This is a genomic window from Lentzea sp. NPDC036949 (assembly GCF_055608075.1).
This window is the reverse complement of the sequence record NZ_JBVJRA010000005.1, coordinates 1-55,083: the sequence shown is the minus strand read 5'-3', so window position 1 is coordinate 55,083 and position 55,083 is coordinate 1. Positions and strand designations below refer to the sequence as shown.

Below are 55,083 nucleotides of genomic sequence, written 5' to 3'. Positions count from 1 at the left end.
GCGTCGCCGACACCCTCGTTGTCAGGCGGTCGAAGCCTCGCTCAGCTCCACCAGCAACCCGGCCAACCCGAGCCGGAGGGCCCCGTCACGGCGACCAGCTCGCCGGGCCCGACGGTGAGCGACACGCCCTGGAGCGCGTTCACGGCCGCCTCGCCGCTGCCGTGGACGCGGTGGACGTCACGCAGTTCGAGGACGCTCATCGTGGCACCTCGACGTCCGCCGGCTCGGCCACGGGCCGGGGCCGGTAGCGGAGCAGGCTCGCCTCGCAGTGGTCGAGCCAGCGCAGCTCCGCTTCGGCCTGGAAGATCATCGCGTCGAGCACCAGCAGCCACGGCAGCTCGCCCGGCCCCGTCTTGAGCCGCGTGTACTCCTGCAGCGTGCGCGTGGTCGCGGTGCGCTGGGTCGTGACGACCGCGGCCACGTCGACGCCGGGCGTGGTGATCGCGAGCGCGAGCTTGATCGCCATCTCGTCGCGCGGCCGGTCACCCCGCCGCACCGGCGTGCCGAACCACCGCCGCACCTCGTCGCGGCCCTGCGCGGTGAGCTCGTACGGCCGCTGGCCGTCGTTCTCCGGCAGCGCGGCGACCAGGTCGTCGCGTTCCAGGCGGGACAACGTCGTGTAGACCTGCCCGATGTTCAGGGGCCACGTGCCACCGGTGGTGGAGTCGAACGCCGCCCGGAGCTGGTAGCCGTACATGGGCCCGCGTTCGAGCAACGCCAGCAGACCGTGTTTCACCGACATGCGTACCGAGTGTGCATACCGGGTATGTCCCTGGCAAACGGTGACCTCGAAACTCACGTGCGCGCGGGTCGCGCATCCGGAATCCTGGGGTGGTGAGGTTGCTGGGGGCGCCTATCAAGCCCGCGACTAAGCCAGGTGTGCGCGTTCGGGACTACGAGCCCGCCGATGAGGCGTCGTGGTTGCGCTGCCGTGTGCTGGGGCTGCTGGACACGAGCTACTACGACGACGTGTGGCCGACGCGCAGACGTGCCGACCTGGAGCTCGTCGTGTGCTCCGACAACGTCGTCATCGGCGCGCTGGACGTGTCGGTGCAGGGCGCGGAGGCGACGATCGACCTGGTCGTGGTGCACCCGGACCACCGGGGCCGCGGCATCGCGACCGCGCTGCTCGACGAGGCGGTGCGCCGGCTGGTGCGCTGCGGTGCCACCGAGGTGGACGCGTGGACGCGGTCGGACGAACCCGCGCTGAGGTGGTTCGCGCGCAACGGTTTCACCGAGACGAGCCGGTACCTGCACGTGCACGCGTCGGCGGACGAGGTCGGCACGGTGGTGACCGCGCGGCACGGCCTGGTGCCAGCCGGGGCGTTCCTGCATGCCCGGATCGAACGGGAGGCCGAGCTGCGGCAGCGGTTCGAGCGCGTCCACGTCTGCCGCAGAGTGGTGCGCGCGCTCAAGCCGTGATGCCGGCCGTTCCACCCGGCACTCGAACGGCCGGGTGGAACGCGCCGTGGCGACTTCAGGAGGCGAGCAGCTCCGACACCCGCGTGCGGACCTCCGGCGAGTCGAGCCCGCGGACCATCACGGTGGTGCGGCGGCGCAGCACGTCGTCGACCTCGGTCGCCCACTCGGTGCGGCGGGCGTGCTCGACCTGGGCCCAGATGTCCGGGCCGTCCGGGTGCACGCGCTCCAGCAGGGCCGGGTTCTCCAGGCCGAGCGCGACGACCTCGTGCGACGTCGTGCCGTAGTGCGTGGCGAGGTGGCGGACCACGTCGTCGGGCAGTGCGTCGAACGCGTGGTTCAGCACCGAGCCGACGGTCTCCGGTGATGCCGAACCGGGCAGCGCCACGCCGTCCAGCGGGCCGTCGAAGGTGCGGCCCAGCTCGGAGTTCACGCGGGCCAGGACCGTCGCGCCGATCTTGCGGAACGTCGTCCACTTGCCGCCGGCCACGCTGATCATGCCGCCGGACCCCGCGGTGATCACGGTCTCGCGCTTGGCGTGCGAGGTGTCGCCCGGACCGCCGGGCAGGACCCGCAGGCCTGCGAACGTGTACGCGATCCGCGAGCGGTCGAGGCCCGTGACCGCGGTGCCCGCCTCGCCGAGGATCTGGTCGACGTCGGCGTCGGTGCACGCGACCGCCGCCGGGTCGCCCTCGTAGGCCTCGTCGGTCGTGCCGAGCAGGAGGTGGCCCTCCCACGGGATCGCGAACGACACGCGCACGTCGTCGACCGGGATCGTCAGCGCGGCCTTCCACTCCGACGTCTGCCTCAGCACTAGGTGCGAGCCCTTGGACAGGCGGATCGACGGGTCGGCGGAGGGGTCCTCCATGCGCCGCAGCACGTCGAGCCACGGGCCGGTCGCGTTCACGACGACCTTCGCGTCCACCCCGAACTCACCGAGCGGGTCGCGCAGGTCCACACCGGTGACCTTCGCGCCGGTCTTGCGCAGGCCCACGACCGAGATGTGGTTGAGCAGCACGGCACCGGCCTCGGCGGCGGCGCGCGCGGCGGTGATCGCCACGCGGCTGTCGTTCATCTGGTGGTCGTAGTACATCGCCGCGCCGCGCAGACCGTCGGCGCGCAGGTCAGGCACCCACTCAGCTGCCCTGCGCGCCGACAGCACCTTCCCCATGCCGTCGCCGAAGCCCGACAGCGCGGAGTACAGCGTGACGCCCGCACCCAGCACGAACCGGCTGTGCGGGCCGCCCTTGTAGACGGGGACGAGGAACGGCAGCGGGCGCACCAGGTGCGGGGCGAGGTGGTCGCCCAGCGCACGTCGTTCCCTGTGGTTCTCGTGCACCATCGGCACGGCCGACGGGCCCATCGCGAGGTAGCGCAGGCCGCCGTGCACGAGCTTGGAGGAAGCCGACGAGGTGGCGCCGGCGAAGTCGCCGCTCTCCACCAGGGCGACGCGCAGGCCGGAGCGGGCCGCGGCCCACGTCGTGGCGATGCCCAGGATGCCGCCGCCGATCACGACGACGTCGAACTTGCCGTGCTGCAGCTCTTCGCGGGCGCGTGCCCGCTGTGTTGAGTCAGTCATCGTCCTCGTCCATCCACCCGACGGTCCGCTCGACCGCCTTCTTCCACTTCCGGTAGCCGCGGTCCCGCGCCGCCGGTTCCATCGACGGCTCCCATTCGGCCGCCTTGTGCCAGTTGGCCCTCAGCTCGTCGGTGCTGTTCCAGTAGCCGACGGCCAGACCGGCCGCGTACGCCGCGCCCAGGCACGTCGTCTCCGCGACGATCGGGCGCACCACCGGCACGTCGAGCACGTCCGAGAGGAACTGCATGAGCAGGTTGTTCGCCGTCATGCCGCCGTCGACCCGCAACGTCGTGAGGTCCACGCCGGAGTCGGCGTTCATCGCGTCCACGACCTCGCGGGTCTGCCACGCCGAGGCTTCGAGCACGGCGCGTGCGAGGTGCCCGCGCGAGATGTAGCCCGTCAGCCCGGCGATGACACCGCGCGCGTCGGAACGCCAGTGCGGCGCGAACAGCCCGGAGAACGCGGGCACGAAGTACGCGCCGCCGTTGTCGTCCACCGTGCGCGCCAGCGTCTCGATCTCCGCCGCCGACGAGATCAGCCCGACCTTGTCGCGGAACCACTGCACCAGCGCGCCGGTCACCGCGACCGCGCCCTCCAGCGCGTACACGGCCGGTTCGGCGCCGATCTTGTAGCCGACCGTGGTCAGCAGGCCGTTCTGGCTGCGCACCGGCTCGTCACCGGTGTTGAGCAGCAGGAACGCGCCCGTGCCGTACGTGCACTTGCCCTCGCCGGGCGCGAAGCAGGTCTGGCCGAACAACGCCGCCTGCTGGTCGCCGAGCGCGGACGCGACGGGCACGCCCTCGTAGGTGCCGTAGACCTCGGAGGAGGACCGGATCTCCGGGAGCATCGCGCGCGGGACGTCCATCGCGGCGACGAGCTCCGGGTCCCAGTCGAGGGTCTCCAGGTTCATCAGCATGGTGCGCGACGCGTTCGTCACGTCGGTGACGTGGCGGCCGGTCAGGTTCCAGATCAGCCAGGTGTCCATGGTGCCGAACAGGACCTCGCCCCGCTCGGCCCTCCCGCGCAGGCCGTCGACGTTGTCGAGCAGCCAGCGCAGCTTCGGCCCGGAGAAGTAGGTGGCCGGCGGCAGACCGGAGCGCTCGCGGAACCGGTCGTGATCGCCGAGGCGCTTGACCAGCGCGTCCGTGCGGGTGTCCTGCCAGACGACGGCGTTGTGCACGGGCTCGCCGGTCGCCCTGTCCCAGACGACCGTGGTCTCGCGCTGGTTCGTGATGCCGAAGGCGACGATGTCGGAGTGCGTGAGGGAGGCCTGCGCGAGGGCGTCGCGGACGACGGCCTGCACGTTCGCCCAGATCTCGGCCGCGTCGTGCTCCACCCAGCCCGGCCTGGGGAAGATCTGCCGGTGCTCGCGCTGGGCGACCGACACGATCCCGCCGGACTGGTCGAACACGATGCACCGGGACGACGTCGTGCCCTGGTCGATCGCCGCGATGTGAGCCACGTTGCACACTCCTCTGTGTGAACCATTCGACATTGTCGAACGATTCCACAGTACTACCAGGAGAGGCCACCCAGCTCCCTGGACACGCTGCGAGCTGCCTCACGTACGTAGGACACGAGCTCCAGGCGGGGTGGCTGGTCAGGCGACTCGCACAGCCGCTCCACCGGCCCCGACACGCCGATCGCGCCGACGACCACCCCGCGCCGGTCACGGATCGGGGCCGCCACCGACGCCTCGCCCTCGACCAGTTCGTGCAGGTCGTAGGCCCAGTCGCGGTCGCGGACCAGCTCCAGGGCCGCGGACAGCGCCTCCTCGTCCAGCGTGTGCCGGGTGAACCGCTGCAGCTCGCCCTCCGGCCGCTCGCCGAAGGCCACCAGCGCCTTGCCCAGCGCCGTCGCGTGCCACGGCAGCAACGCACCGGTGTCGAGCGCCTGCCGGCTGTTGTCCGGGCGGAACACGTGGTGCACGACCAGCACGTGCCTGCCGTGCGGCACGCCGATGCGCACCGCCTCGCGCGCTCGCATCGCCAGCGTGTCCGACCAGTTCAGCGCCTTGGCGCGCAGCTCGTTGCCGTCGAGGTAGGAGGTGCCGATCTGGAACAGCGCGGCCCCCAGGCGGTACTTGCCGCCCTCGACCTCCTGCTCGACGAACCCGACCTCGTGCAACGTCCGCAGGATGCCGTGCACCGTCGGTTTCGCGAGGTCCAGCGCGCGCGAGATCTCGGCGACGCTCAGCTGGTGCGCGCCGCCGTGGGCGAGCAGCTTGAGGACCTCCGCCGCGCGCTGGATGGACTGGATGGGTCCGGGCACGCACCCCACTCTACCTGCGGGCGTTCGACAATGTCGAACATCAGGGGCGGTAGATGCCCAGTGCGGCCGGACGTGAGCGGAACTCGAAGTGGTTGGCCCGCTCGCGCACCTCGCCGTCCGTCGCGATCGAGATGGGCGCGCCGTGCACCTCGACGGTCAACGACGCCACCTCGAAGTGCTTGTACACGCGCGAGTGCTCCAACGCCCCGAGCAGGGCGCCCAGGAAGAACCTGGTCCGCGAGTACTTCCGGTCCGCGCGGACGTAGCGGACGTCGAGCAGCCCGTCGTCCAGCCGCGGGCGCATCGTGGGCGCGAAGCCCTTCGGCCGGTACGGGCCGTTGCCCACGAACAGCAGCCAGACGAGGTGGTCCTCGCCGTTGATGGTGATGTCGAGCGGCTTGGCCCGTTGCAGCACGCGGAACAGCGCCATGCCGGCCGCGGGCCACTTGCCCCAGCGCTTCTCCGTCTTCTCGCGGATCCGCACCATGTCCGGGTAACCACCCAGCGAGGCCGTGTTCACGAACCACTGGCCGTTGACCTGCGCCAGGTCGACCCGCACGCCCACGCCGTCGGCCACCGCCTGCGCCGTGTCGTGCAGCCCGGTGATGCCCACGTCGCGGGCGAAGTGGTTGAGCGTGCCGGAGGGGATGAGCACCATCGGCAGGTCGCGCTCGGCGGCGACCGCGGCCACGGCGGCCACCGTCCCGTCGCCCCCGGCCACGCCCAGCGCCTTGGCGCCCGGCAGGTCGTCGAGCTCCTCGACCGCCACGATCCGCGCCTTCGGCCACTCCTCCGTGATCTGCGGCGTCGGGTCGGGGCCGACCCCCGAGTGCGGGTTGACCACGACGACCAGCCCGTCGCCCTCCTGCAACGACGTCAGGTCGGCGTGCTCGTAGGCCGACGCGGGCTCGTTCATCCCGAGCGGCCACCAGCGGCGCGTCAGGTACGCGGCCCCCACGCCGACCGCCGCACCGGCCACGACGTCGGTCGGCCAATGCACGCCGGTGTGGACGCGTGAATAGGCCACGGCCGCCGCGATCGGAGCCACCACCGCGCCTGCTTTGGGCGATTCCAGGGCCACCGCGGTGGCGAAAGCGGCCGCCGACGCGGAGTGTCCGGAAGGAAAGGACGACGACGTCGGCCGTTTGGCCAGGCGGCGTTCGAACGAGATCAGGTCAGCGGCGGGTCTGCGACGCGGAAAAAGTGACTTCCCGACCAAGTTCGCGCTGGCAGAGGCGCCGGCGATGGCCGCGAGACCGCGCAACGCGCCACGCCGGAGCGGCCCTTTGCCCGTGGCCAGGATCCCCGCGACGACGAACCACAGCAGGCTGTGGTTCGCGGCTTTGGAAAGCCTCTTCAAACCCCTGTCGAGCCTGCTCGGAGGCAGTCCGGCCGAGGAGCTCATGAGCTTCTTGTCGAGAGCGCTGACCCGTTTCCACACGCTGTTGACACTAAACCGCAACCGGCGTGCCGCCCGAACGGATCACCCACCTCCGCCTGCGCGTCGCCTACTGTTGAGGGATGCAGCGGCGGATCTTCGGCATTGAGACAGAGTTCGGGGTGACCTGCACCTTCCACGGGCAGCGTCGACTGTCCCCGGACGAGGTCGCGCGGTACTTGTTCCGCCGGGTCGTGTCCTGGGGGCGTTCGTCCAACGTCTTCCTGCGCAACGGCTCCCGGCTCTACCTCGACGTCGGCTCGCACCCCGAGTACGCCACGGCCGAGTGCGACGACCTGGCCCAGCTCGTCACGCACGACAAGGCGGGGGAGCGGATCCTCGAGGACCTGCTCGTCGACGCCGAGCGCAGGCTCGCCGACGAGGGCATCGGCGGCGACATCTTCCTGTTCAAGAACAACACCGACTCGGCGGGCAACTCCTACGGCTGCCACGAGAACTACCTGGTCGCACGGGCCGGCGAGTTCTCCCGCATCGCGGACGTGCTGCTGCCGTTCCTGGTCACCCGCCAGCTGATCTGCGGCGCCGGCAAGGTCCTGCAGACCCCGCGCGGCGCCGTGTACTGCCTCTCGCAGCGCGCCGAGCACATCTGGGAGGGCGTGTCGTCCGCGACCACGCGGTCCCGCCCGATCATCAACACCCGCGACGAGCCGCACGCCGACGCCGAGCGCTACCGGCGCCTGCACGTCATCGTCGGCGACTCGAACATGTCCGAGGTCACCACGCTGCTCAAGGTCGGCAGCGCCAACCTGGTGCTGGAGATGATCGAGCAGGGCGTCCAGTTCCGCGACTTCTCCCTGGACAACCCGATCCGCGCCATCCGCGAGATCTCCCACGACCTGACCGGCCGCCGCACCGTCCGCCTGGCCGGCGGCAAGGAGGCCTCCGCGCTCGACATCCAGCGCGAGTACTACGAGAAGGCCGTCGAGCACGTCGCCAAGCGCTCTCCCGACCCGATGGCGCAGCGCGTCCTCGAACTGTGGGGCCGCACCCTCGACGCCGTCGAGTCGCAGGACCTCTCCAAGATCGACCGCGAGATCGACTGGGCCATCAAGAACCGCCTGATGGAGCGGTACATGGCCAAGCACGACATGGACCTGTCCAACCCCCGCATCGCCCAGCTCGACCTCGCCTACCACGACATCCGGCGCGGCCGCGGCGTCTTCGACCTGCTCCAGCGCAAGGGCCAGGTCGAACGCGTGACCGACGACGGCGAGATCGAGGCCGCGAAGGACACCCCGCCGCAGACCACCCGCGCGAAGCTGCGCGGCGACTTCATCGCCGCGGCGCAGGCCGCCGGACGTGACTTCACCGTGGACTGGGTGCACCTGAAGCTGAACGACCAGGCGCAGCGGACCGTGCTGTGCAAGGACCCGTTCCGCGCGGTGGACGAGCGGGTGGAAAGGCTCATCTCGTCGCTTTAGCAGCGTTGTGAGAACTGGCAGAGTGCCGTCGCATGAGGATCATCGCGGCGGCACTCGCTGCTTTTCTGCTCCTGCCCGGGGTCGCGGCAGCGGCCCCGGACCCCTACTGGGAGCTGACCCCCACCGGCACCGACGCGCGGCTGCGCGGCCTGTCCGCCGTGAACGGCCAGGTCGCGTGGGTCAGCGGGTCGAAGGGCACCGTCCTGCGCACCACGAACGGCGGGCGGACGTGGGAGTCCGTCGCGCCGCCGGGCACCGCCGCGCTGGACTTCCGCGACATCGAGGCCTTCGACGCGCGCACCGCGGTGGCGTTGTCGATCGGTGAAGGGGAGACGTCGCGGATCTACCGCACGAGCGACGGCGGCAAGACGTGGCAGGAGGAGTTCCGCAACACCGACCCCAAGGCGTTCTACGACTGCATGGCGTTCTTCGACCGGTTCCGCGGGCTGGCGTTGAGCGACCCGGTGGACGGGAAGTTCCGGGTCCTCAGGACGTGGGACGGCGGCCGGTCGTGGCACGTCAACGACCCCAAGGGCATGCCGGACGCATTGCCGGGCGAGTTCGCGTTCGCCGCGTCCGGGCAGTGCGTGACGACGGCGGGCAACCACGCCTGGATCGCCACCGGCGGCGGTGCGCAGGCACGGGTGCTGGAGTCGCGCGACGGCGGCAGGTCGTGGCGAGCGGATGAGGTGCCGCTGCCGGCGGGGGAGGCGGCCGGGGTGTTCGCGGTGGCGTTCAAGACGCCGTGGCGGGGCGTGGCGATCGGCGGCGACTACCTCAAGCCGACGGATCCGACGCCGGCGTTCGCCACCAACGACGGACGCGGCTGGAAGGCCGGGACGACGGCTCCGGTCGGGTACCGGTCCGGGATCGCCTACCGGGGCAACGGGCTCGTCGCGGTCGGTCCGTCGGGGACGGACGTGTCCGGGGACGGGAAGAGCTGGCGGGTGGCCGACGCGGGCAGCTTCGACACGGTCGACTGCGTCGGCGGGGCCTGCTGGGCCGCGGGGGAGAAGGGACGGGTGGGGCGGAACTAGTTTCCGCTTGCGGTGCGGTGGGGTAACCAGGGCGCGTGTTCGAGGGATTCTCGTTGCGCCGCATCGATGTCGGCGAGGCAGTGCTGCGGGTGAGGACCGGTGGTGCAGGGCCGCCGGTCCTCCTGCTGCACGGCCACCCTCGCACGCACACGACGTGGCACCGGGTCGCGCCGCAGCTCGCGGCCGACCACACCGTGGTGTGCCCGGACCTGCGCGGCTACGGCGAGTCCAGCAAGCCCGGCGACTACTCGAAGCGGGCGATGGCCCGCGACTTCGTGCGGCTCATGCGCGAGCTCGGCCACGAGCGGTTCGCCGTCGTCGGGCACGACCGGGGTGCGGCCGCGGCCATCCGGCTCGCGCTCGACCACCCCGAACGGGTCACGCGGCTCGCGGTGCTCGACGGGCTGCCGGTCGGGGCGCACCTGGCGCGGTGCGACGCGCGGTTCGCGCAGGCCTGGTACCACTGGTTCTTCCTCGCGCAGCAGGACATCGCGGCCGCGATGATCAGCCAGGACCCCGGCCTCTGGTACGGCGGGCGGTACCGGGACACGCCCGCGGCCATGGGGGTCGAGAACTGGGCGGACTACCAGCGCGCGATCAACGACCGCGACACCGTGCACGCCATGTGCGGCGACTACCGGGCCGGGCTGGAGGTCGACCGCGCGCACGACGACGAGGACCTCGCCAACGGGCGCAAGATCGCGTGCCCGGTGCTCGCGCTGTGGTCGACCAAGGACGACCTGGGCGACCTATACGACGACCTGCCGGGCATCTGGAGCGAATGGGCCGACGACGTCCGTGTGCGGCCCATCGACTCCGGGCACCACGTGGCCGAGGAAGCGCCGGACGAGCTCGTAAGAGAGTTGCGCACACTGCTGTGACGTGCGGGTCAACGCGCGCAGTGCGCTGAACGGACCGTTCACGACAGGTGGTGATTAGGTTTCAGCACGTGCGAGGTTAGGGTTACTGCCGTGGCCATCGCACGCGCCGAACGCCTTGTCAACCTGGTGCTGTGCCTGCTGTCGACCCGCCACTACCTGACAGCGGAGCGCATCCGCGCCATCGTCCCCGGCTATCACGAAGCGCCGACGGACGAGGCGTTCTTCCGCATGTTCGAACGCGACAAGTCCGAGCTGCGGGACCTGGGCGTGCCGCTGGAGGTGGGCCGCCAGTCGAACGTCGAGGGCGCGGAGGACGGCTACCGGATCGCGCGCCGCGACTACGAGCTCGGCGACATCGACCTCGAACCCGACGAGGCCGCCGCCGTCGCGCTGGCCGCACGGCTGTGGGACTCACCGCAGCTCACGGGTGCCGTGCACGGTGCGCTGATCAAGCTGCGCGCGGCCGGTGTGGACGTCGACCAGGACGCGCCCGCGGCCGTCGAGCCCAAGGTCAGGGCCAACGAGCCCGCGTTCCCGCCGCTGTTGCAGGCGGTGCAGGCGGGGCAGGCCGTCGCGTTCGACTACCGCAAGCCACCGCCGGGCGGGCAGAAGGAGCGCACGGTCGAACCGTGGGGCGTGGTCGCGTGGCGCGGCAAGTGGTACCTCGTCGGCTGGGACCGCGAACGCCGCGACACCCGCTGCTTCCGCCTGTCACGGGTGGTCGGGCAGGTCAGGACCGTCGGCAGGCCCGGCGCGTTCACCGTGCCGGAGGGCACCGACCTGATGAGCCTCATCGCCCGCACCCAGGCCGACCCGCACGAGACGGCGCCGGCCAGGATCTGGGTCGCGAAGGGCAGGGCGCAGGGCGTGCGCAGGCACGCGAAGGTCGTGGAGCACCGCGACGGCGGCGACGTCGTCGAGATCGACCTGAAGTTCCCCGACTCGGCGGCCAAGTGGCTGGCCGGGTTCGGGCCCGACGTCGTCGTGCTGGAACCCGAGGTGCTCGCCAAGAGCGTCCGCGACCGGCTGCAGGGTGCACTGGAGGGAGCGCGGTGACCGCGTCCAACGAACGGCTGCCGCGGCTGCTCGCACTCGTGCCGTACCTGCTCAACCGGCCGGCGATCACCGTCAAGGAGGCCGCCGCCGACTTCGGGATCACCCCGAAGCAGCTGCGCAAGGACCTCGAGCTGCTGTGGATGTGCGGCCTGCCCGGCTACGGCCCCGGCGACCTCATCGACCTCAGCTTCGAGGGCGAGACGATCACCGTCAGCTTCGACGCGGGCATGAACCGGCCGCTGCGGCTCACCGCGGCGGAGGCGTCGTCGCTGCTCGTGGCGCTGCGGGCGCTCGCGGACACCCCGGGCGTCGTCGACACCGACGCCGTGCAGCGGGCGCTGGCCAAGATCGAGTCGGCGGTCGGCAAGGCTCAGCCCGCGGGCATGGTCGTGGGGCTCGCGGCGTTCGAGCGCGAGGAGACCGCCGAGATCCGCGCGGCCGTGCAGGACGCCGTGAAGCGCGAACGGGCCGTGCGCATCCGTTACTACTCGCAGTCGCACGACGCGATGAGCGACCGCGTGGTCGATCCGATGCGCCTGTTGCTGCTGGAAGGCCGCGGCTACCTCGAAGCGTGGTGCCGGTCCGCGCTCGGCGTGCGGTTGTTCCGGCTCGACCGCATCGACGGGGTCGAGGTCCTGGACGAGGCGAGCGTGCCACCGCCGCACGCCAAGCACACCGACACATCGGAGGGGTTGTTCCAGCCGAGGGACAACCAGAAGATCGCGGTCCTCCTGCTCGAACCGGACGCGCACTGGGTGGCGGAGTACTACCCGGTGGACCACGCGGCGGAGATCTCCGACGGCCGCACGCGTGTCCTCATGCGCTACGACGACCCGTCGTGGATGGTTCGCCTGCTCCTCGGGCTGGGCGGTGACGTGCACGTCGAACAGCCGCCGGAGCTCGCGGCCGAGGTGGTCCGGCGGGCAGAGGAGGCATTGCGCCGGGCAGATCACCTGCTGTCCACCTGAGCCGTATAACGTGGGGTCGTGCCGTACACACCGACCCTGGCGCTGCTCGTCCTCGGCCTGATCGTGCTCGTCGTGATCGGCAGGCTGGTCCTCCGATCCTTGCGTCGATTCGCCAGTGCCCGCACTCTGGTGGGGGACAGGGTCGGCGACGGAGTGGGCCTGCTCAAGGCGCGATCAGCAGCGCTGAAGGTGGCCCTCGCCGAGCGGCGGCGCACGGAACAGGTCCCCACCAGGGACGACCCCGCGTACGATCGTCGTGGCGGGGGAGACAGGAGGATCACCAATGGGTAACCTCGGACCCACCGAGCTGATCATCATCGCAGTGGTGATCATTCTGCTGTTCGGTGCGAAGAAGCTTCCCGACATGGCCCGTTCGCTCGGCAAGTCGGCCAAGATCTTCAAGGCGGAGACCAAGGGCCTGCGCGACCAGGACGCGGACGACACGCCGGTCCAGCAGCAGCCCGTGGTGCAGCAGCCCGTCCAGCAGCTGCCGCCGGCCCAGCCGCAGGTGCAGCAGCCCGTTCAGCCCGTTCAGCCCGTCGTGCAGCAGCCGCAGGTGGCGCCCCCGATCGAGCAGACCGCGCAGAACAAGGCCAACAACATCAACTGACCTCCCCCGGTCTCCGACTTCGTAAGGACGGTCACCGAGGTGGCAAGTCCGTTCCGGTGGTTCGCGGAGCGCCGGGAACGCGCCAAGCGCCGTCGAGCCAACGCCGACGGCACCATGTCGCTCAAGGATCACCTGTACGAGCTGAGGCACCGGCTCGGCCTGGCGATGCTGATCATCGCGATCGGTGCCATCTTCGGCTGGATCTGGTTCGACGTGCGGCTGGGGCCGGTCCCGTCGCTGGGCGAGATCATGACCGGCCCCTACTGCCAGCCCGACCTCGAGCCCTACCGGGTCAAGTTCCCCGGCGAGGAGGGCTGCAAGCTGCTGCAGACCGAGCCGTTCGAGGTCTTCATGATCCGGCTCAAGGTCGGTGCGGCGGCGGGTGCGGTGCTGCTCAGCCCGTTCTGGCTCTACCAGTTCTGGGCGTTCATCACGCCCGGCCTGTACGCGAAGGAGCGCAACTTCGCGCGCACCTTCGTCTCGTTCGCCGCTGTGCTGTTCGCGGCGGGCGCGGTGCTCGCGTACTGGGTCGTGCCGCAGGGCCTGCAGGTGCTGATCAGCTTCGGTGGCGACAACTTCATCACCGCGCTGACCGGTGAGAAGTACATCTCGTTCATCATCACGATGCTCTTCATCTTCGGCGTCAGCTTCGAGCTGCCGCTCGTGGTCGTGATGCTGAACCGGGCGGGCGTGATCACCTACGAGGCGCTCTCGAAGTGGCGGCGCGGCCTGCTCATGGGCCTGTTCGTGTTCGCCGCGATCGCGACGCCGGGCACCGACCCGATCTCGATGATCGCGCTGGCGATCGCGTTGTCGCTGCTGTTCGAGATGGCCATCCAGATCGCCAGGATTCACGACCGGCGCGCCGCCAGGCTGCGCGCGGCCGACGGCTGGGACGCGCTGGACGACAACGAGGCGGCGCCGTTCCACTACACGCCGTCCGACGCCGACGGCAACGACGCCGACGACAAGGGCGCCGGGCAGAAGGCGGTCGCTTCGGAACCCGCGAAGCGCGTGAACTACGACGACGCCACGTGACGCGGGCGGCCCTGCTGGTCTGCCCCGCGTCGGGCAAGGGGCGGGCGGCCCGGATCGCCGGGTCTACCGCCGCCGCGTTGCGGCCGCACGTCTCCGAGCTGCGCCAGCTCGTCGCCCACGACGCCGGGGGCACGCTCGCGCTGGCGCGCCAAGCCGTCGCCGACGGCGTCGACCTGCTGGTCGTGCTGGGCGGTGACGGTGCCGCCCACCTGGGCATCCAGGCGTGCGCGGGCACGTCCACGGCACTGGGGATCGTCCCGGCGGGCACCGGCAACGACCTGGCCAACGCCATCGGGTCCCGGTCGGTCGAGGACGTCGTCCACGGCACGAAGAAGACCCTCGACCTCGGTCGGCTGTCCACCGGCCAGTGGTTCGCCACGGTCCTGTGCGCGGGCTTCGACTCCGCGGTGAACGAGCGGGCGAACGTGATGCGCTGGCCCGCCGGCCCGCGCCGCTACGACCTCGCCGTGCTGGCCGAGCTCGCGTCACTGCGGTCGGCTCCGCTGCTGGTCACGACCGAGTCCGAGACGTTCTCGCTGGACGCGACGCTGGTCGCGGTGGGCAACACGCCGAACTACGGCGGCGGCATCCCGGTGTGCCCCGACGCCGACGCCGCCGACGGCTTGTTCGACGTGACCGTCGTGGAACGCGCGAGCCGCTCGATGCTGGTGCGGATGCTGCCCACGTTGCGCACGGGCCGGCACACCGACCATCCGGCGGTGCGCACGTTCCGCGCCCGTGAGGTCTCGTTGGCCGGGGGCAACGGCTGGGTCGCGTACGCCGACGGCGAGCGTCAAGAGGCGTTGCCCATCTCCGTTCGGACGGTTCCTGACGCGCTCACCGTCGTGGGTCGCTAACTTATAGGGCTGTTCGGTCCGCTTTGATCTTTTCGGTAGGGATGTATGGAAACCCTGGAGTTCCAGAGCGAGGCTCGCCAGCTGCTGCAGCTGATGATCCACTCGATCTACTCGAACAAGGACACGTTCCTGCGCGAGCTGGTGTCGAACGCCTCGGACGCGCTGGACAAGCTCCGGCTGGAGTCCTTCCGCGACAAGGACATGGTCGCCGACACCGACGACCTGCACATCGTCATCGAGTCCGATCCCGCCGAGCGCACGCTGACCGTGCGCGACAACGGCATCGGCATGACGCGCGAGGACGTCGTCCGGTTGATCGGCACGATCGCGAAGTCCGGCACCGCCGAGTTCCTGGGCAAGCTCAAGGAACAGCAGTCCGGCAACGCCTCGGACCTGATCGGCCAGTTCGGCATCGGCTTCTACTCGTCGTTCATGGTGGCCGACAAGGTCACGCTGGTGACGAAGCACCCGCACGCCGAGAAGGGCGTGCGCTGGGAGTCGACCGGCGAGAGCACCTACACGATCGACGAGGTCGACGACGCGCCGCAGGGCACCTCCGTCACGTTGCACCTGAAGCCGTCCGACGACGAGGACCAGCTGCCGGACTACACCGAGCCGGCGAAGATCCGCGAGATCGTCAAGCGCTACTCCGACTTCATCACCTGGCCGGTGCGCCTGGGCGGTGAGGAGATCAACTCCCGCAAGGCGCTGTGGGCGCGCCCGGCCTCCGAGGTGACCGAGGAGGAGTACGCCGAGTTCTACCGGCACATCAGCCACGACTGGAACGCGCCGCTCGAGACCATCCGCATGCAGGCGGAGGGCACGTTCGAGTACCAGGCGCTGCTGTTCCTGCCCGCGCAGGCCCCGATGGACCTGTTCATGCGCGACGCCAGGCGCGGTGTGCAGCTCTACGTCAAGCGCGTCTTCATCATGGACGACTGCCGCGAGCTCATGCCCGAGTACCTGCGGTTCGTGAAGGGCGTCGTCGACGCGGCGGACCTGTCGCTGAACGTCTCGCGGGAGATCCTGCAGCAGGACCGCCAGATCCAGCTGATGCGCCGCCGGCTCGTGAAGAAGGTGCTGTCCTCGATCAAGGCGTTGCAGGGCAACCGCCCCGACGACTACGCCAAGCTGTGGGGCGAGGTCGGCGCGGCGCTCAAGGAGGGCCTGCTCGCCGACGCCGACAACCGCGACGCGATCCTGGAGATCTGCTCGTTCGCGTCCACGCACTCGGCCGACGCGCCCACCACGCTCGCCGACTACGTGTCGCGGATGAAGGAGGGCCAGGAGCACATCTACTACATGAACGGTGAGTCCCGCGCCGCCGTGGAGCACTCGCCGCACATGGAGGCGTTGCGCGCCAAGGGCTACGAGGTGCTGATCCTCACCGACGGCATCGACGAGATGTGGCCGGAGTCGGTGCCCTCCTTCGACGGCAAGCCGTTCCAGTCCGTCGCCAAGGGCCAGGTGGACCTGGAGACGGAGGAGGAGAAGTCGGCGGCCGCGGCCAAGGCCGAGGAGTTCGGCGACCTGCTCACGTGGCTGCAGGGCCTGCTGGAGGTCAGCGTCAAGGAGGTCCGGCTCTCCTCGCGCCTCACGACCTCGCCGGCGTGCGTGGTCGGCGACGCGCACGACATCACGCCCACGCTGGAGAAGATGTACAAGGCGATGGGGCAGGAGCTGCCGAAGATCAAGCGGATCCTGGAGCTGAACCCGTCCCACCCGCTGGTCGAGGGCCTGCACCGGGCGTTCGCCGCGGGTGAACGCGACTCGCTGACCGACACGGCCGAGCTGCTGCACGGCCTGGCCCTGCTGGCCGAGGGCGGCGAGCTGGCCGACCCGTCTCGCTTCGTGAAGCTGGTGGCCGACCGCGTCCAGCGCACGTTCTGAGTGCACGCGGGGAGCTTTCGTACTCTCCTGGCGCACGCGGGGGCCCCGCGTTACCCACAGGGGAACGCGGGGCCCCCGCGTGACAGGAAGAACTGCGGTGGGCTTGGCGAGGGGAGTGGGGTTTATGGGTTCAGTGAGGGCTGAAGTTAATCTATCTCGGCGGCAATTGTCGGTGGTGTGTGACAGCCTGGAGGGGTGTCACGTGCTTCGCGGTCCCCGGCCGAGGCCTACGCCCAGTCACGGCGTAACGCTCAGCGGCCCAAGCTGACCGACTTCGGCTCCGTCATCTCCTTCGAGCTGGACCCGTTCCAGCGCCAGGCCTGCGAGGCCCTCGAGGACGGTCACGGAGTGCTCGTCTGCGCCCCGACCGGTGCCGGCAAGACCGTCGTGGGCGAGTTCGCGGTGCACCTCGCGCTGACCGAGGGCCGCAAGTGCTTCTACACCACCCCGATCAAGGCGCTGTCGAACCAGAAGTTCGCCGACCTCACGGCGCGCTACGGCGCGAAGAACATCGGCCTGCTGACGGGCGACACGAGCATCAACGGTGGCGCGCCGATCGTGGTGATGACCACGGAGGTGCTGCGGAACATGCTGTACTCGGGTTCGTCCACTCTGGACGGCCTCGCGTACGTGGTGATGGACGAGGTGCACTACCTCGCCGACCGGTTCCGCGGCCCGGTGTGGGAGGAGGTCATCCTGCACCTGCCGGAGCACGTGCAGGTGGTCGGCCTGTCCGCGACGGTCAGCAACGCCGAGGAGTTCGGCGAGTGGCTGGTCGAGGTGCGCGGCGACACGGCGGTGGTGGTCGACGAGCACCGGCCGGTGCCGCTGTGGCAGCACATGCTGGTGGGCAACCAGATGCTCGACCTGTTCGAGGGCGACGAGACGCACGCGCGGATCAACTCGCAGGTGCTGCGCAAGACCGAGGAGCTGGCGCGCTACCACGTGCCGTTCAGCCGCGGCCGCAACCGCGGTGGCGGCGGTGGTCCCGGCAGGCCGGCGCGCGGCAGCGGGTTCAAGCCGCCCTCGCGCATCGACATGATCCAACGGCTCGACAACGCGAGCCTGCTGCCCGCGATCGTGTTCGTGTTCAGCCGGGCCGGGTGTGACGCGGCGGTCGCGCAGACCGCGCGGGCCGGGTTGCGGCTCAACACGCCGGAGGAGACCGAGGAGGTCCGCCGGATCATCGACGAGAAGACCCGCGACCTGCCAGAGGCCGACCTGATGGTGCTCGGGTTCTGGGAGTGGCGGGAGGCGCTGGAGCGGGGCATCGCGTCGCACCACGCCGGGTTGCTGCCCGCGTTCAAGGAGACCGTCGAGGAGCTGTTCGTCCGCGGCCTGGTGAAGGTCGTGTTCGCCACCGAGACGCTGGCGCTGGGCATCAACATGCCGGCGCGCACGGTCGTGCTCGAGAAGCTGGTGAAGTACAACGGCGAGGCGCACGTCGACCTCACGCCGGGCGAGTACACGCAGCTGACCGGCCGGGCGGGCCGCCGCGGCATCGACGTCGAGGGCCACGCGGTCGTCGTGTGGCAGCCGGGCATCGACCCGAAGGCGGTCGGCGGGCTCGCCTCCACGCGCACGTACCCGCTGCGCTCGTCGTTCCGGCCCGGCTACAACATGGCCGTCAACCTGGTGTCGCAGCTGGGCGCCTCGGCCGCGCGCGAGATCCTGGAGCAGTCGTTCGCGCAGTTCCAGGCCGACCGCTCGGTGGTGGGCCTGGCGCGGCGGATCGAGCGCAACAAGGAGGCGCTGGCGGGCTACTCGGAGTCCATGACGTGCCACCTGGGCGACTTCGCGGAGTACGCGGGGCTGCGCAGGCGGGTCGCGGACCGGGAGAAGCAGCTCGCGAAGCAGAACACGAACGCGCGGCGGATCGAGACGGCGAAGTCGCTGGAGACGTTGCGCAAGGGCGATGTGATCGCGGTGCCGTCGGGGCGCAGGTCCGGTCTCGCGGTCGTCATCGACCCCGGCATCGAGCCGCTGGGCGAGGCGCGGCCGCTGGTCGTCACCGAGGACCGCTGGTCGGGCCGGCTCACGTCGGCGGACTTCCCGGCACCGGTCGAGGTGCTGGGGCACGTGCGGCTGCCCAGGCAGGTGGACGTGCGGTCGCCGAAGTCGCGGCGCGACCTGGCCGCGACGATCCGCAACACGGGCATCACGGTGCCCTCGCGCGGCCGCCGCAAGACCACCGCGGACGACGACCCCGAGCTCGCGACGCTGCGCCGGGCCCTGCGCGCGCACCCGTGCCACGGCTGCGACCAGCGCGAGGACCACGCCCGGTGGGGGGAGCGCTACCACCGGCTGCTGGCCGAGACCGAGCAGCTGGAGCGCAAGGTCGCGGCGACCACGCACTCGCTGGCCCGCCAGTTCGACCGGATCAGGGCGTTGCTGCGCGAGCGCGGCTACCTCAGCGAGGTCGACGAGGTCACGGCCGCCGGCAAGCGCCTGACCAGGCTCTACAGCGAGTCGGACCTGCTGGCCGCCGAGTGCCTGCGCCACGGTCTGTGGAAGGGTCTCAAGCCAGAGGAGCTGGCGGCGGTGGTGTCGTCGCTGGTCTACGAGGCGCGGCGGGACGGTCCGGTCGAGGCCCGGCTGCCGCAGGGCCCGGTCGCGGACGCGATGCTCAAGACCGTGCGGCTGTGGGCGGAGATCGAGGACGACGAGCGCCGCCTCAAGCTCGAACGCATCACCCGCCAGCCGGACCCCGGCTTCGCGTGGCCGGTGTACCGGTGGGCGCGCGGCGAGTCGCTGGAGAAGGTGCTGAGCGCCGCGGAGGCGGGCGGCAACGAGCTCGGCGCCGGTGACTTCGTGCGCTGGTGCCGGCAGGTCATCGACCTGCTCGACCAGATCCGCGACGTGTCCGGCAAGGGCGACCCGGTCGGGGCGGCCGCCTCGAAGGCGGTCGACGCGCTGCGGCGCGGTGTCGTGGCGATGATGTGACGTTCGCCTGACAAAGGTTTTGCGAGTCGGAGTGAAGACTGACCACAACGGTGTGGTTGGATCGCGCCGCAACGTCGTACACACGGAGGTCGACAGATGAGCAGCCCGTACGGACCGTCCGGAGGGAACGATCCGCAGCAGCCCTGGGGCCAGCCGCAGCAGCCGCAGCAGCCCTACGGTGGCGGTTTCCCTCCCGGCACCCCGTCCGGCGGCTTCCCGGCTCAGAACCCGTACGGCCAGCCGCAGCAGCCCCAGCAGGGCCAGCCGCAGCAGCCGTACCCCGGGTTCGACCCGTCGCAGCAGCAGACGCAGCAGTACGGCGTGCCGCAGGGGGCCCCGCAGTCGAACCCCTACGGCAACCCGGCGCAGGACCCGTACGGCCAGCAGGCGCAGCAGTACGGTCAGCAGCCCAACCCGTACGGCCAGCAGCCGGGTTACGGCCCGCCGGTGCAGCAGAAGAAGAAGTCCAGCGCGGCCATCTGGGTCGCGGCGGTCGTCGTCGTGCTGATCGTCGGCGGTGTGCTGTTCACCGGGTTCGTGTCGCCGGCGTTCTTCAAGAAGAAGGTCTTCGACAACACCTCGGTGCAGAACGGCATCGTCCAGATCCTCAAGGACGAGTACAAGATCTCCGACGTCGGCAGCGCGACCTGCTCGGGTGAGAACGAGGTCAAGCCCAACACCTCGTTCGAGTGCAAGGTGCAGGTCGGCGGCAAGGACAAGAAGGTCAAGATCGTCGTCAAGACCGAGGACGGCGAGTACGAGGTCGGCCAGCCCACCGGCTGACCTGCGGAAGTTTCCGGAAGACCTTCCCACGGCGTTGCCGGGGGAAGGTCTTCTTCGCGTTGGTCCGCGTTCACGGCGGCCGGTGCGGAAACTGAGGTGCGTCCGCGGTCGTGCTGGGTCACGATCGCGGTCGTGACCGAGATCCGTGTGCTCACCGACGAAGCGCAGTTCCGCACCCACAGCGGCGTGTTCCGCCGCGCCATGCACTGGGGCCCGCCCACCGACGAGCAGTGGGAGGTCATCAAGGCGTCCTACGAGCCCGGTCGCGTGCTCGCCGCGTTCGACGGTGACGAGATGGTCGGCACCACGCAGTCGTTCGGCTCCTCTCTCGTGGTGCCCGGCGGCGCCGTGGTCCCGCATGCCGCCGTGTCACGCGTGGGCGTGCGTGCCGACCACACGCGCCGTGGCGTGCTGACGGCGTTGATGCGCGAACAACTCGCCACGCTGCCCGACCCCGTCGCCACCCTGCGCGCCTCCGAGGGACGCATCTACGGCCGCTTCGGCTACGGCTTGGCCGGCCGCGTCCGCCTCGTCGAGATCGATGCGCGGAAAGCCGTCGTCCCCGGCACGCCGACCGGTCGCGTGCGGATGCTCGACCAGGACACCGCCGACGAGCTGCTGCCCGAGCTGCACGCCACCCTCGGCCTCACCCGCCCCGGCCAGATCGGCCGCTGGACCGGCTGGTGGGCCCGTGCCCGCGACCGCAAGGGCGACGCGGAGAACTCGGTCACCGTCGTCCACACCGGACCCGGCGGTGACGACGGTTTCCTGACCTACGTCGTGAAGACGGAGGAGGAGTTCAAGCACCGGCTGTCCATCCACGACTTCGTGGCGGCCACCCCCGCGGCGTGGCGCGACCTGTGGCGCTACGCGGCACGGCTGGACCTGGTCGACCACATCGAGTGCGAGGTGCCGCTCGACGAGCCGGTGACGTGGCTGTTCGAGGACCCGCGCGTGGTGCGGACCAAGGACGTGTTCGACGAGGTCTGGCTGCGGCTGACCGACGTGCCGCGCATGCTCGCCGCCCGCACGTACGGCCACGCCGACCCGGTGGTCGTCGAGGTGCGGGACAGGCTGCTGCCCGCCAACGACGGCCGCTACCGGGTGACGCCCGACGGCGTGGAGCGGGTCGACGTGGCCGCGGACGTCACGGTGCCGGTCGACCTGCTGGGGGCGTGCTACTTCGGGGACACGACGTTCTCGCAGCTCGCCGCGACGGGCTGGCTCACCGGGACGAAGCTGGCCGAGGCCGACGCGCTGTTCGCCGTCGCGCGGGCCCCGTACTGCGGCACGTTCTTCTAGGCGCGCCGCTCCATCGCGTTCACCAGGCGCGGCACCGACGAGCCGAGGCCCCAGCGCTGCGTCAGCTCCCGCAACCGCTCGGGGTCGGCGGGCACCCGCGGCACCTCGTCGGACCGGTCCAGCACCACCGGTGCGTCCAGGGCCGTGCGCACGACCACCGGTGCCGCCGCCAGGTACTCCTCGGCGGCGATCAGGGCGTTGCGGGCCTTGGTGGTGAGCTTGCGGTCCATCGGGTCGGCCACGGCCTTCAGGACGGCGTCGAGCGAGCCGAACTCGGTGATGAGCTTCGCCGCGGTCTTCTCACCGATGCCCGCCACGCCCGGCAGGCCGTCGGAGGGGTCGCCGCGCAGCACGGCCATGTCGGCGTAGGCGGAGCCGGCGTTCTCCACCGGCAGCGAGTACTTGGCGGCCAGCTCCTCAGGGCCCAGGACCTCGACCTTGTTCCAGCCGCGGCCCACGTACAGCACGTGCACGGGCGTCGGTTCGGAACGCACGACCTGGAACATGTCGCGGTCGCCGGTGACCACCTCGACGGGTGACTTCTTCTCGTGGTGCGCGAGGGCGCCGATCACGTCGTCGGCCTCGTAGCCGGTGGCCTCGCCGGTGCAGATGCCGGCCGCGTCCAGCACGTCGAGGATGATCGGGATCTGCGGGGTGAGGATGTCCGGCACCTCCTCGGACCCGTCGCCGGCATCGGAAGCGACGCGGTGGGCCTTGTAGGAGGGCAGCGCCTTCACCCGGAACTCGGGGCGCCAGTCGGCGTCGAGGCACGCGACCAGGCGGGCGGCGCCGCGGTCGGTGATGACACGGGCGATCGTGTCGACGAAGCCGCGCACGGCGTTCACCGGCGTGCCGTCGGGCGCGGTCATCGAGTCCGGCAGCGCGTAGAACGACCGGAAGTAGAGGCTCGCGGAGTCGAGCAGCACCAGGGGAGAGCTCACAACCCGACAAGCTACTAGGCTTCGGCCCATGGCAACGATCACCGGGCCCATCGACGTGTCCGCGCTGCGTGCGCGGCTCGACCGCGCTTCCGCCGCCGCGCGGCAGGCGGGCGTGGACGCCCTCCTCATCTCGCCCGGCTCGGACCTGCGGTACCTGATCGGTGCCGGTGGCGACTCGTTCGAGCGGCTCACGTGCCTCGCGCTGCCGGTCGACGGCACGCCCACGCTCGTGGTGCCGAAGCTGGAGCAGCCCGGCTACGCGGGCATCCCGACCGACGAGCTCGGCGTCGAGGTCGTCACCTGGGTCGACGGCGAGGACCCGTACGCGCTGGTCAAGGCCGCGGTCAAGGGCAACCGCACGGCCGTGGCGGACATGATGCCCGCCCTGCACACCATCAAGCTCGGCAACGCCATCGGCGGGCCGCAGTCGCTGGCCGGCCCGATCATCCGCGAGCTGCGCATGCGCAAGGACGCGAGCGAGGTCGCCGCGCTGCGCAAGGCCGGTCAGGCGATCGACCGGGTGCACGCGCGCATGGGCGAGTTCCTGCGCGTCGGCCGCACCGAGCGCGAGGTGGCCAAGGACATCGCCGCCGCCATCGTGGAGGAGGGCCACACGGTCGCGGACTTCGTGATCGTCGGCTCCGGCCCGAACGGCGCGTCGCCGCACCACCGCGACTCCGACCGCGTGATTGAGGCGGGCGAGGTCGTGGTCATCGACATCGGCGGCCCGGTCGCCGAGGGCTACAACTCCGACTCCACCCGCACGTACGTCATGGGTGAGCCGAAGCACGACGACGTGTGGGACACCTACGCCGTCCTCCAGGCCGCGCAGAAGGCCGCCGTCGAGGCGGTCAAGCCGGGTGTGACCTGCGAGCAGATCGACGACGTGGCCCGCCAGGTCATCACCGACGCGGGCTTCGGCGAGTACTTCGTGCACCGCACCGGCCACGGCATCGGCCTGGACGTGCACGAGGAGCCCTACATCGTCAGCGGCAACGCGCTGCCGCTCGAAGCGGGCATGGCCTTCAGCGTCGAGCCCGGCATCTACCTGCCCGGCCGCTGGGGTGCCCGCATCGAGGACATCGTCGTCGCGACGGAGGACGGCGTGGAGTCCTTCAACAACCGACCTCACGAGCTGGTGGTGCTTTGACCCTCGAGCAGATCGACAGAGCGATCCTGAAGGAGCTCGCGGCCGACGGCCGTTGCAGCTTCACCGACCTGGCCGAACGCGTCGGCCTGAGCGTGTCGGCGGTGCACCAGCGGGTGAAGCGGCTGGAGCAGCGCGGCATCGTGAAGGGCTACGCGGCCCGGCTGGACGGTGCGGAGGTCGGGTTGCCGATGTCCGCGTTCATCTCGCTCTTCCCGATCAACCCCTCCGAGCCGGACGACTACCCGAGGCGGCTGGAGCACCTGCCGGAGATCGAGGCCTGCTACTCGGTCGCGGGGGACGCCTCGTACGTCCTGCGCGTCCGGGTGGCCTCGCCGGTGGCGCTGGAGGAGCTGCTGCAGAAGATCCGCGAGTCGGCGAACGTGTCGACCCGCACGACGGTCGTGCTGTCCACTCCGTACGAAGACCGCCCACCGGCCGTCTGAGCACTTGCCCAGAAGTCCTGCCCGCCCCCTCCTTGCTGACGCCGGCAAAGCCAGGGGCGGCACAGGCACAACAGCTGGAAACCTGCTCAGGTCAGGCCGGACTGCACGGCGAACACGACGAGCTGGGCCCGGTCACGGGCCCCCAGCTTCACCATCGCCCGCGACACGTGCGTGCGCACCGTTGCGGGGGAGATCACCAGCACAGCCGCGATCTCGTCGTTGGACGCGCCGGACGCGACGTGCCGCATGATCTCGCGTTCGCGGTCGGTCAGCTTGTCCAGGTGCGGCACGGGTCGCGCGCTCGCGCCCGAGGCGAACCGGTCGATCACCCTGCGCGTGACCGACGGGGACAGCAGCGAGCCGCCGTCGGCGACCACGTGCACGGCGCGCAGCAGGTCGGCGGGGTCGGAGTCCTTCACGAGGAACCCGGACGCGCCGGTGCGCAGCGCCTCGAACACGTACTCGTCGAGGTCGAACGTCGTGAGCATGACGATCTTGACCTCGGCCAGTGCGGGGTCGGAGGAGACACGGCGCAGCACCTCCAGGCCGTCCATCAGCGGCATGCGGATGTCGAGGAACACCACGTCCGGCTTGAGCGACCGGATCAACCCCAGCGCCTCGCGCCCGTCCGCGGCCTCACCGGCGAGCTGGACACCGTCCTCGGTCTCGATGAGCGTCCGCAGCCCCATCCGCACCAGGGCCTGGTCGTCGGCCACCACCACGCGAATCATGCGGGCAACGGTATCCGTGCGACGACCGTGAAGCCGTGCGTCGTGCGGATCTCCAGCGTGCCGCCCAGCGCCTCGGCCCGCGACCGCATTCCGGTGATGCCGTGGCCCTCCTCGACCGGTCCCGGCGTGCCGGTGTCGCTCACCTCGACCACGAGCACACCGCGCGCCTCGTACACCTTCACCGCCGCCGTGACGCCGGGGGAGGCGTGCCGCAGCACGTTCGTCAGCGACTCCTGCACGATCCGGTACGCGGCCAGCTCGTAGGTGCCGGGCACGGCGACCCCGTCGGCCTCCACCGACACCTCCAGGCCCGCCTCGCGCATCCGGGACGCGAGCGCCGGCAGGTCGGCCAGCGAGGTGGTGGGCCGCAACGGTGCCGAGCCGCGCAGGGTGTCCAGTTCGGACCGCAGGCCCTCCAGCGCCTCCTTCGAGGTGGCGCGGATCGCCTCCAGCGACGCGCGGGCCTTCACCGGGTCCCTGTCCAGCACGTACAGCGCCACCCCGGCCTGCATCGCGATCACCGACAGGCCGTGGCCCACGACGTCGTGCACCTCCTGGGCCAGGCGCAGCCGTTCCGAGATCACGGCCCGCTCGCGAACGTCCACAGCGGACCGCCGGCGCAGCCGCATCAGCACACCGGCCGCGGCGGGCAGCAGGATCCAGCCCGCCGACCAGGTGATCCACGACGTCACCGAGTCGTTCCACCACGGCAGGATCGCCAGCGCGTACACCAGGACGCTCGCGGCGGCGAGCTCGATCCGCGCGTACACCGCCACCGCGTACATCGCGGCGACCCCGCTCACCAGCACCGGCCCGAACGGGTACCCCATCGCCAGGTACGCCGTGATGGCCGCGGTGGTGATCCCCACCGTCCACAGCGGACGGGTCGAGCGGAGCAGCAGACCGGCGGCCGCGACGGTGATCAGCACGTACGCGAGGACGTCCACCTCGAACGAGCCGGTCTGCCACCGCGCGGCGAACCGCGTGCCGCCCAGTCCGAAGAACACCAGCGCCGCGGTCAGCGCGATGTCCTGCCACTTGATGCGCATGCCGCCGACGATACGACCGGGGACGTACGCAGATGTGCGTATCTTCCTGCCGCTCCGGAGCGGACGACCGGAGTCTCTGCCAGGCACAGGCTTGGCCGCATGATCGTGACGACGGAGAAGCTGACGAAGCGCTACGGCGACCGCGCCGTGGTGGACGAGGTCGGTCTGTCCGTGCGGCGGGGCGAGGTCTACGGGTTCCTCGGCCCCAACGGCGCGGGCAAGACGACCACGATCCGCATGCTGCTGGGCCTGGTGCGGCCGACGAGCGGCACCGCGACCGTGCTCGGGCGAGCACCGGGCGACCCGGAGGCGTTGCTGAAGGTGGGGTCGCTGATCGAGGGGCCGGGTTTCTACCCGTACCTGTCCGGCCGCGACAACCTGCGGGTGCACGCGGCCCGCCGGGGAGCCAGCCGGGCCGACGTCGAGGCCGCACTCGACCAGGTCGACCTCACCACGGCCGCGAACGAGAAGTTCCGCCGCTACTCGCTGGGCATGAAACAACGGCTCGGCGTCGCCGCGGCCCTGCTCGGCCGGCCGGAACTGCTGGTCCTCGACGAGCCCACCAACGGCCTGGACCCGGCGGGCATGGCCGACATGCGCGACCTGGTGCGCGCGCTGTCCGCGCAGGGCCAGACCGTGCTGCTGTCGAGCCACCTGCTCGGCGAGGTCGAGGAGATCTGCGACCGGGTCGGCGTGATCGCGAACGGCAAGCTCGTCGCCGAGAGCACGGTCGAGCAGCTGCGCGGCGACAGCGTGCTGCTGGTCAAGGCCGACCCGATCGAGAAGGCGCACGTGCTCATCGAGGGCAGCGAGCTGCGCGGCGACGTGCTGCACGTGCGGGAGCCGGACGCCGGGGCGCTGGTGCGCGCGCTCGTGCACGCCGACGTGGACGTGCAGGAGGTCCGGCCGCTGCGCCGGACGTTGGAAGAGGTCTTCTTCGAGATGACGGGAGCGGCGTGATGGGCAGCATGAAGGCGGAGCTGCTGCGGCTGTGGAAGTGGCCGGCGACGTGGGTGCTGGTCGGCCTCTGGCTGGTGCTGACGCTGACGTTCGGCTACGTGTTCAACTACCTCGCCCTCAACGGCGGCTCCACCACCCGCGACCTCACCCAGCAGCAGCTGGTCAGCGCGATGCAGCCGGAGAACGTCGGTGCCGCCGTCGTGCGCGGCCTGCCGATGTTCGGCGGCGCGATCATCCTGGTGCTGGCGGCGCTCGCGGTCGGCTCCGGGTACGGCTGGGGCACCTGGAAGACCACGCTGACCGCCGGTCCGCGCCGGGTGTCCGCGATGGCGGGCACCCTGGGCGCGCTGGGGATCGTCGTGGTCGTCCTGGTGGCGCTGACGTTCGTCGTCGACCTCGGCGCGGCCGTCACCGTGGCGTCGCTGGAGGGCTGGGACTGGAACCTGCCGGGCACCGGTGCCCTGGAGGCGCTGGGCGCGTCACTGCTGATCGCCGCGATGTGGACGGCCTTCGGCGTGTTCCTCGGCGTGCTCACCAGGGGACCCGCGCTGGCCGTCGGGCTCGGGCTGATGTGGGCGATCGTCGTCGAGAACCTGCTGCGCGGCGTCGGGTCGCTGCTCGGCCCGGTCGGCGACCTGACCGAGGTCCTGCCCGGCGGCTCGGCCGGCAACCTGGCCGGTGCGGTCGGCGGCACCGGCGCCCCCGGCGTGCTGACCGACCTGAGCGGACCCACCGCCGCGCTGCTCCTCGCCGGCTACGTCGTGTTCTTCGCGGGCACGGCGACGCTGCTGAAGGTGCGCCGCGACCTCGTGTAGCGCCACCGCCGCCCAGACCAGGCCCAGCACGACCGCGACTCCGAGGGGGTAGTCGCGGTCGTGCAGCCCCGGGTTCACCGGCCCGCTGTGCTCCCGCCACAGCACCGGGACCGCGATCAGCAGCACCACACCGGAGACCGTCAGGCCGATGCCGACCGACGCGCGCTTGACGAGGAAGCCGGACGCACCGACCAGCGGAGCGATCACGAGGTCGTGCAGCACGACACCGCCGCCGAGCCACGCGAGCAGCTCCGCGGTGACCTGGGGGAGCAGCAGCCACGCACCCCACGCGCCGAGTCCGATGCCGGCGAGGGCGAGCGCGGTCCTCACCGGACCTCCAGGGACGTGACCCACTTGGTCTGCAGCACGCCCGGCCGGTTGGGCGCGATGAGCCGGCACGGGAACCCGTGGTCGGGGCTGAGCTCCTCGCCGTCGAGCCGCAACGCGAGGAGGGTCAGCGGGTCCCGCGCGAACGCCTCCGGCAGCGTCGTCGCCCGGTAGAGCCCGTCTTCCTCCAGCGACTCGACGCGGACGTCACCGCCGCTGATCAGGTCGCGCACCCGGACACCGGTCCAGGTCGCGATCTGGCTCCAGCCCTCCACGCACGCGATGGGCAGCTCGACGGTGGTCTGCGGCATGGCCCGCAGCTCGGCGAGCGAGTAGGCGCGGTCACCGACTTCGAGCTTCCAGTCCGGTGGCACCACGATGTTCGCGGCCCGCGCGGTCCGGTTCACCGGCAGCGTGCCGTCGGAACGCCAAGCCAGCACAGAGACCTTGCGCAGCCACGGCACCGTGACACCCGCTGTCGCGACCACGGCGACACCGGTGGTGAGCGCGGTCGTGCGCAGGAAAGCCCGGCGGGACAGGACAGTCCTGTGCTCGGAAGCGGGTTCGAGCGAACGCCGGATGAGAGGAATCTTCACCGCGATGTGCACGAGCAGCGAGCCGATCACGATCCACGCCACCGCGTAGTGGGCGGCCGGGAAGTAGAACGACCACGGGTAGTTCTGCGCCGCGTTGAACAACCCGGTGACGACCTCGAAGAACGACGCCGCGACCAGCACGAGGATCGAGCCGCGCTCCAGCGCGTGCGGCACGGATGCGACCAGCGGCCGCTCGAACAGCTTCGGGTACACCGACCACAGCTTGGCCAGCAGCAACGGGATCGAGGCCACGCCGGACAGCACGTGCACGCCCTGCGTGACCCGGTAGAGGTCGACCGGCCGGGTCGGCCACGGCCAGTCGTGCTGCACGCCGTGGCTGAGCAGACCGGTGACGAAGCACAGGCCGAACGTGATGCCCAGCCACGTGCCGACGCGGCTGGTGACACCGGTGTGGTGCGCGGGCGACCGGAAGGCGGGGGTCCTCACAGCCGCTCCCAGCAGGCGAACCAGCGGCCGGCCCGTTCCCGGTGCCACAACCGGAAGAACCCGTCCGCGGGCACCGAGTCGGCGTCGCTCCACGCCCACGGGAACCACGGGCCGAGCTCGCCGCCGGCCCGCACCCGCGCCTGCCCCTGCGCGAGGCCGGAACCGGGCGTCTCGACCTCGGCGACGACGGTTCCGCCGGTCCGCAGCAACTGCCGGACCCGCCGCAGGAGCGCGGCCGGGTCGCCGCCGATGCCGATGTTGCCGTCGGCGAGCAGCACGTGCTGCCAGCGGCCCTCGCCGGGCAGCAGGTCGAACACGTCGCGCCGCAGGGCGAGACCGCCGCGGTCGGTGGTGCGCCGGACGGCCACGGGCGACACGTCGACGCCGAGCGCCTGGACGTTGCGCGCGAGCAGTGCCGCGACGAGCCGGCCGGGGCCGCAGCCGACGTCGAGGGTGGGCCCGGTGCACGCGTCGAGCAGGGCGTCGTCGCCGTCGTCCGCGTCGGCGTGCCAGCGGGCGACCGGCAGCGGGCGCGGGGCGGTGCCGGGCAGGTCGAGCCAGCCGGGGTGGCCGTCGAGGGCCTGGTCGAACATCATCGCGCCACCACCGCGCCGCGCGAGGCCGACGCCGCGCCGAGACGCCCCAGGACCCGCGCGAACCGCGACCCCGGCACCTGCGCCGCCACCGTCAGCGCGTCCGCCACGGTGTCCACATCGGACAACGGCGGCAGCGCGTCGACCTTCATCCCCCGCAACGCTTCCAGCGTCCGCGCCCCGGTGTCGTCCCGCGACATCGGCACGTCCAGCAGGACCGAGGCCCGCAGCGGGTCCCGCAACCCCAGCGCCCACCAGCCGCCGTCGAGCGCGAATCCGAGCGCCGCCTCGTCGAACTCCGCCGCGGACGCCAGCAACGACGGCGTCACCTGCGGTGTGTCCATGCCGACCTGCAGCACCGGCAGCCCGAACCGCGCGACGTCCGCGTGCGCGTTCACCAACCTCTCGTTGAAGCTCCGGCCGCGTTGCGGGACCACCACGCACCCGCCCAGGGCGTCCCGCACGTCCTCCCGCCGCACCACCCCGGCCAGCGCCACCACCGGCACCGCGCCGGGAGTCGCCAGGGCCGCGTCGATCGTGTCGAGCAACGCCGCCGCCGCCACCTCCGCGGCCTGCTCGGGCGTCAGCGGCGGGCACAGGCGCGTCTTGACCTGGCCGGGCACCGGGGACTTCGCCATGACCAGCAGGCAGAACCTCATCGCAGCACCCCCGCCATGTCCCGCGCCGCCCGCAGCGTGCCGCGCACCGAGCCGGACACCTTCGACCGCGTCCCCGCGGCCCGCGGCCGGTAGGCGACGTCGACCTCGCGCACCCGCCACCCGGCGGCGGCCGCGCGGACCAGGAGCTCCAGCGGGTAGCCGAACGCGCGGTCCCGCACGTCCAGCGCCAGCAACGCTTCCCGCCTGACCACCCGCAGGGGTGCGATGTCGTGCACGGCGAGGCCGCGGCGGCGCAGCAGGGAGGCGATCACGGCGTTGCCGGCGCGGGCGTGCCACGGCCACACGCCCGCCGACACCGGCACCCGGCGGCCGACGACGAGATCGCAGGACGGCAGCAGGGCGGCCATCGCCGGCAGTTCGGCGAGGTCCAGCGAGCCGTCGCAGTCGGCGAACGCGACGAGGTCGGAGGTGGCGGCCAGCAGCCCGGTGTGCACGGCGGCCCCGTAACCGCGGCGGGGCTCGTGCACGACCAGGGCGCCGAGCTCGCGGGCCACGGCGGGAGACCCGTCACCGGAGCCGTTGTCCACGACGATCGCGCGGTGTCCGGGAGGCAGGGAGCTCAGCACGGCGGGCAGTGCGGCGGCCTCGTCGAGGCAGGGCAGGACGACATCCATGCGGTCCATCCTGGACCGGCGGAAAGTGTTGTGGTGCTTACGGAATTGTGACGCGCGGAAGAGTTCTTACGGTTGTCTTGCGCCCTTGGCGGACACCGCCCGGGACCCCCTAGGTTGGGAGCGGTGCGCCTCCTCGTCGCCGGGTTGCTCGTCGTCGCCGCCGTCGTCACCGGACTGCTGGTCAACCTGAACCACCCCGGTCTGCTCTTCGCCTCCGCCGCGCCGCTCTTCGGCGACTGGCGGCCCCACGTCGGACCCGGCACGCCCGCCGCGGTCCTCCTCGCCTTCCTCGTGGTGGCGAAGGGACCCGAGCTGGCCCGGCACCGGCACGCCCTCCCGATCGCCTACGCGACGTCGGTGGCGTTCACCCTCTCGCTGGCCATGGTCGACGGCTGGGACCACTTCACCACCCGGCTCACCACCGAGGACGAGTACCTGCACGAGGTTCCCCAGATCACGGACGTCCCGGCGATGGTGCGCGAGTTCGCCCACCGCATCCCCGACTTCCAGCCCGACTCGTGGACCACGCACGTCTCCGGCCACCCACCGGGCGCGCTGCTCACGTTCGTCGCGCTGGACCGCATCGGGCTCGGCGGGGGAGCGGCCGCCTCCCTCTTCTGCGTCCTCGTCGGCTCGCTCGCCGTCGTCGCGATCCCCAAGGCCCTCGGCGACACCGCGGTGCTGCCGTACCTCGTGCTGTTCCCCGGTGCGGTGTGGGTCGGCGCGTCCGCGGACGGCATGTTCATGGGCGTCGCCGCGGTCGGCCTCTACCTGCTCACCCGGTGGCCGCTGCTCGGCGGGGTCGTGCTCGGCTGGTGCGTGTTCCTGTCCTACGGCCTGGTGCTGCTCGCCCCGCTGGCGATCGTGGCGGCAGGGCGCAGGATCGGCTGGGCGGTCGCGGGCGCACTCGCGGTCGTGGCGGCGTTCGCGCTCGCCGGGTTCTGGTGGCTCGACGGCTACGAGCTCGTCAAGCTCCGCTACTACCAGGGCATCGGCGACGTCCGGCCGTACTGGTACTGGGTCTGGGCGAACCTGGCCGCGCTCGCACTCGTGCTCGGCCCCGCCGGCATCCAGGGGCTGCGCAGGGACAGGTGGGTCGTCGCCGCCGGCATCGCGGTCCTGGCCGCCGACCTGTCCGGGCTGAGCAAGGCCGAGACCGAACGCATCTGGCTGCCGTTCGCCGTCTGGCTCATGGTCGGCGCGGCCAGGCTGGACCACCGCAGGAGGTGGCTCACCGCGCAGGCGTTGACGGCCCTCGCGGTGAACCACCTCGTGCTCACGAACTGGTGACCGCCGCCCGCAACGGGTCCGCAGCGAACGCCCGCACCCCGTCCTCGAACCGCACGGACGCCTCGAACCCCAGCACGTCGGCCGCCTTCGCGGGTGAGGCGACGACGTGCCGCACGTCGCCGGGCCGGGCACCACCGACGATCTGCGGGGCGGGTCCGTCGCACGCGTCGGCCAGCGCGAACGCCAGGTCGCCGATCGTGTGCATGGTGCCCGAGCAGACGTTCACGGCCTCGAACCCCGGCCGTGCCGACGAGAGCGCCAGCACGTTCGCCCGTGCCACGTCGGTCACGTGCACGAAGTCCCTGCGCTGCCGGCCGTCCTCCATCACCCGCGGCGCGCGGCCGTTCTGCAGCGCGGACCGGAAGATCGACGCCACCCCGGCGTAGGGGGTGTCGCGCGGCATCCGCGGGCCGTAGACGTTGTGGTAGCGCAACGCCCACACGCTGCCGCCGGTCTGCCGCGCCCACGCCGCCGCCAGGTGCTCCTGGGCCAGCTTGGTCGCCGCGTACGTGCTGCGCGGGTCCAGCGGCGCGTCCTCCGGCACCAGTTCGGGCACCAGGAAGTCACCGCAGGCGCACCTCGGCTCGTACCGGCCGGCGGCGAGGTCGGCGGGCGACCGCTCCCCGCGCACCACACCGTGCGTCAGGCAGCGGTACCGGCCCTCGCCGTAGACGACCATCGACGACGCCAGCACCAGCCGCGACACCCCGGCCCGGTGCATCTCGGCCAGCAGCACCGCCGTGCCCAGGTCGTTGTGCCGGGCGTAGGAGGGCGCGTCGAACGGGTCGACCCCGTGCCCGACCATCGCGGCCTGGTGGCAGACCGCGTCCACTGTGGACAGCAGTGGTCGCAGCACGTCCGGGTCGGCGACGTCGCCGACGACCAGCTCGTGGTCCAGCACCGGTGCGGCTCCGTGCGCTTCGGGCAGCAGGGCGTCCAGCAGGACGCAGTCGTGGCCCTGGGAGGTGAGCTCGTCGGCCACGTGCGACCCGATGAACCCCGCCCCGCCGGTGATCAGTACTCGCATGTGTCGACGGTAGGGCCGCCAAGGGGTCCGGGCGGCCCCGAACGGTCAGCCGTCAGAACTCCGTAAGACCAGCTCCACCACGAACCGCGCACCTACCGGCACGCGGTCCTCCACCCACACCCGCCCGCCCAGCCGGTGCACGTGCTCGCGGACCAGCGCGAGCCCCAGTCCGCTGCCGGTGTCGTCACCCCTGCTGCCCGCCATCACACCCCGCGCGAACCGTTCGAACACCTGCTCCCGCAACGGCTCCGGCACACCGGGCCCCTCGTCCTCCACGGCCAGCCGGACGTGCCCGCCGTGCCGCCGCACCGACACCAGCACCGCTCCGCCCGCGTGCCGGTCCGCGTTGTCCAGCAGGTTGGTCAGCACCCGGTCGAGCCGCCGCCGGTCACCCAGCACGACCGCCGGTTCGAGCTCCACCGGCACCGGGGCCCGCGTCGCGGCCACGTTGCGCACCAGCGCGTCGAGCGCGATCTCCTCGTGCCGCGGGTCGTCGGTCTGGTCGGCCCGCGAGATCTCCAGCAGGTCCACCACCATCCGGGCGAACCGGTCCACCTCCGAGGTCAGCAGCTCCAGCGCCGTCCCGGCCGTGCCCGGCAGGTGCTCGCGCCGCCGTCGCAGCACCGCACCGGCGTTCACCATCGTCGTGAGCGGCGACCGCAGCTCGTGCGACACGTCGGAGGCGAACCGGGCGTCCCGCAACGCCCGCTGCTCCAGCGCGTGCGCCGTCGAGTTGAACTTCGCCGCCAGCGCCGCGAGGTCCGGGTCGTCCTGCACCGGCAACCGGGCACCGAGGTCGCCACCGGCGATCCGCGCCGCGGCCGAACTGAGCTCCGCCAGCGGCCGGAGCGCCCGCTTCGACGCCCACGACCCCAGCGCCGCCCCCAGCAGCGCCGAGGCGACCGTGCCGCCGATCAGCACCGCGCTGAGGAACCGGGACGCGCGGTCGAGCTGCTCCAGCCCGAACAGCTCCACGTACACGGCGTTGCCCGCGACCGGGCGGACCACGGCGAGCATCGGCTGGCCGTCCACGGTGATCCGCCCGCCACCGGGCGGGTGCCGCACCAGCCCGACCGGCAGCAGGCCGGGGTCGACCGGCCGGCCCGCGGTCACCAGACCGCCCGGCGTGATCACCAGGATCGTCGAGTCGGGGCCGGTGGTGAGCCCGGTCAGCAGCTCGTCGAGGCCGGGGGAGGCCAGCGACCGCTCGACCAGCCGCACGTTCACCTCGGCCTGGCGGGTCGCGGAGGCCTCGCGCTGGCGCATCATGTAGCCGCAGGCGAGGTTCCAGGTGGCGAACGCGAGCACGCTCGTGACCGCGAGCAGCCCGAAGCCGAACGCCAGCGCCACCCGCCACCGCAGCGTGAGCCTCACGAACGGATCCGGTACCCGGCGCCGCGCACCGTGAGCACCAGGGCCGGGTCGTCCGGGTTCGCCTCGACCTTGCGCCGCAACCGCCTTATGTGCACGTCGAGCAAGCGGGTGTCGCCGAAGTAGTCATATCCCCACACCCGGTGCAGCAGCTGTTCCCTGGTGACGATTCGGCCGGCCGCACCAGCGAGTTCCAGCAGCAGCCGGAATTCCGTTCTCGTGAGGTGAACGCGTTCCCCCGCCCGGTGCACGAGACCTTCCTGCGGACGGATTTCCAGATCGCCCACCCGAACTGTGTCGCGCCCCGGTCCGCGGCGCCGCAACAACGCGCGGATGCGGGCCGCGAGAACGCCGCCCATCAACGGTTTCGTCACGTAGTCGTCGGCGCCCGCCTCCAGTCCGGCGACCACGTCGCAGGCGTCCGTCCGCGCGGTGACGACGATTATCGGCAGGTCACCGCGCCCGCGGAGGGTGCGCACGACCTCCAGCCCGTCCACCCCGGGCAGGGTCAGGTCGACCAGCACCACGTCGAACGACTCGGATTCCAGGCGCCGCAACGCCACCTCGCCGGAACACGCCTCGTCGACGGTGAATCCCTCGTCTCCCAGCGCAAGGCGCAACGCCTGGCGGATTCGCTCGTCGTCTTCGACCAGCAGGACCCGTACGCACACGACGACTCCACTGTGTGAGAGCCGCGGCGACGGCGCCTCACACAGTGGAGTGAAAGTCGATCAAAAGCAAGAAAGCTTTGGTTTAAAATGCTGTCAGGGTGATTTTGGCCGATCGCGGGTTCGGTTCGTGAACGAGCGACTCGAACGCGCCGACGTCGTCGAAGGCGAACCCGTAGGCCTTCCCGTCGACCATGTTCCGGTGCACGATCTTCGAGAAGTGGTTGGCCGTCGCGCGGGTGTAGAACTCGGCGGCGTCGTAGGTCGGCTGGGTGTGCAGGTACCCGAGCGTCGAGCGGTTGAGCGCGGCGCACAGCGACCGGGAGATCGCGCCGACGTCGTTGTTGGGCGCGGCGAGCCGGCCGTCGCAGTTGAGGACGTCCCGCGTCGAGGGCTGCTCGAACGACGCCACCTGCTGGCCGGCGGTGTTCGTGAACCGCAGGACCCCGCCGCTGGTGCGGCCGGTGAACTTCCGGTTCGGCTCGTTCCGGTACGGCACCACGGTCAGCGGCGTGTTCTGGTACGTCGACCAGGCGCTGCTGACGTAGCCCGCGTAGTAGGAGCTGGAGAACAGGCCCGCGTCGAGGCCCTTGCTCGGGTTCAGCACGCGCAGCCGGGTGCCGTCCGACCGCGTGTGGACCAACCGCGACCAGTCACCGCCCATCTGCTGGTGCTGGTCGAAGATCCGGTTGCGGCCGCCGCTGACCAGCACGCCGGTGCGCTTGGTCGCGCCGGCCTGCGAGGTCGCCTCGACCGCGTGCGGGACGCTGAACATGTCCACCTGCGAGCTGTTGAGCCACAGCCCGCCGCCGTTGTAGGTGAACTCGCTCCAGTCGAACAGGATGTCGCGGTTCGGGTCACCCGCCGCCCACGGCGCCGGCTGCACGAGACCGCCCGGCACCAGCGAGAACTTGAGCTTGTCGCGGAAGGACATGTAGAGCCGGCCGCCGGCGAGGTTGAGCGGGATCTGCAGGGTCTTGCTGGTCCCGTTGGCGGGGCCGGGGATCGAGACGTCCGGCGCGGGCGAGGGCGGGATGCTCCCGCCGGACCAGGCCGTGAACTGGCCGTTCGCGTTCACGTACCCGAGCCGGCCGCCCATCTCGCCGAACACGTACAGGTGCACGGCGTCGCCGCGACCGGAGGTGTTCTGGACGGTGAGCGGGAGCAGGCTCGGTGGAGCGGCTTGAGCAGGTGCAGACAACGTTGTCAGCCCGACCAGGGCCGATGTCGCCAGCAGCAGGAGCTTGCGCATCGACTATCTCCTCACAGACAGGGTTGCGTGAGAGCGCTCCCATGGTCAGCGCGATCGGGTCGACATGTCAAGAATGGATCTCATGCGCGCACTCACGGTAGATCCCGCACGAGCCGGCTCCCTGTCGCTGACCGAACTCCCCGACCCGGTGCCGGGACCGGACGAGCTGCTGGTCGAGGGTCTGGCGATCGGGATCTGCGGGACCGACCGCGAGATCGTCCGCGGCGAGTTCGGCACCGGTGGCGAACTGGTGATCGGGCACGAGTCGCTGGGCAGGGTGATCAGCGGTCCCGGCTTCGCGCCCGGCTCGCTGGTCGTGGGCGTGGTGCGCAGGCCGGACCCGGTGCCGTGCGCGCCCTGTGCGCGCGGGGAGTTCGACATGTGCCTCAACGGCCGGTACACCGAGCGCGGGATCACCGGCATCGACGGCTACGGCGCTACTTTGTGGACGGTGCCGGCGCAGTACGCCGTCGGTGTCAGCTCACGGGCCGGTGTGCTGCTCGAACCCGCGTCGGTGGTGGTCAAGGCGTGGGAGCGGCTGGAGCGGTTCGCGTTCTTCGACTTCGACAGCGTGCTGGTCACCGGTGCCGGTCCGATCGGGCTGCTGGCGGCCATGATCGGCGTGCAGCGCGGGCTGGACGTGCACGTGTTCGACGTCGCCTCGGACGGCCCGAAGCCGGACCTCGTCGAGTCGCTGGGCGCCACCTACCACCGGACGCTGCCCGACCACGAGGTCGTGATCGAGGCGACCGGTGCGCCGCAGCTGGTGGCGCAGCTGCTCGGACGGCGGCTGGTGTGCCTGACCGGGGTGCCCTCGACCGAGGTGGTACCGGTCGACCTCGGTCAGGCGAACCGGGACCTGGTGCTGCGCAACGGGATCATGTTCGGGACGGTCAACTCGAACGTCCGGCACTACCGCGAGGCCTCCGCGGTGCTCGACCGGGCGGACGACGCCTGGCTCTCGGCGATGATCACCAGGCGGGTGCCGCTGGAGTCCTGCGCGGAGGCCTTCGAGTCACGCCCCGGCGACGTCAAGGTGGTGCTGGAGCTGGACTGAGAACAACTCCGCCACCGTCGCGGAACGCTCGTAGGCTGAGCCTCCCAAGCAGGAGGGAACAGGTCGCACCAAGCCGAAATTGCCCGCCGGGAACCGCTGTTGTGCTGGTCAGTTCCACTCACGCTGCGAAAGGGCGAGGACATGACCGGCAAGGTCGCAGTGATCACGGGCGCGTCGCAGGGAATCGGTGCGGCGTTGGTGCCCGCTTATCGCAAGCTCGGCTACTCGGTGGTCGCGGTGTCGCGGTCCGTCGAGGCCTCCGACGACCCCGAGGTGCTGGCCGTGCGCGCCGACCTCGCGGTACCCGGGGAGGGCGCGCGGGTCATCGGGGAGGCGCTGGCGCGGTTCGGCCGCGTCGACACCCTGGTGAACAACGCGGGCGTCTTCGTCGCCAAGCCGTTCACCGAGTACACCGACGAGGACTACGAGACCGTGCTCGGCACGAACCTGCGCGGGTTCTTCGACATCACGCGCAGCGCGGTGAGCGCGATGGAAGCCACCGGCGGGCACGTCCTGAACGTGTCGACCGCCCTGGTCGACCACGCTCTTTCCGCCGTGCCGTCGGCACTCGCGTCGCTGACCAAGGGTGGCATCAACGCCGTCACCAGGTCGCTCGCGGTCGAGTACGCCACCCGCGACATCCGCTTCAACACGGTCGCGCTCGGCATCATCCGCACGCCGATGCACGCCCCGGAGACCCACGAGGCGCTGGCCTCGCTGCACCCGGTCAAGCGGATCGGCGAGGTCGACGAGGTGGTCGACGCGGTGCTGTTCCTCGAACAGGCCGGGTTCGTCACCGGCGAGGTCCTGCACGTCGACGGCGGCCAGAGCGCGGGGCACTGACATGGCCCTCATCGACGTCATGGACCGGTGGAAGGCCGCCGTGGACGCGCACGAACCGCAGCGCGTGGCGGAGCTGTTCACCGAGGACGCGATCTTCCAGGGCCTCAAGCCCTACGGGGTGGGACGTGCGGCGGTCGCCGCCTACTACGACTCCCAGCCGATCGGCCTGAAAGCCGAGTACGAGGTCCTCGAAACGCGAGAACTGGCGGAGAACCTGACGCTCGGCTATCTCGCGGTCGACTTCTCGTTCGCCGACCGGCCGGCGGTCGCGGTGAACCTGAGCGTGCTGGTGCGGGGAGACCTGATCACGCACTACCAGGTCTCCCCACTGCCCTAGCGCTCCGTGCCCGGCTGTCCGGGAGCCGCCCTGCGCGGCTCCCGGCCGTACGGGCCCTTCGGCCGTTCCAGCTCCGGCGCCGGCGGGAGCGGCATCGTCACCGGGTTGCCCTCGGTGATCGTGATCCGCTCCCCGTGGTGCCTCGTCGTCAGCTCGGTGCCGTCGACGATCCGGTAGGTCGCCTCCGTCTCGGTCACCTCGACCCCGATCCTGGTGCCCCGGAACGACATCCGGAACGAGAACCGGCGCAGCGCGGCGGGCATCCGCGGCGCGAACGTCAGCTCGCCGCCGTGGTCGCGCATGCCGCCGAACCCGGCCACCAGCGCCAGCCACGCACCGGCCAGCGAGGCCATGTGCAGTCCGTTGTGGACGTTGTCGTGCAGGTCGTGCAGGTCGGTGAACGCGGCCTCGACCAGGTAGTCGAACGCCAGGTCCAGGTGCCCGACCTCGGCCGCGATCACCGCCTGCGTCCCGGCCGACAGCGATGAGTCCCGCACGGTCCGCGCCTCGTAGTAGGCGAAGTTGCGGGCCTTCTCCTCCGCGGTGAACGCGTCACCGCGCAGGTGCATCGCCAGCACGAGGTCCGCCTGCTTCACCACCTGCTTGCGGTACAGGTCGAAGTACGGGTAGTGCAGCAGCAGCGGGTACTTCTCCTGCGGCGTGCCCTCGAAGTCCCACTCGGCGTGCTTGGTGAAGTTGTCCGCCTGCGGGTGGACCTGGAGCATCTCGTCGTAGGGCAGCGCCATCTTGTCCGCGGCCCTGCGCCACTCGGCGATCTCCTCCTCGCTCGCCCCCGCCCGGTCCGGGTGCCGTTCGGCGGCGTCGGCGGCGGCACGCAGGTTCTGCTGGGCGATCAGGTTCGTGTAGACGTTGTTGTCCACGATCGCCGAGTACTCGTCCGGCCCGGTGACGCCGTCGATGCGGAACCCGTCGTGCGGGTCGTGGTGGCCGAGCGAGGTCCACAGCCGCGCGGTCTCGGTGAGGATCTCGACGGCCTCGTCCCGGTCGAAGTCCTCGTCGTTCGTCGCGTTGAGGTACTGCTGGGTGGCGTAGGCGACGTCGCCGGAGACGTGGAACGCCGCCGTGCCCGCCGGCCAGTACGCGCTGCACTCCGCACCGTTGATGGACCGCCACGGGAACGCGGCACCTCCGAGCCCCAGCACCTTCGCGCGGTCGCGGGCCTTGTCCAGCGTGGAGTGCCGCCACCGCAGGGCGTCGCGGGCCGCGTCCGGGACGGTGTAGGTGAGCACCGGCAGCACGAACGTCTCGGTGTCCCAGAACGCGTGCCCGTCGTAGCCGGGACCGGTCAGCCCCTTGCCCGGGATCGCGCGGGTCTCCCCGCGGGCACCGGCCTGCAGGATGTGGAACAGCGAGAACCGGATCGCCTGCTGCAGCTCGTCGTCACCGTCGAGCTCGATGTCGGCGACCTCCCAGAAGTCGTCCAGGAACGCCCTCTGCTCGGCCAGCAGCCCGGTCCAGCCGGTCTGCAGCGCACCGGCGAGCGCGGCCTCGACCTGCGCCCGCAGCGAGGGCGTCGACCGCTGTGCCGACCAGCCGTAGCCGAGGTACTTGGTGAGCTTGAGGCTGCTGCCCCCGGCCACGTCGACCGCGACGGTGAACCGGGCCAGGTCGTCCTCGGCGCGGATGTCCGTGCGCGGGTCCACACCGCCCGCGTCGACCTCGTGGTCCATCGCCGCGGCCATCCGCAGCCCGGACTCCCTGGTGTGGTGGCAGAGCACCGCCCTGGCCTTCTCGGCCGTGACGAAGTCCGCGACCAGCGGTGCGTTCAGCGCGGCCGCGACGCGGGGGTCGTTGGTGCGCTTCTCGATGGGTTCGTTGACCAGCAGGTCGGACTGGACCACGAGCTGCACGTCGTCCACCGGCTCGACCTCGTAGCGGATGGCGGCGACCGCGCGTTGCGTGAACGACACCAGCCGCTCGCTGCGCACCACCACCCTCCGGCCGGTCGGGGACTCCCACACCGTGCGGCGGCGCAGCGTGCCGGAGCGGAAGTCCAGCGTCCGCTCGTGCTCCAGCGCGGTGCCGTAGCGCATGTCCAGCGGCTCGTCCTCGACCAGCAACCGGATGATCTTGCCGTCGGTGACGTTGACGACCGTCTGGCCCGCCTCCGGGTAGCCGTAGCCGCCCTCGCCGTAGGGCAGCGGGTGCTCCTCGTAGAAGCCGTTGAGGTAGGTGCCCGGCAGACCGCGCGGCTCACCCTCGTCGAGGGTGCCGCGGAAGCCGATGTGCCCGTTGGCCAGGGCGAACGTCGACTCGGTCCGGTGCAGCTGGTCGACCGCGAGGCCCTGCCAGCGCAACTGCCACGGTTCGATCACGTAGCTCATGACAGCAGCTCGTCGAGCTCGTCGACCACCTGGTCGGCACCGTGTTCGCGCAGGGCGTCGCGCTGGTTGCCGCGGTCGACGCCGACGACGAACCCGAACCCGCCCTTGCGCCCGGCCGCGACACCGGCGAGCGCGTCCTCGAAGACGGCGGCGTGCTCCGGTGCCGTCTTCAACCTCTTCGCGCCCTCGACGAAGGAGTCGGGTTCCGGTTTGCCGCGCAGGTTGTCCGCCGCGATGACGTTTCCGTCCACCAGCGCGTCGACGTAGTCCAGCAGGTTGCCCGAGCGCAGCACGCGCATGGCGTTCGCCGAGGACGTGACCACCCCGATCGGCATCCCGGCCTCGCGCGCCTTCTGCAGGTAGCGCACCGAACCGGGGTAGGGCGTGATGCCCTCCTCGTCGATGATGTGGTTCACCAGGTCGTTCTTGCGGTCACCGATGCGGCGGACCTCCTCCTCCGGCGGCGTGAGCCCGCGCGAGGCCAGGAAGCTCCTGACGCCGTCGTAGCGCGGCTTGCCGTCCACGTAGGAGAGGTAGTCCTGCTCGCTGAACGGCTGACCCATGTCCTCGAAGGTCTGCCGCCACGCCTTGCGGTGCAGGACCGCGGTGCTCGTGAGCACACCGTCGAGGTCGAACAGCAACGCCGTGATCCGGTCCGGGATGCCGAGGCTCATGTTGTGATCATGCACCCGTCTCGTCGTTCTCGCGCCGTTCCTCTTGAAGGCGTTCGTCGAGCGGCCGGGGGTGGGCCTGCTCGTACTCGGTCGTCCCGTACCGGTCGGCCCCCGCCCAGCCCTCGGGCGGGTCCATGCCCTCCTCCAGCGGGTCCTTCTGGAGGTTGTCCTCGTCGAGGGCCTCGAAGTCGTCGGTGTCGGCGGGTGCGTAGCTACCCCTGTCTTCACTCATGGCGCACCTGTACCCGCATTCGGTCTATCCGATGCTTTGGCCCACGAGCGCCCCGACCGCGTAGGTGATGCCCATGGCGATCAGGCCTCCCACGACGTTGCGCAGGACAGCGCGCTGCTTCGGCGCGTTGCTCAGGCGCGCGCTGACGTAGCCGGTCAGCGCGAGGGTGGCTATCGCGGCGATGACCGTCACAGGCACGCGCAGCGACGGTGAGGTGGTGGCGATGGCGATGAGGGGGAGCAGCGCGCCGATGGTGAAGCTCACGAAGCTGGCGATGGCGGCGGCCCACGGGTTGGTGAGGTTGTCGGGGTCGATCTTGAGCTCGACGTCGGCGTGCGCGGCCAGCGCGTCGTGCTCGGTGAGCTGCTCGGCGACCTGCCGGGCGGTCTCGGCGTCGAGGCCCTTGTCCCGGTAGATGCCCGCGAGCTCCTTCAGCTCCTCGTCGGGCGTGTCCCGCAGCTCGCGCTTCTCCTGCGCGATCAGCGCGCGTTCGGCGTCGCGCTGGCTGCTGACGCTGACGTACTCGCCGCTGGCCATCGACATCGCGCCCGCGAACAGCCCGGCGAGGCCCGCGACGAGGATCTGGGTCCTGTCCGCGGTGGCGCCCGCGACGCCCACGACCAGGCTGGCGGTGGAGACGATGCCGTCGTTCGCGCCCAGGACCCCGGCGCGCAGCCAGTTCATCCGGTTGCCGCTGACGTCGTCGTGGGGCTCGTGATGCGTCATTTCCGCAGGCTATCGTGCACTGTTCAGGCGTGCGTCGACCGGTGTTTGCCCAGGTCAACCGGTTGGACGTCGTTTTTTGTCAGACCCCGGTGGCACACTGTCGAACAGATGTTCGTCACGGTGCTTCCAGGAGGTCAGTCCAGATGCAGATCGAACCCAGCCGCTGGCCCGGCCGCGTGGTCCCCGCCACCGACGCCGACGTGGCCACCGCCGTCGAGTCGCTGTGCGTGCGCGCCTCCTGGCCCGACGCGAACCGCCACTGGGTCCGCCGCACCCTCGAACCCTGGTTCGCCGCCGGCTGGTCCGTCGACGCCGTGCTCGCCGCGATCGACACGCACCCCGACGGCACCCGCCAGGGCCGCCCCCGCTCCCGCTCGCAGGTGGCGCACGAGTTCCTGCGCGCCCGCCTGCGCTCGTGGACGGCGGACGGCACCCTGGCCCGCCCGCCGTTACCGGGCATGACGCTGGGCGAGTGGTTCCGCGTGAACCGCCGCAACGCCCTGCTCAACACCCCGCGCCGCGCCCGCGAACTGGGCACGGAAGGCGAACGCGCCCGCGCAGCCTCCCGCGCCCTGGCCCACCGCCGCGACCCCGTGGAACGCAGCCGCGAGAAGGGCCGCCGCCGCCAGGAGTCGCTGGACAGCCTCCTGGTGCCGGGCGTGCAGGCACCGAGCTTCGCCGACTCGTGGCGGCTGGTCGCCGAGCTCGTGCCGGTGCCGCGGGTCTGCTCCGCCTGCGGCCACGTGCGGCAGGAGACGGCTCGTCCCGCGACGCACCGGGTGGCTTAGGGGCCTGTTTCGGCTCTTGGGCTGCCCGGTGCGGGCGGTGGGAGCGGGCGTGGGCGTGCCGGGGTTCGGGTTGCGGGCGACGTGCTGGGACGCGGCGGCGCGTTCCGGGTACGGGTGCCGTGCTCGGACGCTGGGCGCGTGGGGAGTGTTGAGCGCGGGTGCCGTGCTGCGGGCGCTGGACGCGGGTGGCCGCGCTGTCCGCTGCGACCGGTCCGCGCTGGAGCCCGTCCACCGGACCCTGGCGGTTGATCCGCTCGATTGCCCCGCCGAGCCCGGTGATCCGCCCGTTCGCCCCGTCCGCCCTGACCCCGCCACCGATCTCGGGCCTTCTACCTGCGCGTTTTCCACATCCATCGGCATCCGATGGTTGAGGCAGGTGCTCACCGGGAACACGGGGCGCGTTCGTTGTTTCCAGACAAAGGGGCCGACATGCTCGAAGTGACGCCGGTGGCTGCGGAAGTCATCAACGAGCTGACTTCACAGTCCACCACCAACGACGACGTCGGCCTGAGGTTCGCTCTCGCCACCGAGCAGGACAGCCAGGCGGCGCTCGAGCTCTCCCTCAGCGAGCCGGTGGACGGTGACCAGGTGGTGACCGCCGACGCGGGTGCCAAGGTCATCATGGAGCCGGCCGCCGCGGAGTTCCTGGACGACAAGGTCCTCGACGTGCGGCAGGACGAGGAGGGCAATCCGGCCTTCGCGATCGCCCGCCAGGCGCCCGAGGACGGGGTCGCCTCCGTGTAGACGCCACGTGCGCGAACGGGCCGGTCCTCCGAGGAGAGGACCGGCCCGTTCGCGTGTGCGCGAGAGCTCAGGGCATGCGCAGGACCTGGCCGGGGTGGATCAGGTCGGGGTTCTCGATGCCGTTGGCGGCCGCGACGTCGGTGTAGCGGTTGCCGTCGCGGTACCAGCTCTCGGCGATCGCCCACAGCGAGTCGCCGGGCTGCACGGTGTAGGTGAGCACCTCCGGTGCCGGCGGGGCCTGTTCGGCCGGGGCCGGTGCGGCGGGGGCGGGCTCTGCGGCGGCCGGGGTGGACTGCGGCGTGTCGGTGTTCGTGCCGCTGGCCCACTTGGCGCTGCCGTCGCCGCCGACCACGACGAGGTTGCGGTCGTCCTGCAGCACGAGGCGCGAGCCGGTGTTGCCGGCGGTGTCGGTGGCCCACACCGGGTTGTTGTCACCGTTGTAGAGCACGAAGTTGCCGTCGTCCTGCAGCGCGGCGCGCACGGCGCCCCTGCCGTTGGTGCCGCTGGCCCAGACGGTGCCGTTGTTCTCCGTCAGCACCAGGTTGCCGTCGGACTGGAGGGTCAGGGAGTAGCCGTTGGCAGTGGTGAGCTGCTGGCCGGTGGTGAGCTCCTGGCCGGCTTCCAGAGTGTTCATCGACGCTCCACTTCGCACGCGAAGGCCGCCGGGTCCGGGCGGCCACCCGGACCGTAGTGCGGTGCGGCCGGGACCGCAGGGTCAGCGCGGCTCCTGCACCCGATGCGGTGATGGACGCACAACGCCCCCGTCCCGGGGCAGCGGGACGGGGGCGTTGCGGAGAACCTGGTCAGCCCTCGATGCGGCGCATCCCGGTGACCGGGCCGATCGAGTTGATGTCGGCGATCTTCACCGGCTGGCCCTCCGTCGACGCGTGCACGGCGCGCACGTTGTCGATCGCCATGGCCACGTGGGACTGGCTGGAGTAGTAGACGATGATGTCGCCCGCCTTGACCTCGCTGCGCGAGACCGGGCGACCCGCTGCCGCCTGGGCGTAGCTGGTGCGGCCGATGGACACGCCCGCGTAGGCGTAGGCCTTCTGGATCAGCGAGGAGCAGTCCCACGAGTCCGGGCCGTTGGAGCCGTAGACGTAGGGCTCACCGCGCTGGGCGAGGGCGAACTCCAGGGCCTTGCCGGCGGTGCCGGCCGGGACCAGGATGTTCGACATGTCGCCCTTGCTCTTCAGGGCGTTCTGGGTCGCGGTGTTCAGCTGGTTGTACTGAGCACGCACTTCCTCGATCTGCTTCGCGAGCGCGGCCTTCTTCTGCTCGATGTCCGCGAGCAGCTTCTTCGACGCCTCGGTGGCCTCGTTGGCCGTCCTGGTGGCGGCGTCCGCGGCCTCGACGGCGTCGGTGAGCTTCTTGAGGGCTTCCGCGTTGTCCGTGGCCAGGATGTTGATGGCCGTCATGCGGTTGAGGAAGTCCTGCTGCGAGTTGCTCACGAGCAGCGCGGAGAGCTGGTTGAAGCGGGCTCCGCCGAACGAGGCCTCTGTGAGCAGGTCGACCTGGCCGCGGAGGGTCTCCTCCGCCTGCTTGGCGACGACGAGGTCGTTCTTCGCCTTGTCCAGCTCGCCCTGCTTGGCCTTCAGGTCGTCCTGGGCCTTGAGCTGGTCCTGGTTGATCTGCGACGCCTGCTCGTTGAGCTCGTTGTACTTCTTGAGCGCGTCAGCAGCCGTCGGTTGTGCGGTGGCCGGGGCCGTGGGCAGTGCGGCGGCGACGACAGCAGCCGCCACGATCGCTCCACGCACGGTACGGCGTGAGGGTTGCGACACCACGTCGCGGGTCCTCCTTTTTCCTGGCAGCCGCCACGCTGAGAACTACTGCGCGTGAGGCGGCAACCTTGGCGTGTGCCCCGAGTGGGTTAACTGCTGGGCCGAAGGTCTCGGACAGGTTACGGAATGACCTTGTGTTCGTCTACCACCGGATCCTCACCAGTTCGGCGAACGCACGCTCTCACAGTCGTCTACGTCGGCTTATCGCGGGGTGGAGAGACGCGTCACCCGACGACGCGGCGAATCACCGAAATGGGACCGATCGAGTCGATGTCGGCGATTTTGACCGGAACGCCCTCGGTGGACGCGTGCACCGCGCGGACGCTGTCCACGGCCATCGCCACGTGCGACTGACCTGCGTAGTAGATGATGAGGTCGCCCGGCGCGATGGTCGCCCGCGTCACCGCGCGGCCCACCTTCGCCTGGTCGTAGGTGACCCGCGGGATCGAGACGTTCGCGGCCCGGTAGGCGGCCTGCACCAGCGAGGAGCAGTCCCACTGGTCGGGGCCGTTGGCGCCGAACACGTACGGCTCGCCGCGCTGCGCCAGCGCGAAGTTCAGCGCCGTGCCGGCCGCACCCGCGGGCACCGGCACCGCCGAGGTGTCGCCCTTGGCGGCCAGCGTCGCCTGCTGCGGCCTCGACAGCGACTGGTACTTGGCCCGCGCGGTCGCCACCTGCTGGTCCATCGCGGTCTTGCGGGCCGCCACGTCCGCGACGAGCTCGGTCGCCGCCTCGGCCGCCGAGGCCGCGCCGGCCCTGGCCTTCGCGGCCGCCGTCAGCGTGGCGTCGAGCCGGGCCACCGCCTCGTTGTTCTCCGCGGCGAGGACGTTGAGCGCCTGCATGCGCTCCAGGAAGTCCTGCTGGGACGTGCTGGTCAGCAGCGCGGAGATGTCGCTGAACCGCACTCCCTGGAACGACGCCTCGGTCAGCAGGTCCACCTGCCCGCGGAACTGTTCGGACGCGGCCAGCGCCTGCTTCTCGGTCTCGGTGGCGGTGCCGAGCCGCGTGTTCGCCGCCGCCAGGTCGACCTGCGCCTTGAGGTGGTCCTGGGTGAGCTCCTCGGCGTGGTGGGTCAGCTCGGTGTAGGCCTTCAGCGCGTCGGCGGCCGGTTGGGCGTGCGCGGAGGGCGTCGACACCACCGTCGCGGCCACCACCGCGGCGAGAGCGGCCGTCCTCGCGGTCCTTGCAGCACGTCGGCCGGACACGCGGCCTCCTCAGGAGTCGGGAACAACTTCTGAGGAGGCGTACGGCCGGTGGGCCGACCGGGTTCAGCCCTGGGCGTGATCCAGCATCTCGGCGACGACCGCGCCGTTGCCGCAGTGGTTCAGCACCTCTCCGACCGAGCTGCCGAACACGGGTGCGGTCAGGACGTCCGTCGCGCACACGGCCACGGCGCTGTGGTTCCAGGGGTTCTCGGGCACCTGCACGTCCGGGCCGAACATCGAACCGGGGTCGGCCAGTGCGGGGGACGCGGCGGCGAGTGCGGCACCGGCGGCCGCGAGAACAGAGGTTGCGATACGTGAGTATTTGGACACGACGCGCAACCTAGAGGTGCTCGCCCTCCGATCCGGCACCACGCGCCGGGTTCGGCGCCAACACCACCCGATCAGGCACCCCTGCGCGGGTTCCATGGGCGCTTGATAGGTTAGGCAAGCCTAAACTCAGGAGGTGGACAGGTGCGCAGGACAGTCGCCGCGGTGCTCTTGCTCGGACTGGTGGCCGGGTGTGGTGGGACCACCCCCGCGGAGCAGCAGCAGGGCCAGTGGTCGTTCAAGGACGACCGGGGCAAGGAGGTCACCGCCGAGAAGCGGCCGGAGCGCGTGGTCGCACAGGTGTCCGCCGCGGGCGCGCTGAAGGACTACGGTGTCAACGTGGTCGGCACGTTCGGCCCGCTCAAGCGCGCGGACGGCACCACCGACCCCGAGGCGGGCAGCATCGACCCGAGCCAGGTCACCGACATCACCGGCCCCGGCTACGGCGAGATCGACATCGAGAAGTTCGCCGCGCTGAACGCCGACCTCGTCGTCGCCGGCTACTACCCCGAGGTCAGCGGGCTCTGGCACCTCACGGCCGAGTTCGAGGAGAAGGTCGCGAAGATCGCCCCGACCGTCGGCATCGGCCAGTCGAAGATCCAGCTGCCGGACGGCATCAAGCGCTTCCGCGACCTGGCCCAGTCCCTCGGCGCCGACGTCGACTCGGCCAAGGTGAAGGCCGACGAGCAGGCGTTCACCAAGGCCGCCGAGCGGTTGAAGGCCATCGGCGCCAAGATGACGGCCGCGAACCAGAAGATCCAGGTGGTCGGCGCCGACCCGAAGCTCTTCTACGTCGCGGTGCCGGCCCGCAACCCCGATCTCGACTGGTACGCGAAGGAGCTCGGCCTGCCGCTGCTCACGCCGGCCACGCCCGACGCCGAGGGCGGCGGCTACTTCCAGTCGCTGTCGTGGGAGAACGTCGGCACGTACAAGGAACACGTGATCATGTGGGACACCCGCCAGCACGTGCTCGACCCGGAGAAGATGAAGGAGGGCCACCCGGTCTTCCAGGCACTGCCCGCCGTGCAGGCCGGCCGGTTCGTGGAGTGGAACGCGGTCGCCCCGCTGAGCTACACCTCCTACGCCGGGATCATGAACAAATTGGCTGACCAGTTGGACGCGGCCTTGGCACGATGACCATGTGCTGACGCTTTTGAAGGACAACGGCCCGTTGCGCGTGCTCACCACCGCACGGGTCGTTTCCGTTGTCGGGGACGCGCTGAGCCTGGTCACGCTGATGCTGCACGTCCAGTCGGCGCTGGGGCAGGCGCTGGCGGTCGCCGCCCTGCTGCTCGTCGGGGACTTCGCGCCGTCGTTGCTCAGCCCGTTCACCGGCCTCGTGAGCGACCGCTTCGACCGGCGCACGGTCATGGTCGGCTGCGAGGCCGCGCAGTGCGTGCTGCTGGCGGTCATCGCGTTCACCCTGCCGCCGTTGCCGGTCCTGCTCGCGCTCGTCGGGCTGCGGGCGCTGCTGGGGCAGGTCTTCCTGCCGGCGTCGCGGGCGGCGGTGCCGAGCCTGGTCGCGGAGGAGGACCTCGGGCCCGCGAACACCGCGCTGGGCTTCGGCACCAACAGCGCGGACGTGCTCGGGCCGCTGCTCGCCGCCGTGCTGCTGACGTTCCTCGACACCCGCGGTGTGCTGCTCGTGGACGCCGCCTCCTTCGCACTGGCCGCGGTGTTGCTGCTGCGGCTGCCGCGGCTGGTGGTGCCGGCGGAACCGGGGGAGACGGTCCTCGGCGACGCCCGTGCCGGGCTGCGCGAGATCTGGCACAACCGCACGGTGCGGATCGTGTTCCTGGGCTTCTGCGGAGTCGTGGCGTGCACCGCGATCGACGACGTGGCGGTCATCCAGCTCACCAAGGACGTCTTCGGGAGCTCCGACAGCGCGGCGAGCGTGGTGCTGGCCGCGGTCGGCGCCGGCTTGCTCGCCGGGTACGCGTTGCTCGCCAAGGGGTCCGCGCGGCTGGGCATGGTCGCGCTGCTCGTCACCGGGTTCGTGCTGAGCAGCGCGGGCAACCTGCTCACCGGTCTGGCGTGGGGCGTCGCGTCGGCGTTCGCGCTGCAGGCGGTGCGCGGGCTGGGCATCGCGGGCATGGACGTCGCGCACAGCACGCTGCTGCAACGGCTGGTGCCCGCCGACCGGACGGGCCGGGTGTTCGGCAACTTCTACGGCGGGATCGGCGTCGCCGCGGCGCTGTCGTACGTCGGCGGCGGCCTGCTGCTCGACGCGGCCGGACCCCGGCTGACGTTCGTCGTGGCCGGTGGCGCGGGCGTGCTCGTGGCGGTCTGGGTCGCGATCGCCCTGCGCCGGCACGGCTCGGTAGCCTCGTGATCATGGACCTCCTCGATCACGGCCTGCTCGACGTCGGCGACGGCAACCGGCTCTACTGGGAGGTCGTCGGCGAGCCGGACGCCAAACCCGCCGTGTACCTGCACGGCGGACCGGGGTCGGGCTGCTCGGTCGGCGCGCGCAAGGTGTTGAGCGCGGGCAACTACAAGACGGTCCTGTTCGACCAGCGCGGTTGCGGCCGCAGCACGCCGAACGCGAGCGATCCGGCGACGGACCTGAGCGTCAACACCACCGACCACCTGATCGCCGACGTCGAACGGCTGCGCGAGCACCTCGGCATCGAGAAGTGGCTGGTGTTCGGCGGTTCCTGGGGTGTGACGCTGGCCGTCGCCTACGCGCAGCGCCACCCGGACCGGGTCAGCGAGCTGATCCTCGTGGCGGTCAGCCTGTCCTCGCAGCGCGAGCTGGACTGGCTGTACCGGGGCGCGTCCCGGTTCTTCCCGGAGGCGTGGGCCCGCTTCAGCGCGCACGCGGGCGATCCGCCGGACGTCGTGCGCGCCTACGCGGACCTGATGGAGCACCCCGACCGCGCGGTGCGGGAACGGGCGGCGATCGAGTGGTCGCGGTGGGAGGACACCGTGTTGTCGCTGGAGAACTTCGGCAAGCAGGGCAGCTGGACCGGCCGCCCCTCCGACGAGATGCTCGCGCTGGTGCGGATCTGCGCGCACTACTACGCGAACCACGGCTTCGTCGGCGACCTGGTGGGCGACGCGCACCGGCTCGCCGGCATCCCCGGTGAGATCATCCACGGCCGCCGCGACCTGAGCTGCCCACCCGACACGGCCTGGCGGTTGGCGGAGGCGTGGCCGGATGCGACGCTGACCGTCGTGGACGACAGCGGCCACAAGGGCAGTCCCGCGTTCGTCGCCGCCATCGAGGCCGCAGCGAGGAGGTTCTCCCCATGACGCAACGGAAACCGCACGGCATGGACTTCGAGTCGTGGATCGACCGCCAGATCCGCGAGGCCCAGGAGCGCGGCGAGTTCGACGGCCTGCCCAGCGCCGGCAAACCGCTGCCCGGCGCGGGAGAACCGCTCGACGAGGACTGGTGGATCAAGCGGAAGGTGCGCGAGGAGGAGGGGACAGCGGGCCTGCCGCCTTCCCTCGTGCTGCGCAAGGAAGCCGAGAGCGCGAAGGAACGCGCGCTCACGGCTCCCACCGACGAGGACGCGCGCGCGATCATCGAAGCGATCAACGCGCGCATCCTCGACGCACTGCGCAAACCGTTGTCCGGTCCGCCTTTGAACCTGATGCCGTTCAACGTCGAAAAGCTGGTACGTGAGCGGAAGGGGACCTCACGTACCGACTAGCTCAGCTCGCGTTGATGTCGATGCAGGAGTAGAACGCCATCGCGGTGTCACCGATGTTCCACACCGCGAGGACCTTGTGCCGGCCCGCCGACCCCACGTTCACCGTGTGCTGCACGCTCGCCGGCGGCTGCTGGTTGTTGCCGCTGAACGTGGCCACCTTGCGACCGTCCACGAAGTAGTCGTAGTCCCGCGTGCGGTGCCGCGCGGTGAACGTCCAGTTGAACGTCACCGAACGACCGGTCTGGTGCACCTTCCAGCCCTTGCTGTCGTTGCTCAGCTCGGCGAACTGCGGCAGGTTGGCGTGGCAGCTCTGCAGCCCCTTCGGGCCCTCGACCGACTGCGGCTCGTACTTGATGTTGCCGCAGGAGACCACGCCACTGGCGCACTGGGCCTGACGGCTGGCGGGCGAGGACACGTACCCGTGCGCGAACGCCGTGCCGGTGGGGAGAGCCACGACGAGCAACGGTGCAGCGACCACACCGGCCACAGCGGCCGCGACCCTGCGTCGAATTTTCATGTGACTTCCTTTGCCTTGATGTTGCGGGTTGTGCGTTACATCGCGGCGGCGGTGAAGGTCTAGACCATACCGCGAGTGACGAAGGAGCCACAAGGTGTGCCTGCGGATCGGCTGGCGATGACATTGCCGCCGTCTGCGGGCGGATGCTGGTCGCGAGCAGGTGGTGCTGGCCGGGTATCTGATGACCGCCGCAGGCTTAGCGGTCCTGGACAGGGCTGTGGGGTCTGGTCGACCAGTGCGAGCTGCGAGCACGCACGAGGCCATCGGGCATGCTGACGCGCGGCTGGCCGAGGTGCTGCGGAAGCTGATCACGGCGGAGACGGACGCTCGACGGGTGCCCGGTCACGGCTGATCCGGCGGGTTACGATGCCTGGCATCACTGGGTTCGCTGCGCCGGTCGGCTTATCCTGCACCACGCCTGACACGTTCAGCGCTTCCCTGATCTTCACCATTCGGCGGGCAACCTTGTCGGTGATCGCGGTTGCGCCGATTGGCTGAACTTCCCTTTATCTCAGAGGGTGCTGGCCGCTCTTGTCGGGAGAAAATGGGACGCTGGTAGGTCCGACCGCAGAAGGGATTCCCGACTGATGACCTACCAGCCTAGCCGTGAATTGAACCTGACCTATGACCCGCAGCGAGGATGGTTCAATTTCGTGCTCTACAGTGAGACACCGAAGATGTGGGGATCTGCGCTCAACGCCACCCAGCGACTGCGCAAGTCCAGCCGGTACACGCAGGAATGGATTGGCCGGTTGCAAGACACCGAGCCGACCCCGCTTCACATGGCCCTGGTCTCCAATAATGAGGCCCCGCGACTGTGGGCTCCCTGCGTCTTCGACGACCCCGAGTCGCCGTCGGCAATCGCCGGCGACGGCTGTCTGTGTCTGACGACCCTCTACGATCCGCTCACCTGGATGCCCGTCGTGAAGGAGCACTACCGCACGGTCAGCGGGAACATCGAGAACTGGACCTACTGGACTTTCTCCCCATTGTCGCTGCCCGAGGGACAGGTGCTGGAGCGTTTGATCATCGATCGGGACGCTGGCGTCATGTGGCTGCGCAACGACCGCGGCGAGCTGCACTTCCTACCCGAGAAGACCGGCGACGGCTATAACGTCGGATACGGCGGCGGTGGACCCGGGAAGTTCGCCGAGATGATCGAGAAGATCGTGGCCTCCGGCGGTCACGACGTCACCCCGGACACGAGTCAGGTGACGGCGAACCGTCATCTGTACGACTGGACGTCCTCGCCCGTGTCGGACCGGACGCGGGAGTTGTCCCTGGCGCAGCTGCGGACCCTGCGGACGACGGGGACCGCCCCAGCCTGATTGCGCTTCTCGGCGACGATCTCCGAAGGGACGCCGTCGGAATGCGGCAATGCAGCCCAAAGCTATACCTCGGCCACCGGCCTTGGCCTCTTGTAGCTGGTCGGTCTATGCAGCGGGAAGCGCGGCCGCAGCGGCGGCGACCTTGGCTGCGACGTTGCTCAGCGTTGACTCCTTGGTACTGAGTCCAGCGTGCGAAGCCAGCATCGGGCTGACGTTGTTGAGGTCGTCGAAGCTCACTTCGTGTAGTACAGGGATGACGCGACGAGTGGAGAGCAGTACGGCCAGCTCCTTCTCGGCCACGCCCTCGGACTCGATGCTCCTGAGCAGCGCAGGCGTGACTAGCACGATCCCGACGCGGGAGTTTCGTAGCCCCTTATCAATCTCGCGGATCATGAGCGAACCGAGTAGGAGGTCTTCTTCGCTGAACCACACTGAGGCGCCATTCGACTTCAGGTGGCCATACAGCTCTTTTGCGCTACCTTCTCGGTCGTCCCAGGCGTGGCAGAGGAAGAGGTCGCGGCGTTCCGGGTGTGCCTGAGCCTGCTCACCAGCCTTCTGGGTGAAGGGCTCGACGGTGCGCCATTCGGTAGGGGTGTACGACACCGTCGTGCCCGTCCTGGTGTGGCGCGAGCCTCCACCGCCTGACAAGCTTCGGTAACCCTCGCCGCTACCACTGGACGACCCTCCGCTGTAAGAAGTCCGTGGCGGGTTGTAGGAAGAGTAGGAGTGATACGAACTTCTCCCACGACATGCCGGGCATCGCGCAGCTGCCGCTGACGAGCGGTGGCCTTCGACTGGTGCTGTGCATTGCGCCATACGCGCATGGTAGATGCAACTTCCGGCATTATGAGTCGCTTGCTGCCTGACGCTTTCCGTGTCGGGACTCGACGGCGCCATTGGGAGCCAGCGGACGGCTACCGGCATCCTCGCCACCGGCTCGATGACGTTGCCGCCGCGCTGCGTGCGGCGTGCTCCGCTCCAGCCGGCTGTTGGACGGAGCCGATGAGGTCGGCGATCTAATCGCGGTGCTGCCGGTGCTGTTCCACCTGCTGTGGCGGCGTGAGTTGAACACCAACCTGGACCTGCCCAGACATCCAGAGGTCGTGGTCAGAGGTGAGGCGGCGGGCTCGTGACGTCGGCAGGAGCGGTTCTGAGGGTCGGTGACCGGGTCGCCTTCGACGGCGATGAGTACCTGGTGGTGGGCCCGGCGGTCACCCGGCGGCAGACAGCGAACCGGCCGCCCGGAGCGTTCAGCGCAACGGCGCTGGCACGTCCCGGCGAGCAGCTCCAGATCAACTCCACGCCGATTAACGTGGTCGTACACGCCGGGGACGGTATCCCGGGCCGGGGGATCTGGCGATCGCCGTCGACGTCGCCTCTCGCACCTTGAACGCGCCGAGCAACTCTTCAGTCGAGGCCTTCGAGGTGGCGTTCGGGGAGTGAGCACGTCGTGAACTCAGCGGGCTTCCGACCTGGAGAGACCGTTCCCGGCTGCTGGTGCTTGTTGGTAGAATGATCGGGTTCGTCGCTTGAGGCGAGGGTTTCCTCGGGCTGGGTTCCTTCCATGCGTACCTGATCGCGATAGCGATCATCCTGCTTTTCACTCACATCGCCTCCTACATCAGTCTCAAGTGGGCAGACAGTGAGCGTCGAGGAGGTGGTCACATGACGCTTTTTATGAGCGTTGCACTCCTGACTGCGTCGGGAGTCGGATCGAACTGGGTAGCGTCAGCGCTGCCATCCTGGCCTGAAGCGACGAACACTGGGCTTGTCTGTCGACTGCCGCCGCATGACCCTTCCTGGCATCCAGATCTTGCTCCTAGCCCTCGCGCTCGCCGTGACCCTCTAAGAGGTCCTAACAGAATGATCAACGTGGTGGCGTGCAGCATGTCGGATGTGGATCATGTTTGACCGTGAGGAGGGGTCAGTCGCCGCCGTGGATCGTCTCGGACGATCTGTGGGAGCGGATCGAGCCGTTACTGCCGGTGGTGCCGCGCAGGCCGCGTAATCCTGGTCGTAAGAGGGTGCCGGACCGGCAGGTGCTGTGCG

At 70.7% G+C, this 55,083-nt stretch carries 57 protein-coding genes; 29 read left to right on the top strand and 28 right to left on the bottom strand.

Features of this window, described 5'->3' with window-relative positions; all coding sequences use genetic code 11:
* Positions 1-41: 41 nt before the first annotated feature.
* Both ACZ7CD_RS15745 and ACZ7CD_RS15740 read right to left on the bottom strand, forming a co-directional pair.
* The gene (locus tag ACZ7CD_RS15745) at positions 42-200 is read right to left on the bottom strand and encodes a hypothetical protein (RefSeq protein ID WP_360387326.1); all 159 of its coding nucleotides are present in this window, start codon (positions 198-200) and stop codon (positions 42-44) included.
* Entirely contained in the window at positions 197-742 is a 546-nt protein-coding gene (locus ACZ7CD_RS15740; protein WP_458433286.1) for a PadR family transcriptional regulator, read from the bottom strand. Before ACZ7CD_RS15740 ends, ACZ7CD_RS15745 begins: the two co-directional genes overlap by 4 nt.
* Before the next feature lie 137 nt (positions 743-879).
* Here ACZ7CD_RS15740 and ACZ7CD_RS15735 point away from each other — a divergent pair, with 137 nt between their 5' ends.
* Positions 880-1,422 (top strand): GNAT family N-acetyltransferase, encoded by a 543-nt coding sequence (locus ACZ7CD_RS15735; protein WP_470379132.1) that lies wholly within the window; start codon positions 880-882, stop codon positions 1,420-1,422.
* Positions 1,423-1,477: 55 nt separating this feature from the next.
* Here the strand turns inward: ACZ7CD_RS15735 and ACZ7CD_RS15730 are convergent, their stop codons facing one another.
* The 4 genes from ACZ7CD_RS15730 to ACZ7CD_RS15715 are packed head-to-tail and all read right to left on the bottom strand — an operon-like array spanning position 1,478 to position 6,674.
* Positions 1,478-2,998, bottom strand: coding sequence for a glycerol-3-phosphate dehydrogenase/oxidase (locus ACZ7CD_RS15730; protein WP_360387334.1), 1,521 nt, complete (start codon positions 2,996-2,998; stop codon positions 1,478-1,480).
* On the bottom strand, positions 2,991-4,460 hold the full coding sequence (gene glpK, locus ACZ7CD_RS15725) for a glycerol kinase GlpK (RefSeq protein WP_458433284.1): 1,470 nt from the start codon (positions 4,458-4,460) through the stop codon (positions 2,991-2,993). Before glpK ends, ACZ7CD_RS15730 begins: the two co-directional genes overlap by 8 nt.
* A 53-nt stretch (positions 4,461-4,513) precedes the next feature.
* A complete protein-coding gene (locus tag ACZ7CD_RS15720; RefSeq protein ID WP_360387339.1) occupies positions 4,514-5,269 on the bottom strand; it encodes an IclR family transcriptional regulator in 756 nt (251 codons plus the stop codon).
* A 40-nt stretch (positions 5,270-5,309) separates the two neighbouring features.
* Positions 5,310-6,674: a phosphatase PAP2 family protein gene (locus ACZ7CD_RS15715; RefSeq protein WP_470379284.1), complete on the bottom strand. Its 1,365-nt coding sequence runs from the start codon at positions 6,672-6,674 to the stop codon at positions 5,310-5,312.
* Positions 6,675-6,790: 116 nt separating this feature from the next.
* Here ACZ7CD_RS15715 and pafA point away from each other — a divergent pair, with 116 nt between their 5' ends.
* The 13 genes from pafA to ACZ7CD_RS15650 all read left to right on the top strand — a co-directional run bounded on the left by pafA (position 6,791) and on the right by ACZ7CD_RS15650 (position 21,514).
* Entirely contained in the window at positions 6,791-8,149 is a 1,359-nt protein-coding gene (gene pafA / locus ACZ7CD_RS15710; RefSeq protein ID WP_089955448.1) for a Pup--protein ligase, read from the top strand.
* A 32-nt stretch (positions 8,150-8,181) separates the two neighbouring features.
* Positions 8,182-9,186, top strand: a complete 1,005-nt coding sequence (locus ACZ7CD_RS15705) for a YCF48-related protein (RefSeq protein ID WP_360387342.1) — start codon at positions 8,182-8,184, stop codon at positions 9,184-9,186.
* Between the two features lie 35 nt (positions 9,187-9,221).
* Positions 9,222-10,067 (top strand): alpha/beta fold hydrolase, encoded by an 846-nt coding sequence (locus ACZ7CD_RS15700; protein ID WP_458433282.1) that lies wholly within the window; start codon positions 9,222-9,224, stop codon positions 10,065-10,067.
* Between the two features lie 90 nt (positions 10,068-10,157).
* The gene (locus ACZ7CD_RS15695) at positions 10,158-11,123 is read left to right on the top strand and encodes a helix-turn-helix transcriptional regulator (protein WP_470379131.1); all 966 of its coding nucleotides are present in this window, start codon (positions 10,158-10,160) and stop codon (positions 11,121-11,123) included.
* Entirely contained in the window at positions 11,120-12,091 is a 972-nt protein-coding gene (locus ACZ7CD_RS15690; RefSeq protein WP_360387349.1) for a helix-turn-helix transcriptional regulator, read from the top strand. Before ACZ7CD_RS15695 ends, ACZ7CD_RS15690 begins: the two co-directional genes overlap by 4 nt.
* 18 nt (positions 12,092-12,109) lie before the next feature.
* A complete protein-coding gene (locus ACZ7CD_RS15685; RefSeq protein WP_360387352.1) occupies positions 12,110-12,382 on the top strand; it encodes a bacteriophage holin in 273 nt (90 codons plus the stop codon).
* The gene (tatA, locus tag ACZ7CD_RS15680; protein WP_360387355.1) at positions 12,375-12,701 is read left to right on the top strand and encodes a Sec-independent protein translocase subunit TatA; all 327 of its coding nucleotides are present in this window, start codon (positions 12,375-12,377) and stop codon (positions 12,699-12,701) included. Before ACZ7CD_RS15685 ends, tatA begins: the two co-directional genes overlap by 8 nt.
* Before the next feature lie 114 nt (positions 12,702-12,815).
* Positions 12,816-13,739, top strand: coding sequence for a twin-arginine translocase subunit TatC (gene tatC, locus ACZ7CD_RS15675; protein ID WP_360388362.1), 924 nt, complete (start codon positions 12,816-12,818; stop codon positions 13,737-13,739).
* Positions 13,736-14,596, top strand: coding sequence for a diacylglycerol/lipid kinase family protein (locus tag ACZ7CD_RS15670; RefSeq protein ID WP_458433281.1), 861 nt, complete (start codon positions 13,736-13,738; stop codon positions 14,594-14,596). Before tatC ends, ACZ7CD_RS15670 begins: the two co-directional genes overlap by 4 nt.
* Positions 14,597-14,641: 45 nt before the next feature.
* The gene (gene htpG, locus ACZ7CD_RS15665) at positions 14,642-16,486 is read left to right on the top strand and encodes a molecular chaperone HtpG (protein ID WP_470379130.1); all 1,845 of its coding nucleotides are present in this window, start codon (positions 14,642-14,644) and stop codon (positions 16,484-16,486) included.
* A gap of 195 nt (positions 16,487-16,681) precedes the next feature.
* Positions 16,682-19,429, top strand: a complete 2,748-nt coding sequence (locus ACZ7CD_RS15660) for a DEAD/DEAH box helicase (RefSeq protein WP_360387363.1) — start codon at positions 16,682-16,684, stop codon at positions 19,427-19,429.
* Positions 19,430-19,525: 96 nt separating this feature from the next.
* Positions 19,526-20,212 carry a DUF4333 domain-containing protein gene (locus ACZ7CD_RS15655; RefSeq protein WP_360387366.1) on the top strand — a complete coding sequence of 229 codons (687 nt, stop codon included), beginning with the start codon at positions 19,526-19,528 and terminating at the stop codon, positions 20,210-20,212.
* Positions 20,213-20,344: 132 nt separating this feature from the next.
* Positions 20,345-21,514, top strand: a complete 1,170-nt coding sequence (locus tag ACZ7CD_RS15650; RefSeq protein WP_470379129.1) for a GNAT family N-acetyltransferase — start codon at positions 20,345-20,347, stop codon at positions 21,512-21,514.
* Here the strand turns inward: ACZ7CD_RS15650 and ACZ7CD_RS15645 are convergent.
* Entirely contained in the window at positions 21,511-22,455 is a 945-nt protein-coding gene (locus ACZ7CD_RS15645) for a 5'-3' exonuclease (RefSeq protein WP_470368548.1), read from the bottom strand. The genes ACZ7CD_RS15650 and ACZ7CD_RS15645 overlap by 4 nt on opposite strands.
* A gap of 28 nt (positions 22,456-22,483) precedes the next feature.
* Between ACZ7CD_RS15645 and ACZ7CD_RS15640 the strand changes: the two genes are divergently transcribed.
* Both ACZ7CD_RS15640 and ACZ7CD_RS15635 read left to right on the top strand, forming a co-directional pair.
* On the top strand, positions 22,484-23,605 hold the full coding sequence (locus ACZ7CD_RS15640) for a M24 family metallopeptidase (protein ID WP_360387375.1): 1,122 nt from the start codon (positions 22,484-22,486) through the stop codon (positions 23,603-23,605).
* On the top strand, positions 23,602-24,048 hold the full coding sequence (locus tag ACZ7CD_RS15635; protein ID WP_360387378.1) for an Lrp/AsnC family transcriptional regulator: 447 nt from the start codon (positions 23,602-23,604) through the stop codon (positions 24,046-24,048). Before ACZ7CD_RS15640 ends, ACZ7CD_RS15635 begins: the two co-directional genes overlap by 4 nt.
* 86 nt (positions 24,049-24,134) lie before the next feature.
* Here ACZ7CD_RS15635 and ACZ7CD_RS15630 read toward each other — a convergent pair whose 3' ends face one another.
* A complete protein-coding gene (locus ACZ7CD_RS15630; protein ID WP_470379128.1) occupies positions 24,135-24,779 on the bottom strand; it encodes a response regulator in 645 nt (214 codons plus the stop codon).
* The gene (locus ACZ7CD_RS15625) at positions 24,776-25,828 is read right to left on the bottom strand and encodes a sensor histidine kinase (RefSeq protein ID WP_360387384.1); all 1,053 of its coding nucleotides are present in this window, start codon (positions 25,826-25,828) and stop codon (positions 24,776-24,778) included. The genes ACZ7CD_RS15630 and ACZ7CD_RS15625 overlap by 4 nt, the downstream gene beginning before the upstream one ends.
* Positions 25,829-25,927: 99 nt before the next feature.
* On the opposite strand from ACZ7CD_RS15625, the gene ACZ7CD_RS15620 reads away from it, so the two are divergent.
* Together ACZ7CD_RS15620 and ACZ7CD_RS15615 are read left to right on the top strand one after the other, a co-directional pair.
* Positions 25,928-26,788, top strand: a complete 861-nt coding sequence (locus ACZ7CD_RS15620) for an ABC transporter ATP-binding protein (RefSeq protein WP_470368546.1) — start codon at positions 25,928-25,930, stop codon at positions 26,786-26,788.
* On the top strand, positions 26,788-27,603 hold the full coding sequence (locus ACZ7CD_RS15615) for an ABC transporter permease (RefSeq protein WP_470379127.1): 816 nt from the start codon (positions 26,788-26,790) through the stop codon (positions 27,601-27,603). The genes ACZ7CD_RS15620 and ACZ7CD_RS15615 overlap by 1 nt, the downstream gene beginning before the upstream one ends.
* A 326-nt stretch (positions 27,604-27,929) precedes the next feature.
* Here ACZ7CD_RS15615 and ACZ7CD_RS15610 read toward each other — a convergent pair whose 3' ends face one another.
* From ACZ7CD_RS15610 to ACZ7CD_RS15595, 4 genes are read right to left on the bottom strand one after another with little or no spacing between them, the layout of a single operon-like run.
* Entirely contained in the window at positions 27,930-28,973 is a 1,044-nt protein-coding gene (locus ACZ7CD_RS15610) for a molybdopterin-dependent oxidoreductase (protein WP_470379126.1), read from the bottom strand.
* Positions 28,970-29,569 carry a methyltransferase gene (locus tag ACZ7CD_RS15605; RefSeq protein ID WP_470368543.1) on the bottom strand — a complete coding sequence of 200 codons (600 nt, stop codon included), beginning with the start codon at positions 29,567-29,569 and terminating at the stop codon, positions 28,970-28,972. Before ACZ7CD_RS15605 ends, ACZ7CD_RS15610 begins: the two co-directional genes overlap by 4 nt.
* A complete protein-coding gene (locus ACZ7CD_RS15600; protein ID WP_470368542.1) occupies positions 29,566-30,225 on the bottom strand; it encodes a TIGR04282 family arsenosugar biosynthesis glycosyltransferase in 660 nt (219 codons plus the stop codon). The genes ACZ7CD_RS15605 and ACZ7CD_RS15600 overlap by 4 nt, the downstream gene beginning before the upstream one ends.
* Complete coding sequence (locus ACZ7CD_RS15595) at positions 30,222-30,860, bottom strand: glycosyltransferase family 2 protein (protein WP_360387402.1); 639 nt, start codon at positions 30,858-30,860, stop codon at positions 30,222-30,224. The genes ACZ7CD_RS15600 and ACZ7CD_RS15595 overlap by 4 nt, the downstream gene beginning before the upstream one ends.
* 123 nt (positions 30,861-30,983) lie before the next feature.
* Between ACZ7CD_RS15595 and ACZ7CD_RS15590 the strand changes: the two genes are divergently transcribed.
* Positions 30,984-32,150, top strand: coding sequence for a hypothetical protein (locus ACZ7CD_RS15590; protein WP_360387405.1), 1,167 nt, complete (start codon positions 30,984-30,986; stop codon positions 32,148-32,150).
* Here the strand turns inward: ACZ7CD_RS15590 and ACZ7CD_RS15585 are convergent.
* From ACZ7CD_RS15585 to ACZ7CD_RS15570, 4 genes are all read right to left on the bottom strand, one after another.
* Positions 32,137-33,177, bottom strand: coding sequence for an NAD-dependent epimerase/dehydratase family protein (locus ACZ7CD_RS15585; RefSeq protein WP_470368541.1), 1,041 nt, complete (start codon positions 33,175-33,177; stop codon positions 32,137-32,139). The two genes, ACZ7CD_RS15590 and ACZ7CD_RS15585, sit on opposite strands and share 14 nt — an antisense overlap.
* A gap of 45 nt (positions 33,178-33,222) precedes the next feature.
* The gene (locus ACZ7CD_RS15580) at positions 33,223-34,551 is read right to left on the bottom strand and encodes a HAMP domain-containing sensor histidine kinase (RefSeq protein WP_470368540.1); all 1,329 of its coding nucleotides are present in this window, start codon (positions 34,549-34,551) and stop codon (positions 33,223-33,225) included.
* Positions 34,548-35,219 carry a response regulator transcription factor gene (locus ACZ7CD_RS15575; RefSeq protein ID WP_458433266.1) on the bottom strand — a complete coding sequence of 224 codons (672 nt, stop codon included), beginning with the start codon at positions 35,217-35,219 and terminating at the stop codon, positions 34,548-34,550. The genes ACZ7CD_RS15580 and ACZ7CD_RS15575 overlap by 4 nt, the downstream gene beginning before the upstream one ends.
* Before the next feature lie 82 nt (positions 35,220-35,301).
* Positions 35,302-36,468 carry a beta-1,3-glucanase family protein gene (locus tag ACZ7CD_RS15570; RefSeq protein ID WP_470368539.1) on the bottom strand — a complete coding sequence of 389 codons (1,167 nt, stop codon included), beginning with the start codon at positions 36,466-36,468 and terminating at the stop codon, positions 35,302-35,304.
* Between the two features lie 82 nt (positions 36,469-36,550).
* Here ACZ7CD_RS15570 and ACZ7CD_RS15565 point away from each other — a divergent pair, with 82 nt between their 5' ends.
* From ACZ7CD_RS15565 to ACZ7CD_RS15555, 3 genes are all read left to right on the top strand, one after another.
* Positions 36,551-37,525, top strand: a complete 975-nt coding sequence (locus tag ACZ7CD_RS15565; protein WP_470368538.1) for an alcohol dehydrogenase catalytic domain-containing protein — start codon at positions 36,551-36,553, stop codon at positions 37,523-37,525.
* A 141-nt stretch (positions 37,526-37,666) separates the two neighbouring features.
* Complete coding sequence (locus ACZ7CD_RS15560; protein ID WP_470368537.1) at positions 37,667-38,368, top strand: SDR family NAD(P)-dependent oxidoreductase; 702 nt, start codon at positions 37,667-37,669, stop codon at positions 38,366-38,368.
* A 1-nt stretch (position 38,369) separates the two neighbouring features.
* Complete coding sequence (locus ACZ7CD_RS15555; RefSeq protein WP_470368536.1) at positions 38,370-38,705, top strand: nuclear transport factor 2 family protein; 336 nt, start codon at positions 38,370-38,372, stop codon at positions 38,703-38,705.
* Here the strand turns inward: ACZ7CD_RS15555 and ACZ7CD_RS15550 are convergent.
* The 4 genes from ACZ7CD_RS15550 to ACZ7CD_RS15535 are packed head-to-tail and all read right to left on the bottom strand — an operon-like array spanning position 38,702 to position 42,682.
* Positions 38,702-41,050, bottom strand: a complete 2,349-nt coding sequence (locus tag ACZ7CD_RS15550; RefSeq protein ID WP_470368535.1) for a glycoside hydrolase family 65 protein — start codon at positions 41,048-41,050, stop codon at positions 38,702-38,704. The genes ACZ7CD_RS15555 and ACZ7CD_RS15550 overlap by 4 nt on opposite strands.
* Positions 41,047-41,724, bottom strand: a complete 678-nt coding sequence (locus tag ACZ7CD_RS15545; protein WP_360387428.1) for an HAD family hydrolase — start codon at positions 41,722-41,724, stop codon at positions 41,047-41,049. The genes ACZ7CD_RS15550 and ACZ7CD_RS15545 overlap by 4 nt, the downstream gene beginning before the upstream one ends.
* Before the next feature lie 7 nt (positions 41,725-41,731).
* The gene (locus tag ACZ7CD_RS15540; RefSeq protein WP_360387430.1) at positions 41,732-41,956 is read right to left on the bottom strand and encodes a hypothetical protein; all 225 of its coding nucleotides are present in this window, start codon (positions 41,954-41,956) and stop codon (positions 41,732-41,734) included.
* 24 nt (positions 41,957-41,980) lie between these two features.
* Positions 41,981-42,682 carry a VIT1/CCC1 transporter family protein gene (locus tag ACZ7CD_RS15535; RefSeq protein ID WP_360387433.1) on the bottom strand — a complete coding sequence of 234 codons (702 nt, stop codon included), beginning with the start codon at positions 42,680-42,682 and terminating at the stop codon, positions 41,981-41,983.
* A gap of 143 nt (positions 42,683-42,825) precedes the next feature.
* On the opposite strand from ACZ7CD_RS15535, the gene ACZ7CD_RS15530 reads away from it, so the two are divergent.
* Positions 42,826-43,470, top strand: coding sequence for a hypothetical protein (locus ACZ7CD_RS15530; protein WP_360387436.1), 645 nt, complete (start codon positions 42,826-42,828; stop codon positions 43,468-43,470).
* A gap of 447 nt (positions 43,471-43,917) precedes the next feature.
* Entirely contained in the window at positions 43,918-44,214 is a 297-nt protein-coding gene (locus tag ACZ7CD_RS15525) for an iron-sulfur cluster biosynthesis protein (RefSeq protein ID WP_470373367.1), read from the top strand.
* Positions 44,215-44,281: 67 nt separating this feature from the next.
* On the opposite strand, the gene ACZ7CD_RS15520 is transcribed toward ACZ7CD_RS15525, so the two are convergent.
* The 4 genes from ACZ7CD_RS15520 to ACZ7CD_RS15505 form a co-directional block, all read right to left on the bottom strand.
* Positions 44,282-44,848 carry a LysM peptidoglycan-binding domain-containing protein gene (locus ACZ7CD_RS15520; RefSeq protein WP_360387442.1) on the bottom strand — a complete coding sequence of 189 codons (567 nt, stop codon included), beginning with the start codon at positions 44,846-44,848 and terminating at the stop codon, positions 44,282-44,284.
* Positions 44,849-45,017: 169 nt separating this feature from the next.
* Positions 45,018-45,959 (bottom strand): C40 family peptidase, encoded by a 942-nt coding sequence (locus ACZ7CD_RS15515; RefSeq protein ID WP_458433254.1) that lies wholly within the window; start codon positions 45,957-45,959, stop codon positions 45,018-45,020.
* Between the two features lie 263 nt (positions 45,960-46,222).
* Positions 46,223-47,203, bottom strand: coding sequence for a C40 family peptidase (locus ACZ7CD_RS15510; RefSeq protein ID WP_470379125.1), 981 nt, complete (start codon positions 47,201-47,203; stop codon positions 46,223-46,225).
* A 63-nt stretch (positions 47,204-47,266) separates the two neighbouring features.
* On the bottom strand, positions 47,267-47,533 hold the full coding sequence (locus ACZ7CD_RS15505; RefSeq protein ID WP_458433252.1) for a hypothetical protein: 267 nt from the start codon (positions 47,531-47,533) through the stop codon (positions 47,267-47,269).
* A 141-nt stretch (positions 47,534-47,674) separates the two neighbouring features.
* On the opposite strand from ACZ7CD_RS15505, the gene ACZ7CD_RS15500 reads away from it, so the two are divergent.
* From ACZ7CD_RS15500 to ACZ7CD_RS15485, 4 genes are read left to right on the top strand one after another with little or no spacing between them, the layout of a single operon-like run.
* A complete protein-coding gene (locus ACZ7CD_RS15500; RefSeq protein ID WP_360387450.1) occupies positions 47,675-48,667 on the top strand; it encodes an ABC transporter substrate-binding protein in 993 nt (330 codons plus the stop codon).
* Positions 48,668-48,671: 4 nt separating this feature from the next.
* Entirely contained in the window at positions 48,672-49,862 is a 1,191-nt protein-coding gene (locus tag ACZ7CD_RS15495) for an MFS transporter (RefSeq protein ID WP_470379124.1), read from the top strand.
* 2 nt (positions 49,863-49,864) lie between these two features.
* Positions 49,865-50,785 carry a prolyl aminopeptidase gene (gene pip / locus ACZ7CD_RS15490; protein ID WP_470379123.1) on the top strand — a complete coding sequence of 307 codons (921 nt, stop codon included), beginning with the start codon at positions 49,865-49,867 and terminating at the stop codon, positions 50,783-50,785.
* Complete coding sequence (locus ACZ7CD_RS15485; RefSeq protein ID WP_458433249.1) at positions 50,782-51,189, top strand: DnaJ family domain-containing protein; 408 nt, start codon at positions 50,782-50,784, stop codon at positions 51,187-51,189. Before pip ends, ACZ7CD_RS15485 begins: the two co-directional genes overlap by 4 nt.
* Position 51,190: 1 nt before the next feature.
* Here the strand turns inward: ACZ7CD_RS15485 and ACZ7CD_RS15480 are convergent, their stop codons facing one another.
* Complete coding sequence (locus tag ACZ7CD_RS15480) at positions 51,191-51,706, bottom strand: lytic polysaccharide monooxygenase auxiliary activity family 9 protein (RefSeq protein ID WP_360387458.1); 516 nt, start codon at positions 51,704-51,706, stop codon at positions 51,191-51,193.
* A gap of 587 nt (positions 51,707-52,293) precedes the next feature.
* On the opposite strand from ACZ7CD_RS15480, the gene ACZ7CD_RS15475 reads away from it, so the two are divergent.
* Complete coding sequence (locus tag ACZ7CD_RS15475) at positions 52,294-53,034, top strand: hypothetical protein (RefSeq protein WP_458433248.1); 741 nt, start codon at positions 52,294-52,296, stop codon at positions 53,032-53,034.
* Between the two features lie 105 nt (positions 53,035-53,139).
* Here ACZ7CD_RS15475 and ACZ7CD_RS15470 read toward each other — a convergent pair whose 3' ends face one another.
* The gene (locus tag ACZ7CD_RS15470) at positions 53,140-53,850 is read right to left on the bottom strand and encodes a toll/interleukin-1 receptor domain-containing protein (protein ID WP_470379122.1); all 711 of its coding nucleotides are present in this window, start codon (positions 53,848-53,850) and stop codon (positions 53,140-53,142) included.
* A gap of 591 nt (positions 53,851-54,441) precedes the next feature.
* Entirely contained in the window at positions 54,442-54,642 is a 201-nt protein-coding gene (locus ACZ7CD_RS15465) for a hypothetical protein (protein WP_458433245.1), read from the bottom strand.
* Positions 54,643-55,083: the final 441 nt, after the last annotated feature.

Coding starts and splice junctions, on each gene's coding strand:
- ACZ7CD_RS15730 (WP_360387334.1), bottom strand. CDS start 2,998: ATGACTGACTCAACACAGCGGGCACGCGCCCGCGAAGAGCTGCAGCAC.
- ACZ7CD_RS15555 (WP_470368536.1), top strand. CDS start 38,370: ATGGCCCTCATCGACGTCATGGACCGGTGGAAGGCCGCCGTGGACGCG.
- ACZ7CD_RS15615 (WP_470379127.1), top strand. CDS start 26,788: ATGGGCAGCATGAAGGCGGAGCTGCTGCGGCTGTGGAAGTGGCCGGCG.
- ACZ7CD_RS15540 (WP_360387430.1), bottom strand. CDS start 41,956: ATGAGTGAAGACAGGGGTAGCTACGCACCCGCCGACACCGACGACTTC.
- pafA (WP_089955448.1), top strand. CDS start 6,791: ATGCAGCGGCGGATCTTCGGCATTGAGACAGAGTTCGGGGTGACCTGC.
- ACZ7CD_RS15595 (WP_360387402.1), bottom strand. CDS start 30,860: ATGGATGTCGTCCTGCCCTGCCTCGACGAGGCCGCCGCACTGCCCGCC.
- ACZ7CD_RS15625 (WP_360387384.1), bottom strand. CDS start 25,828: ATGCGCATCAAGTGGCAGGACATCGCGCTGACCGCGGCGCTGGTGTTC.
- ACZ7CD_RS15480 (WP_360387458.1), bottom strand. CDS start 51,706: ATGAAAATTCGACGCAGGGTCGCGGCCGCTGTGGCCGGTGTGGTCGCT.
- ACZ7CD_RS15545 (WP_360387428.1), bottom strand. CDS start 41,724: ATGAGCCTCGGCATCCCGGACCGGATCACGGCGTTGCTGTTCGACCTC.
- ACZ7CD_RS15655 (WP_360387366.1), top strand. CDS start 19,526: ATGAGCAGCCCGTACGGACCGTCCGGAGGGAACGATCCGCAGCAGCCC.
- ACZ7CD_RS15745 (WP_360387326.1), bottom strand. CDS start 200: ATGAGCGTCCTCGAACTGCGTGACGTCCACCGCGTCCACGGCAGCGGC.
- ACZ7CD_RS15605 (WP_470368543.1), bottom strand. CDS start 29,569: ATGATGTTCGACCAGGCCCTCGACGGCCACCCCGGCTGGCTCGACCTG.
- ACZ7CD_RS15620 (WP_470368546.1), top strand. CDS start 25,928: ATGATCGTGACGACGGAGAAGCTGACGAAGCGCTACGGCGACCGCGCC.
- ACZ7CD_RS15600 (WP_470368542.1), bottom strand. CDS start 30,225: ATGAGGTTCTGCCTGCTGGTCATGGCGAAGTCCCCGGTGCCCGGCCAG.
- ACZ7CD_RS15560 (WP_470368537.1), top strand. CDS start 37,667: ATGACCGGCAAGGTCGCAGTGATCACGGGCGCGTCGCAGGGAATCGGT.
- ACZ7CD_RS15485 (WP_458433249.1), top strand. CDS start 50,782: ATGACGCAACGGAAACCGCACGGCATGGACTTCGAGTCGTGGATCGAC.
- ACZ7CD_RS15570 (WP_470368539.1), bottom strand. CDS start 36,468: ATGCGCAAGCTCCTGCTGCTGGCGACATCGGCCCTGGTCGGGCTGACA.
- tatA (WP_360387355.1), top strand. CDS start 12,375: ATGGGTAACCTCGGACCCACCGAGCTGATCATCATCGCAGTGGTGATC.
- htpG (WP_470379130.1), top strand. CDS start 14,642: ATGGAAACCCTGGAGTTCCAGAGCGAGGCTCGCCAGCTGCTGCAGCTG.
- ACZ7CD_RS15565 (WP_470368538.1), top strand. CDS start 36,551: ATGCGCGCACTCACGGTAGATCCCGCACGAGCCGGCTCCCTGTCGCTG.
- ACZ7CD_RS15715 (WP_470379284.1), bottom strand. CDS start 6,674: ATGAGCTCCTCGGCCGGACTGCCTCCGAGCAGGCTCGACAGGGGTTTG.
- ACZ7CD_RS15585 (WP_470368541.1), bottom strand. CDS start 33,177: ATGCGAGTACTGATCACCGGCGGGGCGGGGTTCATCGGGTCGCACGTG.
- ACZ7CD_RS15740 (WP_458433286.1), bottom strand. CDS start 742: ATGTCGGTGAAACACGGTCTGCTGGCGTTGCTCGAACGCGGGCCCATG.
- ACZ7CD_RS15630 (WP_470379128.1), bottom strand. CDS start 24,779: ATGATTCGCGTGGTGGTGGCCGACGACCAGGCCCTGGTGCGGATGGGG.
- tatC (WP_360388362.1), top strand. CDS start 12,816: ATGTCGCTCAAGGATCACCTGTACGAGCTGAGGCACCGGCTCGGCCTG.
- ACZ7CD_RS15520 (WP_360387442.1), bottom strand. CDS start 44,848: ATGAACACTCTGGAAGCCGGCCAGGAGCTCACCACCGGCCAGCAGCTC.
- ACZ7CD_RS15550 (WP_470368535.1), bottom strand. CDS start 41,050: ATGAGCTACGTGATCGAACCGTGGCAGTTGCGCTGGCAGGGCCTCGCG.
- ACZ7CD_RS15535 (WP_360387433.1), bottom strand. CDS start 42,682: ATGACGCATCACGAGCCCCACGACGACGTCAGCGGCAACCGGATGAAC.
- pip (WP_470379123.1), top strand. CDS start 49,865: ATGGACCTCCTCGATCACGGCCTGCTCGACGTCGGCGACGGCAACCGG.
- ACZ7CD_RS15705 (WP_360387342.1), top strand. CDS start 8,182: ATGAGGATCATCGCGGCGGCACTCGCTGCTTTTCTGCTCCTGCCCGGG.
- ACZ7CD_RS15475 (WP_458433248.1), top strand. CDS start 52,294: ATGACCTACCAGCCTAGCCGTGAATTGAACCTGACCTATGACCCGCAG.
- ACZ7CD_RS15530 (WP_360387436.1), top strand. CDS start 42,826: ATGCAGATCGAACCCAGCCGCTGGCCCGGCCGCGTGGTCCCCGCCACC.
- ACZ7CD_RS15640 (WP_360387375.1), top strand. CDS start 22,484: ATGGCAACGATCACCGGGCCCATCGACGTGTCCGCGCTGCGTGCGCGG.
- ACZ7CD_RS15470 (WP_470379122.1), bottom strand. CDS start 53,850: ATGGCGCAATGCACAGCACCAGTCGAAGGCCACCGCTCGTCAGCGGCA.